This is a genomic window from Anaeromyxobacter sp. (assembly GCA_016718565.1).
Lineage (GTDB): Bacteria > Myxococcota > Myxococcia > Myxococcales > Anaeromyxobacteraceae > JADKCZ01.
In genome coordinates this window covers 229,240-286,910 of sequence record JADKCZ010000002.1, presented here as the reverse complement: position 1 = coordinate 286,910, position 57,671 = coordinate 229,240, and the positions used below count along the sequence as shown (strand labels likewise).

The window sequence follows — 57,671 nt, the reverse complement described above, 5'->3', positions numbered from 1 at the left end:
CTCACGGCCGGCCTCACCTGGCGGCCCCTCCCCACCGTGGCGCTCAAGGCCGACTGGCAGCGGCGGGACAGCGGGGCGCCGGGGGCGGCGGCCGGCGAGCAGGTCGACCTGGGCGTGGGGTTCGCCTTCTAGGCCGCCATGGCACCCGCCCGCCGCCACCATCCGCTCCTGCTGGCCGCCGCGCTGCTGGCGGCGGCGCCCGCCGCGGCCCAGGCGCCGGCCGGGGCCGACGAGGCCATCGTGCGCTCCCTCTTCCCCGAGGCCGAGGCGGTGGCGGCGCGCGACGTGCTCCTGGGCGACGCGGTGGCGGCGCGGCTGGAGCAGCTGGCGCGGGCCCGGGTGAAGGAGCGGCTGGTCACGTTCTACACGGCCCGCCGGGCGGGGGCGGTGGTCGGCTACGCCGTCATCCACGCCCACGTGGTGCGGACCAAGCGCGAGACGCTGGCGCTGGCCTTCGAGCCCGATGGTCGGATCCGGCGGGTCGCCATCCTGGCCTTCCTGGAGCCGGCCGAGTACCGCCCCTCCGACCGCTGGCTGGCCCAGCTGGCCGGCAAGGGGACGGGTGATCGCCTGGCGGTGGGCGACGATCTCGCCCCCATCAGCGGCGCCACGCTCTCGGCGCGGGGCATCGCCGAGCAGTCGCGCTGGCTGCTGGCGGCCCTGAAGGAGGCCGTGCTGCCCGCGGCGAGCGCGGCGGGGGGGCGGCCGTGAGGCTCCTGGTCGATCCCACCGGGCCGCGCCTGGTCCGCTCGCGGGCGCCGGTGCGCGCCTTCCTGGCCTTCGCGGCGCTGGCCGTGCTGGCGCTCCTGGTGCAGCGGGCGGCGGGCGGCGGGCTCTCCGCGGCGGAGGTGGAGCTCCACTACCTGGGCCTGGCGGAGGGGGAGGGGCTGCCGGTGGCGGCGCTCTTCGAGGAGCTGCACGCCGGGGCCTTCCTCTACGGCTTCGTGCTCTTCATGGTGGGGGCGCTGCTGGCGGTGGGGCGCCTGGCGCCGGGGCCGCGCCGCGCCCTCTTCTCCCTGGCGGTGGCCGCCGCCGCCGCCGACCTGGCCGCGCCCTTCGCGGTGGTGGCCCTGCACGGCGGCGGCGCCCTGCGGGTGGCCTCCACGGCGCTGGCCGCGGCGGCGCTGCTGACCGCCATCGCGGCGGCCGCCATCACCTTCGGCCCGCCGGCCGCCTCCCTCGGCGGCGGGCGGGGCGCCCGTGCCTGAGCGGCTCCCCCCGGCGCAGCGCGCCCCCGCGCTGGTCTTCGCGGCCTGCCTGCTGCTGGTGGCCGGCTCGGCGGCCGTGCTCTTCCTGCTCAAGCTGGGTGCGGGCCCGGACGCGGTGCGGGAGTTCTACCTCGGCTCGGAGGCCCGCTTCACCTCGCCCCGCTCCCTGGCCGGGCTGCTCGAGACCGCCCTGGCCCACCTGGTGGCCATGCCCCTGGCCCTCTTCGCGGCCATCCACACCGTCGGCTGGGCCGGCGCCCTGGCGCCGCGGCTGCTGGCCCGGCTCTCGGCCGCCACCTTCGCCCTGGCGCTGGGCGGGGTGGCGGCCGGCTTCGCCATCCGCTTCGCGGCCCCGTGGCTGGCCTGGTTCAAGGTGGTGAGCTTCCTCGGGCTGGAGGGGCTGCTGGTGCTCTGGGCCCTGCTGCTCGCTGCGGTGGCCTGGCCGCCGCCGCGCCCCGCGCCGCGCGGGGCGCGCGGGGAGCTGCCGGTCGGCGGGTCGGCGAGCGGGCCGGCGTAGGGGAGGGCGGCGGCGGGGTCGGCTCCAACCTCAAGCGGTCCAGCACTCCCGGCGTCCCCAGGAGCCGGCCGTCGGCGTCCACCAGCAGCGCCTCGGCGCCGGCCTCGGCCACCAGGGCCAGGCCGGCCGCGCCGCCCTCCACCAGCGCCGCCTTCGAGAGCACCTCGGCCTCCACCGCGCTGGAGGCCAGGATGGTCACCGAGCGGGCCCCGGCGGCCGGCTGGCAGGTCCTGGGGTCGATGACGTGGTGGTAGCGGCGCCCGCCGGCCTCGAAGAAGTGCTCCGAGTCGCCGCTGGTGGAGAAGGCCTGGTCCGACACCGCCAGCACCCCCAGCGCCTCGAGGGGGCCAGCGCGCGGGCTGCGCACCGCCACCAGCCAGGGCGCGCCGCCGCGGCGCCCCGCGGCGTAGAGATCGCCGCCCGCCTGCAGCAGGAAGTCCTGCAGCCCCATGGCGCGGAGCGCCCGCGCCGCCTGGTCCACCGCCCAGCCCTTGGCCAGGCCACCCAGCCCGACCCGCATGCCGGCCCGCGGCAGGCGGGCGCGGCAGCCGGCGCCGCTCCGGACGAGCTCGAGGGCCCGGTGGTCCACCAGCCGGCAGGCCGCCGCCAGGGCGGCCGGCTCGGGCGGCGCGCGCTGGGTCCCGTCGAAGCGCCACAGGCCGGAGAGCGCGGCCCAGGTCGGGTCGAAGCGCCCGCCGGTCCGCTCGGCGCCGGCCTTGGCCAGGGCCAGCACCTGGCAGAGGTCGCCGGGCAGGTCCACCCAGCCCCGGCCGGCGGCGGCGTTCAGGGCCGAGAGCGGGGAGTCGGGCCGCCACTCGTTCATGACCAGGTCCACCCGGTCGAAGAAGGCGAAGGCGGTCTCCATGGCCGCGGCGGCCCGGTCCGGCGCCACGCCCACCAGCTCGACCGTGCAGAGGGTGCCCATGACCGGGCGCGACTCGGTCACCACCGGCGCGCCGGCGGCGGCGAGCAGCGCGGCCAGCAGGGCGGCGGGCAGGGTGGACATGTGGGACCGTGTACCCCGCGACGCTTCCGGCCGCCATCGGCCGATTTCTGGACGCAGCACCCCCGGTTGGTACGCTGGCGCAGGCTGGTCCATGTCCCTGTCAGGTCGAGCGAAAGTGCGCTGGTTGCTCGCGGTGGTGGCCGTCCTGGTCGCCGCCGCGCTGGCGTTCGACGGCGAGGGGCTGAAGAAGGATCGGGTCATGCGCGAGCAGGCCGCCCAGCTCCGCGTCGAGAACGTCCGGCTGGCGGGTGAGAACGCCCGCCTGGCCCGCGAGGCCCGCGCCCTGCGCACCCGCCCGGCCGCCCTGGAGCGGGCCGCCCGCGAGGAGCTGCGCTTCATCCGGCCCGGCGAGCTGGTCTACCGCCTCGACCCCGTGCCCGGGGCCACCCCGTGAGCCCCTCGGCCGTGCCGCCCCCGCCGCCCGCCCGCGCCCCCATCGGCTCCACCGCCTCGGTGGCGGACCGCCTGGCGCAGCAGCGCCCGCGCCCGCTGCTGGTCTCGCTCTACGCCGCCCTCCTGGGAGACGCCGGCCTCATGGGCGCGCCGGCCCGGCGCCGCGCCGGCCGCGCCCTCCTCTCGGCGGTGCCGGCGGCCGCGGTGGTGGGCGGGGCCGGCCTGCTGGTGCTGCAGCAGCTGCGCGGCCCGTCGCTCGGCTGGCCGCAGGCGGCCGCCCTGGGAGGGCTGGCCCTGGTGACCGGCGGGGCGGCCTGGCGCCGCGGCGCGCTGGCGGCCACCGGGCGGCGCGCCGGGCCGCGCGAGCAGCTCGAGCTGGGCGCGCTCTTCCTGCTCTCGGCGCTGGCGCTGGTGCAGGCCACGGCGGCCGAGGTGGGCGAGCCCCCGCTCCAGCCCATGATCTACCTGGTGATGGCCTTCCTGGTGGCCTTCCTGGACCGCCCGGTGGGCCTGGCGCTGGTGCTGCTGGCGGTGGCGCTGGAGGCGGGCGGCTGGTGGCAGCGCGGCGCGCGGCTCGACGAGCTGCCCGCCCTGGTGGGGCACGCCGGCTTCATGGCGCTCTTCGCGCTGCTCTACCACGCGGCGCTGGCGGCCCGGCTGGGCGCCAGCCGCCGCGCCGAGGCCACCGCGGTGGCGCAGCGGCTGGCCGAGATCGAGCAGCGGGCCCGCGAGTTCCGGCTGCTGGATCCGGAGGCCGCCGGCGGCGACGCCGCCGAGCGGACCCGGCGCTCCACCGAGGCCTCGGTGGTGGAGATCGAGGCGGCGGTGCGCGGCGCCCTGGAGGTGGCCGAGGTGGCCCTGAAGAGCCACACCTGCGCGGTCTTCCTGCTCTCCGACGACGACCAGCACCTGGTGCTGCGCGACCTGCGCAGCCGCAGCGACGCGGTCAGCGGCGCGGCCCTGCCGGCCGGCGAGGGGGCGCTGGGCGGCGCGGTGCGGCGGCGCGCCCCGGTGCGGCTGCAGGGCGACTTCAAGGCCGCCAGCTACTACCTCGACGGCACCCGGCCCGGCGCCCTGCTGGCGGTGCCGCTGGTGGACCGGCGCGGCGGCCACGTGCGCGGCGTGGTGGTGGCCGACCGGCTGGAGGCGCGCCCCTTCGGCGACGAGGACGAGCGGCTGCTGGTGACGCTGGCCGCCGAGATCCTGCGGGCGGTGGCGGCCGAGCGGCTCATGGGCGGCATCAAGACCGCCCGCGACGAGTGGGAGCGCTTCTTCCAGGCGCTGGAGCGGCTCAACAAGGCCACGAAGCTCACCGACGTCTACGACGCCACGCTGCTGGAGGCGCGCCGCATGGTGCCGGGCGCCTGCTTCGGCGCGGTGACCCTGCACGAGGCGGCCGCCGGGCCGGCGGCCCACCGGGTGGCCCGCACCTGGACGGCCGAGGGCTTCAAGGGCGCGGTCCCGGTCGAGGGGCTGACCTTCTCCAGCGAGGGCGGCAGCCTGGTGGCGGCGGCGGTGCGGCTGGAGGCCAGCCTGCCCGCCAAGGACCTCGATCCGGCCCGGGCGCTGGTGTTCGACGCCCCGGCCCGGCTGCGCGGCGTGGAGGCCGTCAAGGTCATCCCGCTGCGGGCCGAGCCGCTCAAGGCGGGCGACCCGGCGGTGCTGGGGACGCTGGTGCTGGGCTCCAGCCTGGCCGGGGTCTTCGACCAGGACCGCATGCGCCAGCTGGAGCTGGTGGCGCTGCAGGCCGGCGAGGCGGTGCAGCGGGCCCGGCTCTTCGACGCCACCGAGCGGCTGGCCACCACCGACGGGCTGACCGGCCTGACCAACCACCGCACCTTCCAGGCGCGGCTCGACGAGCACCTGCTGGGGGCCGAGCGCTACCGGCGCAAGGTCTCGCTGCTGCTGTGCGACATCGACCACTTCAAGTCGGTCAACGACACCTACGGCCACCCGGTGGGCGACGTGGTGCTCAAGGGCGTGGCCCAGGTCATCGCCCGCGAGGCGCGCACCACCGACGTGGTGGCCCGCTACGGCGGCGAGGAGTTCGCGGTGGTCATGCCGGAGACCGACGCCGCCGGCGCGCTGGTCATCGCCGAGCGGATCCGCGAGCGGGTCCGCGCGCTGGTCACCGAGACCGGGCAGGGGCCGCTCCAGGTGACGCTCTCGCTCGGGGTGGCCACCTTCCCCGAGGACGCCGGGTCCAAGGCCGCGCTGGTGGCGCGCGCCGACGCCTGCCTCTACCACGCCAAGCGCCACGGCCGGAACCAGAGCGTGGCGGCCTCGGCGCTCGACGGGCCGCGGCGCGCCCCGCCGGCTCCGGGCGCCTGAGCGCCGTCCCGCCGCGCCCACGCCGACGGCGCCGCCCCGCCCACCGCCGCATCGCAGGCCGCGGTGGCCGCGCCCCGCCGCCGCCTGCTAGAGTCCCTCGCGCCGCCCTCCCGGCGGCGCGAGGAGCCGCCCCGGCGTGAAAAAGAACTTCGTCCTCGACACCAACGTCCTGCTGCACGACCCCCGCAGCCTCTTCGGCTTCGAGGACAACGACGTGGTGGTCCCCATCCACGTCATCGAGGAGATCGACAACTTCAAGCGCGACCTCTCCTCGCTGGGCCGCAACGCCCGCCAGGTCTCGCGCACGCTCGACGAGTTCCGCATCGCCGGGAAGCTGCGCGAGGGCGTCTCGATCGGGCCCGGCAAGGGCACCATCCGGGTGCTGACGGCGCCGCGGCGGCTGCCGCCCGAGGTGGGCGATGGCCACGTCATGGACGACAAGATCCTGGCGGTGGCGCTCGACGTCCTGGAGAAGGAGCCGGGCAAGCCCTGCGTCTTCGTCTCCAAGGACACCAACCTGCGCATCCGCGCCGACGCCCTCGGGCTGCACGCCGAGGACTACGACGTGGAGGGTGTCCAGCTCGACGAGCTGTGGAGCGGGGTGGCCGAGCTCGACGTGGACCCGGAGGTGGTCAACGAGTTCTACGCGGCCGGCGCGGTGCCATGCCCGGCGGGCATGGAGCCGCCCCCGCCCAACGCCTTCGCGGTGCTGCGCGATCGCCAGAACCCGCAGCACAGCGCGGTCGGCAAGTACTCGGCGGCCCGCGGCTCCTTCGTGCAGCTCATCAAGACGCCCAAGGAGGGGGTCTGGGGCATCCGGCCGCGCAACAAGGAGCAGTCCTTCGCCCTCGACCTGCTGCTCAACGACGAGATCCGGCTGGTCACCATCGTGGGCAAGGCGGGCACGGGCAAGACGCTGCTGGCCATCGCCGCCGGCCTGCAGAAGACCATGGAGGAGTCCGTCTACCAGAAGCTGCTGGTCTCGCGGCCCATCTTCCCGCTGGGGCGCGACATCGGCTTCCTGCCCGGCTCGGTGGAGGAGAAGCTCAACCCCTGGATGCAGCCCATCTTCGACAACGTCGAGTACCTCATGAACCTGTCGCGCTCGGAGAAGAAGGCCGGGCGCGGCTGGCACGAGCTGATGGACCTCGGCATCCTGGAGATCGAGCCGCTCACCTACATCCGCGGGCGCTCCATCCCCAACCAGTACATGATCGTGGACGAGGCGCAGAACCTCACCCCGCACGAGGTGAAGACCATCATCACGCGCGTGGGGGACGGCACCAAGATCGTCCTGACCGGCGACCCGTACCAGATCGACAACCCCTACGTGGACCAGACCAACAACGGCCTGATCCACGTGGTCAACCGCTTCAAGAACGAGCGGCTGGCCGGGCACATCACCATGTCGAAGGGCGAGCGCTCGCCGCTGGCGGAGCTGGCGGCCAACCTGCTGTAGCGCGGCGGGCGGCGGGTCCCTGCGGCGGGGCGCGGGTCCCGCGGATCCGACCGATCCCGCGCTGGCGCCCGTGGTCGGGCCGGCCTGCAGGCCGGCCGGTCAGGCCGCGGCGGTCCCGAAGTCGACCAGCTCGACCGGCGCCGACGCCATGCCGAAGGTCACCTCGTCGCGCCAGCCCTCGGCGTCGCCGCCCACCTGCAGGGGCATGGGGCGCTCGAACCGGAGCGCCACCCGCTCGGCGTGGAAGTCGAGCAGCCCCTCGTGGGCGAAGTCCCCCGACCAGATGCGGTGGAGGTTCAGGATCATGGTGGCCACGCCGATGGTGCTGGCCACCCGCACCTGCATCAGCCCGGCGCTGCGGTCGGCCCAGGGGAAGGCCTTGAGCCCCAGCCCGTAGTAGGGGACCGTGCTGGCCGCCGCCATCAGGCAGGGGCCGGCGTAGAGCAGGTCGCCCTTCTCGATGGCCGGGCCGGTGCGGCGCCCGGCGGCGTCGAGCCGGAAGGCCTGGCGGCCGGCGTTGACGATCTCGCAGTAGGAGGGGCGCCGCTCCAGCAGCGCGCGCGGCGCCGAGCGCAGGGCGGCCGCCAGCCCGTACCCGGTCACGCCGAGCCCGAGCGGCTGCAGCGGGGTGCCGGCCAGCCGCTCCTTCAGCCAGATGTAGTCGTTGAGCACCGCGGCGTCGACGCCCACGCCGGCGAAGGGGGTGCGGCGGCCGTCGCAGGTGACCAGGTCGAGCTGCCGCGAGCCGGGCACCTGCCCGGCGACGAAGCGCGCCAGGTCCTCGGCGTGGCGCCGCGGGGTGGCGCCGACCATCTCGGCCACGGCGTTGCCGGTGCCCAGCGCCAGCACGCCGAAGCGCGGCGGGCGGATGCGGCGCCGCTCCGACGACTCCAGGATGCGGTTGACCCAGCCGACGAAGGTGCCGTCGCCGCCGCCGGTGAAGACGGTGCGGTAGCGGCGCGCCACCACCCGGTCGGCGATCTCGGCCGCCTCCTCGTGGCTGCGGGAGAGGTAGAGATCCTCGGGGGGCACCACCTGCGCCAGGGCCCGCCGCACGTCCTCGTTCACCGACTTGGCCCGGGCGTTGAGCAGCACGGCCACCCGGCCCGACAGGTCGGTCGGGGCGGTGAAGGCGGCCTGCTCAGCGGCGGAGACCAGTCGAAGCATGAACACCCCTTGGGGTCCTGTGACGCGTATGTCGCGATGATGGAGCAAGTGGGGTGCCACGGCGCGTCAGAGGCGAAATCGCCCTGATTTCAAGGCCGGCGTACCGCGGTCGGGTGACGCGTCACCGGGGCGTGGCGGGAAGCGCGGGTGCCAGCTGCGAACCTGGCTACGCACCTCGCCCACAGGCCACGGGCCCTGGCGCCGGCGCTCCTCGAAAAGGCGCCTGGGCCATTTGACAGGTCGTGACGCGATCTTAGGTTCGGTCGAGACCAGGAGGGTCACGACACCATGGGCAAGATCATCGGCATCGACCTCGGAACGACCAACTCGGTGGTGGCCGTCATGGACGGCAGGGATCCCATCGTCATCTCCAACGAGGAAGGGTCGCGCATCACGCCCTCCGTGGTGGGGTACGCCAAGGACGGCGAGCGGCTGGTCGGGCAGGTGGCCAAGCGGCAGGCCATCACCAACCCCGAGAAGACCATCTACAGCATCAAGCGGTTCATGGGCCGGCGCTTCGACGAGGTGACCGAGGAGACCAAGCGGGTCCCGTACAAGGTGGTGGAGGGGCCCAACGGGGACGCCCGCATCGAGATCGACGGCAAGCAGAACAGCCCGCCGGAGATCAGCGCCCAGGTGCTGCTCAAGCTGAAGCGGGCCGCCGAGACCCACCTCGGCGAGAAGGTCACCGACGCGGTCATCACCGTGCCGGCCTACTTCAACGACGCCCAGCGCCAGGCCACCAAGGACGCCGGCGAGATCGCCGGCCTCAACGTGCGGCGCATCGTCAACGAGCCCACCGCGGCGGCGCTGGCCTACGGCCTGGACCGCAAGAAGAACGAGAAGATCGCGGTCTACGACTTCGGCGGCGGCACCTTCGACATCTCGGTGCTCGAGGTGGACGAGGACATGGTCCGCGTGCTCGCCACCAACGGCGACACCCACCTGGGCGGCGACAACATCGACCAGGTGCTGATCGACTGGCTCATCGCCGAGTTCAAGAAGGAGAGCGGCATCGACGTCTCCAAGGACAAGATGGTGCTGCAGCGCCTCAAGGAGGCCGCCGAGAAGGCCAAGATCGAGCTCTCCTCCACCATGGAGACCGAGATCAACCTGCCGTTCCTCACCGCCGACCAGACTGGCCCCAAGCACCTGGCCATCAAGCTCACCCGCGCCAAGCTGGAGCAGCTGGTGGCGGACCTCATCGAGCGGTCGATGGAGCCGACCCGCAAGTGCCTGGCCGACGCCAAGCTGTCGGCCGGCCAGATCGACGAGATCGTCATGGTGGGCGGCCAGACCCGCATGCCGGCCATCGTGGAGGCGGTCAAGAAGTTCTTCGGCAAGGACCCCAACCGCACCGTCAACCCCGACGAGGTGGTGGCCATCGGCGCGGCCGTGCAGGCCGGCGTGCTGGCCGGCGACGTCAAGGACCTGCTGCTGGTGGACGTGACCCCGCTCTCGCTGGGCGTGGAGACCCTGGGCGGCGTCACCACCCGGCTCATCGAGCGCAACTCGACCATCCCGTGCAAGAAGTCCGAGACCTTCTCGACCGCCTCGGACAACCAGACCTCGGTGGAGATCCACGTCCTGCAGGGCGAGCGCGAGATGGCCCGGGACAACAAGCCGCTCGGCAAGTTCCACCTCGAGGGGCTGCCCCCGGCGCCCCGCGGCCTGCCGCAGATCGAGGTGACCTTCGACATCGACGCCAACGGCATCCTCAACGTCTCGGCCAAGGACAAGGGCACCGGCAAGGAGACCAAGATCACCATCACCCACAGCTCGGGCCTGGCCAAGGACGAGGTGGAGAAGATGGTGTCGGACGCCCGCGCCCACGAGGTCGACGACAAGAAGCGGCGCGAGGAGGTGGAGCAGCGCAACCGGGCCGAGAACCTGGCCTACCAGATGGAGAAGCTCCTCAAGGAGAACAAGGAGAAGCTCACCCCCGAGACCGCCAAGGAGGTCGAGGAGGCCGTGGCCGCGCTGCACGCGGTGCGCGAGAAGGGGACCGCCGAGGAGGTCAAGGCGGCCGCCGAGCGGCTCGAGAAGGCCAGCCACAAGGCCGCCGAGGAGCTCTACAAGACGGCCGCGCCCGGGGCCGCCCCCGGCGCCCCTCCCGAGGCCGGGCCCGAGGCCCCGCCGGCCGGCGAGGCCAAGAAGGACGACGTGGTGGACGCGGAGTTCAAGCAGGTCTAGGCGCCGCCGCGCGCTCGTCTCCGTCGGCCCGCGTCCTCGCTTTCCGGGGGCGCGGGCCGTACCATGCCAGGCCCCGTGCGGCTCACCATCCTCTCCCGGTCGGCCCGACTGCCCACCACCCGCCGCCTCCTCGAGGCGGCGCGGGCCATGGGGCACCACGCCCGGGTGGTCGACCCGCTGGCCGTGGAGATGGGGCTGGGCGGCGAGCGCCCCACCGTCTCCTGGCGGCGACGCCGCTTCCCCCGCACCGACGTGGTGGTGGCCCGCATCGGCCCCTCCATCCACCAGTACGGCCTCTCGGTGGTGAAGCAGCTCGAGCTGATCGGCCTGCCGGTCCTGAACGGCGCCGCCGCCCTGGCGGCCAGCCGGCACAAGATGCGCAGCCTGCAGCTGCTGGCGGCGGGCGGCGTGCCGGTGCCGCGCACCGTCATGGCGGCCGACGCCTCCGGCCTGCAGGAGATGGTGCGGCTGGTGGGCGGCGTGCCGGTGCTGGTCAAGCTGCTGGCGGCCGGCGGCAAGAGCGGCGTGATGGTGTGCGAGACCATGCAGTCGCTGGAGGCGGCGCTGGAGGCGGTGCTGGGGCTGGGCCAGAACATCGTGGTGCAGCAGGACCTGCGCGGCGCCGGCGGGCGGGACCTGCGGGCGCTGGTGGTGGGCGGCGAGGTGGTGGCGGCGCTCAGGCGCGAGCCGGCCCCGGGGCGCGCCGGCCGCGGCGCCCGGCGGGGCGCCCGCTTCGCCGCGGCCACCCTGCCGCTGGAGCACGGCCGCATCGCGGTGCAGGCCGCCCGGGTGCTGGGCCTGGAGGTGTGCGCCGTGGACATGCTCGACGTGCCGGGCGGGCCGCTGGTCTTCGAGGTGAACGGCACGCCCTCCATCCGCGAGGCCGAGCAGGCCTGCGGGGTGGACGTGGCCAGCCGCATCGTGGCCTGCGCCGCGGCGCTGGCCCGCGGCGCGTGAATCGGTGGTCGCCCCGGGCCGTCCCTGGTATGGGAGGCCCCTCCCGAGGAGGTTCCACGTGACGCTCGCACTCACCGCCGCCCTGGCGCTGCACGCCCTGCTGGCCCAGGCCGCCGACCCCGGCGCCGAGGCGGCCCGCAGCTACCAGCTCGAGGTGGTGGCCGTCCCGCCCGCCCTCCCGGTGGGCGGCGCCGGGGCGCTGCGCATCGCCATCACGCCGGTGGCCAAGACCCATGTGCACCCGCAGGCGCCCCTCAAGGTGACCCTGGCCGCCACCCCGGGCCTGACCCTCTCCAAGGTCAAGCTGGGCCGCGCCGACCTGGCCGATCCCAAGGCCGAGGCGCCGCGCTTCGAGGTGCCGTTCACCGCCGCCGCCGCGGGGGCGCAGGCGGCCACCGTGGTGGTCGACTTCTTCATCTGCAGCGACGCCTGGTGCGTCAAGCAGGTGCGAGAGGTGAAGGTCCCGGTCGAGGTCAGATGAGCGAGGCGCGCGCGTGAGGGTGGTCTACGGCGTCAACCCGGTGAAGGAGCTGCTCCGGGCCGGCGCCCAGGGGCTGTCGGAGCTGTGGGTCGCCGAGGGGGCCCGCTCGGCCGCCCTGGCCGACCTGGCGCGGCAGGCCGAGGCGGCCGGGGCGCGGGTGAAGCACGCCCCCCGCCAGCGGCTCGACCGGCTGGCCGGGGTCGACAAGCACCAGGGGGTGGTGGCGGTGGTGGGCGCGGCGTTCCGCTATGCCGAGGTCCGGGAGATCCTGGCGGCAGCCGAGGCCCGGAACGAGCCCCCCCTGCTGGTCATCCTCGACGGGGTGGAGGATCCGCACCACCTGGGCGCCATCGCCCGGTCGGCCGTGGCCATGGGCGCCCACGGGGTGGTCATCCCGCAGGATCGCGCCGTCGGGGTCACCCCGGCAGCGGTCAAGGCGTCGGCCGGCGTCCTGGAGCGCTGCCTGGTGGCGCGGGTGGTCAACGTCTCGAGGACCCTCGATGACCTGAAGGGGGCAGGCGTCTGGTCGGTGGCCCTGGCGGCCGACGGTGAGCAGGAGCTCGCCCAGGTCGACCTGAAGGGGCCGACGGCCCTGGTGGTCGGCAGCGAGGGGGAGGGGATCCGGGCGCTGGTCCGGAAGACCTGCGACCACGGGGCCCGCATCGGGATGGCCGGAGGGGTGGAGAGCCTCAGCGTGTCGGCGGCGGCCTCGGTCGCCCTGTATGAAGCGGCGCGTCAGCGGCGCGGCCGGAGCCCGGAAAAGAACCGTCCGCTCAGCCCTTGACAGTCGCCCGGGCCTCGTCTACAAGACGCGGCTCCACTCGGCGAGGGTGGGTGGCGGTCGCACGGAGCGCGGCCGGCATGGATCCGAGGAACTTCGGAAGTTTGGGCTGGCGTAGCTCAGTCGGCAGAGCAGCTGCCTTGTAAGCAGCAGGTCGCGGGTTCGACTCCCACCGCCAGCTCCAGGTCGTGGGACCAGAAAGTCGAACGAGAAAGATCCGGAGGGGTTCCCGAGCGGCCAAAGGGAGCAGACTGTAAATCTGCCGGTTCACGCCTTCGGTGGTTCAAATCCACCCCCCTCCACCACTTCGACCGCAGCTTTGAGAAGCAGGGACGCCGGGCCGGGAAGAGGAGCAGCAGAGAGTTGCGGGAATAGCTCAGTTGGTAGAGCGTCAGCCTTCCAAGCTGAATGTCGCCGGTTCGAATCCGGTTTCCCGCTCCAGCGACGTCGTGGCAGCAGGGCAGCACCGAAAAGATCAGCCTTCGTAGCTCAGTCGGTAGAGCGCGTCCTTGGTAAGGACGAGGTCTCCAGTTCAATCCTGGACGAAGGCTCCATTCTTCAGTACCGCGCCGGAGTGGGTCGACCTCCGGCGCCGTCACAGGGAGCGACACCATGGGCAAGGAGAAGTTCGAGCGGAACAAGCCGCACGTGAACGTCGGCACGATCGGGCACGTGGACCACGGGAAGACGACGCTCACCGCGGCCATCACGAAGGTGGCGGCGCAGAAGGGCCTGGCGTCCTTCATGGCGTACGACCAGATCGACAAGGCGCCCGAGGAGCGGGAGCGCGGCATCACCATCGCGACGGCGCACGTGGAGTACCAGACGGCGGCGCGGCACTACGCGCACGTGGACTGCCCCGGCCACGCCGACTACGTGAAGAACATGATCACGGGCGCGGCGCAGATGGACGGCGCCATCCTGGTGGTGTCGGCGGCGGACGGCCCGATGCCGCAGACGCGGGAGCACATCCTGCTGGCCCGGCAGGTGGGCGTTCCGTACATCGTGGTCTACCTGAACAAGTGCGACATGGTGGACGACTCGGAGCTGCTGGACCTGGTGGAGCTGGAGGTCCGCGAGCTGCTGACCAAGTACGAGTTCCCGGGCGACAAGACCCCGATGATCCGCGGCTCGGCGCTCAAGGCGCTGGAGGGCGACAAGGGCGACCTGGGCGAGCCGTCGATCGGCCGGCTGATGGACGCGGTGGACGCGTACATCCCGACGCCGGTGCGTGCCACGGACAAGCCGTTCCTGATGCCGGTGGAGGACGTGTTCTCCATCTCCGGGCGCGGGACGGTGGCGACGGGCCGCGTGGAGCGCGGCATCGTCAAGGTGGGCGAGGAGGTCGAGGTGGTGGGCCTGCGCCCGACGCAGAAGACGGTGGTGACGGGCGTGGAGATGTTCCGCAAGCTGCTGGACGAGGGGCGTGCGGGCGACAACATCGGGGCGCTGCTGCGCGGCCTGAAGCGCGAGGACGTGGAGCGCGGGCAGGTGCTGTCGAAGCCGGGCTCGATCACGCCGCACACCAAGTTCAAGGCGGCGGTCTACGTGCTGACGAAGGAGGAGGGCGGTCGTCACACGCCGTTCTTCAACGGGTACCGGCCGCAGTTCTACTTCCGGACGACGGACGTGACGGGGACGCTGAACCTCCCGGCCGGGGTCGAGATGGTGATGCCGGGAGACAACATCGGCGTCGAGGTGGAGCTCATCACCACCGTGGCGATGGAGAAGGAGCTGCGCTTCGCCATCCGCGAGGGTGGGCGCACCGTCGGCTCCGGCGTCGTCTCCGAGGTCATCCTGTAGCACCGGGAGAGGAACCCAGCCATGGCGTCCAGCCGAAGCATCATCAACATGGAGTGCACCGCTTGCAAGGAGCGGAACTACTCCACCACGAAGAACAAGAAGAAGACGCAGGACAAGCTGTCGCTCTCCAAGTACTGCCCGCGGTGCCGCAAGCACACGGCGCACAAGGAGACGAAGTAGTCCCGTACGCCTTAGGCCAGTAGCTCCAATTGGTAGAGCGGCGGTCTCCAAAACCGCATGTTGGGGGTTCGAGTCCCTCCTGGCCTGCCACCGACCCGGGGAGACGAGGGCGCACCAGCCGCGGTCTCGTCTCCCCGAAAAGAAAAGGCACGTAGACCCATGGATACCGCAGCCGGCGTCGAGCAGCCGAAGCGCTACGTCGCGATCTTCTACGTCCTCGCGGCCATCGCCCTGGGCATGACCCTGGAGAAGATCTTCCAGGGCGTGTTCTCCTACGCGCGGTGGAACGACGCCACGGTGCTGGTCGAGGGCTGGACCGTCGCCTCGGCCCTCGGGTTCCTGGTGGCGGCCGCCGTCGCGGTGGTGGTGTGGCGCCTGCCCCGGACGCAGACCCTCTCGCTCGAGGTCGCCCTGGAGCTGAAGCGGGTGACCTGGCCGAGCATGCGGGAGACGCGCGCGGCCACCATCGCGGTCGTGGTGGCCAGCTTCATCGCCTCCATCATCCTGGGTGCGTTCGACTTCATCTGGGGCAGCCTGAGCGCCCTCGTGTACTAGGGCGCCGCGCCGGCGAGGCTCGCCGGCACGAGTTGCCAGCCGGGGGGCGCCGGCGCACCGAACGGAGATCTGGCATGGCGAAGAAGTGGTACGTGGTCCACACCTACTCGGGGTTCGAGAACAAGGTGAAGAAGTCCCTGGAGGAGCGCGTCAAGCAGGAGGCGCTCCAGGACTTCTTCGGCGAGGTTCTCATCCCGATGGAGGTGGTCCAGGAGATGGTCAAGGGCGAGAAGAAGACTTCCAAGCGGAAGTTCTTCCCCGGCTACATCCTGGTCAACATGGAGATGACCGACTCGACCTGGCACCTCGTCAAGGGGACCTCCAAGGTCACCGGCTTCGTGGGCTCGGCCAAGAACCCCCGCGACGTGCCCTCCATCACCGACGCCGAGGTCTCCCGCCTGACGGCGCAGATCTCCGAGGGCTCGCTCAAGCCGAAGCCCAAGGTCCAGTTCGAGGAGGGGGACCAGGTCCGCGTCATCGACGGCCCGTTCTCCAACTTCAACGGCACCGTCGAGGAAGTGAAGCCGGACAAGGGCAAGGTCCGGGTGCTGGTGTCGATCTTCGGCCGCGCCACCCCGGTCGAGCTGGACTTCATGCAGGTGGAGAAGACCTAACCGGGCGGGCTTCAGCCCGCCCAGGCCTCTCGTCAGCACCAAACAGCAGCGTGGAAGAGCCAACGGGGCTCGCCAGACCACGCAGGGTCGGAAGAAGGACCCGGAAGGAAGGAACCGATGAAGAAGATCACAGGTCAGATCAAGCTGCAGCTCCCGGCCGGCAAGGCCAACCCGGCGCCGCCGGTCGGCCCCGCGCTCGGCCAGCACGGCGTCAACATCATGGAGTTCTGCAAGCAGTTCAACGCGGCCACGCAGGCCCAGGCCAAGGAAGCGCTCATCATCCCGGTGATCATCACCGTGTATGCCGACCGCTCCTTCACCTTCCTGCTCAAGACGCCGCCCGCGGCCATCCTCATCAAGAAGGCCGCCGGCCTGCACACCGAGAAGAAGAAGGGCTCCGGGGCGCACAAGCCCGGCAAGGAGAAGGTGGGCCAGATCAGCAAGAAGCAGGTCGAGCAGATCGCCAAGCTGAAGATGCAGGACATGACGGCTGGCTCCGTCGAGGCCGCGATGCGGACCGTCGAGGGCACCGCGCGCTCCATGGGCATCGACATCGTCGGCTAACGCCGCCTTCAGCGAGGAACGACCAAATGGCTACGATCGGCAAGAAGTTCAAGGCGGTGTCGGCGAAGGTGGACCGGACCAAGCGCTACAAGCTGGACGAGGCGCTCAAGCTGGTGAAGGAGACCGCCTCCAAGAAGTTCGACGAGACGGTGGACGCGGCCATCAACCTGGGCGTGGATCCCAAGCACGCCGACCAGGTGGTGCGCGGCGCCGTGGTCATGCCGCACGGCATGGGCAAGGCCGTCAAGCTGGCGGTGTTCGCCAAGGGCGACAAGGCCAAGGAGGCGGCCGAGGCCGGCGCCGACGTGGTGGGCGCCGAGGACCTGGCGGAGAAGATCCAGGGCGGCTTCATGGACTTCGACAAGGTGCTGGCCACCCCCGACATGATGGGCGTGGTGGGCCGCCTCGGCAAGGTGCTGGGCCCCCGCGGCCTGATGCCGAACCCCAAGGTCGGCACGGTGTCCCTGGACATCGCCCGGGCGGTCAAGGAGCAGAAGGCCGGCAAGGTGGAGTTCCGCGTCGAGAAGGCGGGCATCGTGCACGTCCCCTTCGGCAAGGCCTCCTTCGACCCCCAGAAGCTCCGCGACAACTTCACCGCCATCATGGAGATCATCTTCAAGGCCAAGCCCCAGACCGCCAAGGGCGTCTACCTGAAGAACGTCACCATCTCGTGCACCATGGGGCCCGGCATCAAGATCGACACCGCCGAGCTCTCGTCGCACCACGCCTAGCATCACAGCCTTCGTGTTGAGGAGTTCCCGGCGGCATGACGCCGCCGGGGTTCCTGGTCCAAGACAGCGGGCCCGCCCGCCCCCGAGTGCGAGACGTCAAAGGGGGCAGCGGCCAAGCGACGCCGGGAGGCGTCGACCCGCCGAGACGGAACCTGCGAGTTCAGTACGCAGCGTCCCCTGCTTGGCCAGGGGGTTTTGGTACCGGCCGTCCGGCCGTCCGAAGCCCGAACCAAGCCGCCCGGCGAACGCGCCGGCGGCATGAAAGGTGGTGAATCGGAATGAATCGGACGGAGAAAGAAGCGGTCATCGGCGAGTTGCACGCCAAGATGGCCAAGGCCCGGGCCGCCATCGTGGCGGAGCCCAGGGGACTCGACGTGGAGACGGTCACCGCCCTGCGCAAGAAGCTCAGGGACAACAAGGTGGAGTACCGCGTCGTCAAGAACACCCTCGCCGCACGCGCCGCCAAGGGCACGTCGGTGGAGGTGGTCGCCGACAGGTTCGTGGGGCCGACCGCGCTCGTCATGAGTTACGACGACGTGGTGGCGCCGGCGAAGCTCCTCGCGGAGTTCATGAAGGACCGCGAGAACTTCACCATTCGCGCGGCAGTCGTGGAGGGGAAGCTGGTGGACGCCAAGGGCGTCGCCGCTCTCGCCAAGCTGCCCGGCATCAACGAGCTCCGCGCGCAGATCCTGGGGATGATCACCCAGCCTGCGACGAAGCTTGCCCGCGTCATCGGAACCCCGGCCCAGCAGCTCGCCCGCGTGCTCGGCGCGCGGAAGGAGCAGCTGGAGAAGCAGCCGTAAACGGTACCTGAACCCACGGGGCCGCGCGGGTGCGCGACCTCCAACACGCTGCGGGGCCCGCCGGAGAGGCGAACGCCCCGGACAAGAAAAGGAAGAGAGAACATGGCCGATCTGAATGCCATCGTGGAGCAGCTGTCCGGTCTCACCATCCTCGAGGCCGCCGACCTGGTGAAGCAGCTCGAGACCAAGTGGGGCGTCTCCGCCGCCGCGGCCGTTGCCGCGGCCGGCCCGGCCGCCGCCGCTGCCGCCGCCCCCGCCGAGGAGAAGACCGAGTTCTCGGTCGTCCTCGCCGAGGCCGGCGCCAACAAGATCAACGTCATCAAGGAGGTCCGCGCGGTGACGGGCCTCGGCCTGAAGGAGGCCAAGGACCTGGTCGAGGCCGCCCCCAAGGAGGTCAAGGGTGGGGTGAACAAGGACGAGGCCGCCGAGATCAAGAAGAAGCTCGAGGCCGCCGGCGCCAAGGTCGAGATCAAGTAGGTGGCTGCGGCGTGGGGCGGACCTGGTGGTCCGCCCCGCGCCACCGCTCACAGGGTTCTTTGACGCAGGGGACCGGCGCCGTTACAACCTGCCTCCCCGTCCAGTGACCAGGTGAGCCCGGCCCGAAAGGGCCGCCGATGTGATGGAGCCGGCCGCGAGGCCGGCTAGACGCTTTTCAGCGGCAGCTTCGATCGAAAGAGGTCCGTTCTCGATGGCGACGACGATCCAGAGCAACTTCCGAGTCCGCAGGAACTTCGGGAAGATCAACAAGATCGCGGAGATCCCCAACCTCATCGCCATCCAGAAGTCGAGCTACGACAAGTTCCTCCAGGCCGAGGTCGGCCCGGAGAAGCGGGATGACACCGGCCTGCAGGGCGTCTTCAAGTCGGTCTTCCCCATCAAGGACTTCAACGAGACCAGCTCGCTCGAGTTCGTGAGCTACCACCTCGAGAAGCCCAAGTACGACGTCGACGAGTGCCACCAGCGCGGCATGACCTACTCGGCGCCCATCAAGGTGGTGGTCCGCCTGGTGGTCTGGGACAAGGACGAGGAGACCGGCGCGCAGTCGATCCGCGACGTCAAGGAGCAGGAGGTCTACTTCGGCGAGATCCCGCTCATGACGGAGAACGGGACCTTCATCATCAACGGCACCGAGCGGGTGGTGGTCAGCCAGCTCCACCGCTCCCCGGGCGCCTTCTTCGACCACGACAAGGGCAAGAGCCACGCCTCGGGCAAGCTGCTCTACAACGCCCGCATCATCCCGTACCGTGGGTCCTGGATCGACTTCGAGTTCGACCACAAGGACATCCTGTACGTGCGCATCGACCGGCGCCGCAAGCTGCCGGCCACCGTGCTGCTGCGCGCCCTGGGCGGCGTGCCGGACACGGCCAAGAAGGACCCGGTGGACTTCCGCGGCTCGCCCGAGGAGATCCTCAAGTACTACTACGACGTCGAGACCGTCCGCATCGAGGGCAAGGGGAAGTACGAGAAGGACCTGAACCCCGAGCTCCTCAAGGGCCAGCGCGCCACCCGCGACATCAAGGATCCGCGGACCGGCGAGGTCATCGTCAAGAAGAACCGCAAGTACACCGAGGGCGCCATCAAGAAGCTGGTGGCGGCCAAGATGAAGTCGCTGCCCATCGAGGCGGACGAGGTCTACACCAAGGTCTCCGCCGAGGACGTGGTGGACGAGGCCACCGGCGAGGTCCTGCTGGAGGTCAACGAGGAGGTCACCGAGGCCAAGGTCGAGGAGCTGCGCAAGCGCGACATCGGCCAGTTCAAGGTCCTCTTCATCGACAACCTGAACGTCCTGCCGTCGCTGCGCGACACCCTCATGCAGGACAAGATCGCCTCCCCCGAGGAGGCCATCATGGAGATCTACCGGCGCCTGCGCCCGGGTGATCCGCCGACGCCGGACACGGCCGGCACGCTCTTCCTCAACCTGTTCTTCAACCCGGAGCGCTACGACCTCTCCAAGGTCGGCCGCCTCAAGCTGAACTACAAGTTCGGCATCGACGAGCCGCTCGACAACACCATCCTCACCAAGCGCGACATCCTCGAGGTGGTGCGCTTCCTCATCGACCTCAAGAACGGCAAGCCGAACAAGGACGTCGACGACATCGACCACCTCGGCAACCGCCGCGTCCGCGCGGTCGGCGAGCTGCTGGAGAACCAGTACCGCATCGGCCTGGTCCGCATGGAGCGCGCCATCAAGGAGCGCATGAGCCTGCAGGAGATCGAGACGCTCATGCCGCACGACCTGATCAACGCCAAGCCGGTGACGGCGGTGATCAAGGAGTTCTTCGGCTCGTCCCAGCTCTCGCAGTTCATGGACCAGACCAACCCGCTCTCGGAGGTGACCCACAAGCGGCGCCTCTCGGCCCTCGGGCCGGGCGGCCTGACCCGCGAGCGGGCCGGCTTCGAGGTGCGCGACGTCCACTCCACGCACTACGGCCGCATCTGCCCCATCGAGACGCCGGAAGGCCCGAACATCGGCCTGATCGCGTCGCTCTCCACCTACGCCCGCGTCAACGACTACGGCTTCGTCGAGACCCCCTACCGCAAGGTCGAGAAGGGGCGGGTCACCGACGACGTGACCTTCTACTCGGCGCTCGAGGAGGAGAAGCACATCATCGCGCAGGCCAACGCGCCGGTGGATCGTCGCGGCCACTTCGAGGGCAACAACGTCTCGTGCCGCAAGGAGGGTGAGTACATCCTGGCCCGCCCGGACGAGGTGGACCTGATGGACGTGTCGCCGAACCAGCTGGTCTCGGTGGCCGCCTCCCTGGTGCCGTTCCTGGAGAACGACGACGCCAACCGCGCCCTGATGGGCTCCAACATGCAGCGCCAGGCGGTGCCGCTGCTGCGCACCACCGCCCCGCTGGTGGGCACCGGCATCGAGGCCACCGTGGCCCGCGACTCCGGGGTCACCGTGGTGGCCAAGCGCGACGGCGTGGTCCAGTCCGTCGACGCCGCCCGCATCGTGGTGAAGGCCGACGTGGCCACCGCGACCACCGACGTGGCCAACGAGGTGGACATCTACAACCTCACCAAGTACCAGCGCTCCAACCAGAACACCTGCATCAACCAGAAGCCCATCGTGAAGCCGGGCGAGCGGGTCAAGAAGGGCGACGTCATCGCCGACGGCCCGGCCACCGAGCAGGGCGAGCTGGCCCTGGGCCGCAACATCGTGGTCGCCTTCATGCCGTGGCAGGGCTACAACTTCGAGGACTCCATCCTCCTCTCGGAGCGGCTCATCAAGGAGGACGTGTTCACCTCGGTGCACATCGAGGAGTTCGAGTGCGTCGCCCGTGACACCAAGCTCGGCAAGGAGGAGATCACCCGCGACATCCCCAACGTCGGCGAGGAGGCCCTCAAGGACCTCGACGAGTCGGGCATCATCCGCATCGGCGCCGAGGTCAAGCCGGGCGACATCCTGGTGGGCAAGATCACGCCCAAGGGCGAGACCCAGCTCTCCCCCGAGGAGAAGCTGCTGCGCGCCATCTTCGGCGAGAAGGCCGGCGACGTCCGCGACAGCTCGCTGCGGGTGCCTCCCGGGGTGACCGGCACGGTCATCAACGCCAAGGTCTTCAGCCGCAAGGGCGTCGAGAAGGACGAGCGCGCCAAGGCCATCGAGGAGATGGAGGAGGCCAAGCTCCTCAAGGACCAGAACGACGAGATCAAGATCATCCAGGACTCGGCGTTCCAGAAGATCCGCCGCCTCCTGCTGGGCAAGGAGGCCACCGCCCGGCTGGTGGACGACCGCGGCGAGCAGCTGCTCAAGAAGGGCGACGTCCTCTCGGACGAGCTGCTGGACGGCATCCCGCAGCGCTACTGGGGTGAGCTGGCGGTCGAGGGCGACGTCTCCGACCTGGCCCGCAAGATCGTCGAGAACTTCGAGGAGCAGAAGGAGCTGGTGAAGCTGCTCTTCGGCGAGAAGATCGGCCGCCTCAAGAAGGGCGACGAGCTGCCCCCGGGCGTCATCAAGATGGTGAAGGTGTACGTCGCCATCAAGCGCAAGCTGGCGGTGGGCGACAAGATGGCCGGCCGCCACGGCAACAAGGGCGTGGTGTCGCGCGTGCTGCCCGAGGAGGACCTGCCGTACCTCGAGGACGGCACCCCGGTGGACTTCGTCCTCAACCCGCTCGGCGTGCCCTCGCGCATGAACGTGGGCCAGATCCTCGAGACCCACCTCGGCTGGGCGGCCCGCAACGTGGGCCTGCGGCTGCAGGAGATGATCGAGAAGAACTTCGGACCCGACGTCCTGCGCAAGAAGCTCAAGAAGGTCTTCGACGGCCCGGAGAGCCCGGGCAACGACCGGCTGACGTCGCTCATCGACGATCTGCCCGATCGCGAGCTGCCCAAGCTGGTCCAGAAGCTCAAGAACGGCATCCACATCGCCACGCCGGTCTTCGACGGCGCCCGCGAGGACGAGATGCGGGAGCTGATGGCGCAGGGCGGGGCCACCATGCAGTCGGTCCTCTTCGACGGCCGCACCGGCGAGCCCTTCGACCAGGACGTCACGGTGGGCGTGATGTACATGCTCAAGCTCCACCACCTGGTGGACGAGAAGATCCACGCCCGCTCCATCGGCCCGTACTCGCTGGTGACGCAGCAGCCCCTGGGCGGCAAGGCGCAGTTCGGCGGGCAGCGGCTCGGCGAGATGGAGGTCTGGGCCATGGAGGCCTACGGCGCCGCCTACTCGCTGCAGGAGTTCCTGACCGTCAAGTCGGACGACGTGGTGGGCCGCACCCGCATGTACGAGGCCATCGTCAAGGGCGAGAACACGCTGGAGTCGGGCCTGCCCGAGTCCTTCAACGTGCTCATCAAGGAGCTCCAGAGCCTGGCGCTCGACGTGGAGCTGCTGGAGTCGCCCGAGGCCAAGGCGCAGCGCGAGCTGGAGGCGGCGGCGGCCAGCACCGACCCGCTGGCGCCACGCCCGCCCGGCGGCGGCGAGAAGAAGACGGCCTAGCCGCCGGGTGGCACGCCTCACCGACGAGCAGACGGCCCGATCAGCGGATCAACGGATTTCGAGCAGCGAGGAGTCGACGTGAAGGACATCTTCAATTTCTTCGAGAAGCCCAAGGACCCGCTGTCGTTCTCGGCCATCCGCATCTCGCTGGCCAGCCCGGACAAGATCCGCCAGTGGTCGCACGGCGAGGTGAAGAAGCCGGAGACCATCAACTACCGGACCTTCAAGCCGGAGCGGGACGGCCTGTTCTGCGCCAAGATCTTCGGCCCGGTGAAGGACTACGAGTGCAACTGCGGCAAGTACAAGCGCATGAAGCACCGGGGCGTGGTCTGCGAGAAGTGCGGCGTCGAGGTCATCCAGTCCAAGGTGCGGCGCGAGCGGCTGGGCCACATCACCCTGGCCACGCCGGTCGCCCACATCTGGTTCCTCAAGTCGCTGCCCTCGCGCATCGGCAACCTGCTCGACATCACGCTCAAGGACCTGGAGAAGGTCCTCTACTGCGAGTCGTTCATCGTCATCGACCCCAAGACCACGCCGCTGCTGCGCGGTGAGCTCCTCAGCGAGGAGCGCTACCACAAGGCCATGGAGGAGCACGGCGAGGACGGCTTCTCCGCCGGCATGGGCGGCGAGGCGGTGCTGGAGCTGCTGCGCGCCGTCGGCCCGGCCGACGGCAGCTACGGCGAGGGCATCCGCGGCCTGGGCGAGGAGCTGCGCGCCGAGATGCGCGTGGCCACCAGCGACGCCAAGCGGAAGAAGATCGCCAAGCGGCTCAAGGTGGTCGAGGCCTTCCTCGACTCCGGCAACCGCCCGGACTGGATGATGCTGGAGGTCATCCCGGTCATCCCGCCCGACCTGCGCCCGCTGGTGCCCCTGGACGGCGGCCGCTTCGCCACCTCGGACCTCAACGACCTCTACCGCCGCGTCATCAACCGCAACAACCGGCTCAAGCGGCTGCAGGAGCTGAACGCCCCCGACATCATCATCCGCAACGAGAAGCGGATGCTGCAGGAGGCGGTGGACGCCCTCTTCGACAACGGGCGCCGCGGCAAGACCATCACCGGCCCCAACAAGCGCCCCCTCAAGTCCCTCAGCGACATGCTGAAGGGCAAGCAGGGCCGCTTCCGCCAGAACCTGCTGGGCAAGCGGGTCGACTACTCCGGCCGCTCGGTCATCGTGGTGGGCCCGGAGCTCAAGCTCCACCAGTGCGGCCTGCCCAAGATCATGGCCCTCGAGCTCTTCAAGCCGTTCATCTACAACAAGCTCGAGGAGAAGGGGTACGTCACCACCATCAAGTCGGCCAAGAAGATGGTGGAGAAGGAGCGCCCCGAGGTCTGGGACATCCTCGACGAGGTGATCCGCGAGCACCCGGTGCTCCTCAACCGCGCCCCCACGCTGCACCGCCTGGGCATCCAGGCCTTCGAGCCGGTGCTCATCGAGGGCAAGGCCATCCAGCTCCACCCGCTGGTGTGCACCGCCTTCAACGCCGACTTCGACGGCGATCAGATGGCCGTCCACGTGCCCCTCTCCATCGAGGCGCAGATGGAGGCCCGCGTGCTCATGATGAGCACGAACAACATCCTCTCGCCGGCGCACGGCAAGCCCATCATCGTGCCGTCGCAGGACATCGTCCTCGGCATCTACTACATGACCCGCGAGCGGGCCTTCGCCAAGGGCGAGGGCAAGGCGTTCGCCAGCCCGGAGGAGGTCCGGGCCGCCTACGACCAGGGCGAGGTCGAGCTCCAGGCCAAGGTCTGGGTGCGCATGGAGGGCGTGCGCGTCGAGACCACCATCGGCCGCGTGCTGCTCTACGACATCGTGCCGAAGCGGCTGCCCTTCGACACGGTCAACAAGGTCATGGACAAGAAGCAGCTCCAGGGCCTCATCGACCAGACCTACCGGCTCTGCGGCGAGAAGGAGACGGTGCTGCTGGCCGACCGCGTGCGGTCGCTGGGCTACGGCAACGCCACCAAGGCCGGCATCTCCATCGCGCTCGACAACATGGTGATCCCGCCCAAGAAGCAGGAGCTGCTGGAGGGCGCCACCCGCGAGGTGGACGACATCCAGACCCAGTACGCCGAGGGCCTGATCACCGACGGCGAGCGCTACAACAAGGTCATCGACATCTGGGCGCAGGTCACCGAGAAGGTGGCCCAGGAGATGATGGGCCAGATCGGCACCGACCTGGCCCACGGCGTCGGCAAGGACGGCAAGAAGGAGGAGCGCCGGCAGCCCTCCTTCAACCCCATCTTCATCATGGCCGACTCCGGCGCCCGCGGCTCGGCGCAGCAGATCCGGCAGCTGGCCGGCATGCGCGGCCTGATGGCCAAGCCGTCCGGCGAGATCATCGCCACGCCCATCACGGCCAACTTCCGCGAGGGCCTGAACGTCCTGCAGTACTTCATCTCGACCCACGGCGCCCGCAAGGGCCTGGCCGACACGGCGCTCAAGACCGCCAACTCCGGCTACCTGACCCGCCGCCTCGTCGACGTGGCCCAGGACGCCATCATCACCGAGTACGACTGCGGCGCCATGGACGGCATCACCCTGGGTGCGCTGGTCGAGGGCGGCGAGATCATCGAGCCCATGGGCGAGCGCATCCTGGGCCGGGTGGCCCTGGACGACATCTACGACTCCTTCAGCGGCGCCGTGGTGGTGCAGGCCAACGAGGAGATCGACGAGAACAAGGTCAAGGCCGTCGACGCGGCCGGCATCGACAAGGTGCGCATCCGCTCGGTGCTGACCTGCCAGGCGCGGCGCGGCATCTGCGTGGAGTGCTACGGCCGTGACCTGGCCCGCGGGCGCAAGGTGTCGGTCGGCGAGGCGGTCGGCGTCATCGCCGCCCAGTCCATCGGCGAGCCGGGCACCCAGCTCACCATGCGGACCTTCCACATCGGCGGCGCCGCGTCCCGGCGCGCCGAGCAGTCCAGCCTGGAGAACCGCAACGCCGGCGTGGTGAAGCTGCTCAACGTGACGGTGGCCAAGAAGAAGGACGGCACCATCATCGTCATGAACCGCAACGGCGAGCTGCTCGTGACCGACGAGCAGGGCCGCGAGCGGGAGCGCTACAGCCTGGTCTACGGCGCCAAGCTGCAGGTGGTGGAGGGGCAGCGCCTGCCCGGCGCCGTCCTGCTGGCCGAGTGGGACCCGTACTCCTCGCCCATCATCACCGAGGTGGCCGGCCGCCTGAAGTTCGGCGACCTGGTCGACGGCGTCACCATCAACGACTCGGTGGACGAGGTGACCGGCCTGTCGCGCAAGACGGTCATCACCTCCAAGGATCCGGACGCCCGGCCCCGCATGTCCATCAAGGGCGAGGACGGCCAGACCCGCAAGCTGGCCAACTCGGAGGCCGACGCCCGCTACATGCTGCCCGAGGGCGCCACCCTGGTGGTCAACGACGGCGACGAGGTGGACGCCGGCGACGTCATCGCCAAGATGCCGCGCGACTCCGCCAAGACCAAGGACATCACCGGCGGCCTGCCGCGGGTGGCCGAGCTCTTCGAGGCCCGCAAGCCCAAGGAGCACGCGGTCATCTCCGAGATCGACGGCGTGGTGGCCTTCGGCAAGGACACCAAGGGCAAGCGCAAGCTGGTCATCACCCCCGAGGTGGACGGCAAGCTGCGCCCCGACCTGGCCAAGGAGTACCTGATCGCCAAGGGCAAGCACATCAGCGTGCACACCGGCGACCGGGTGCGCGCCGGCGAGGCCCTGATGGACGGCTCCTCCAACCCGCACGACATCCTCCGGGTGCTGGGCGAGAAGGAGCTGGCGCGCTGGCTGGTGGACGAGGTGCAGGAGGTCTACCGGCTCCAGGGCGTGAAGATCAACGACAAGCACATCGAGACCATCGTCCGCATGATGCTGCGCCGCGTGCGCGTGCTGGACGTCGGCGACGCCAACTTCCTGGCCGACGAGCAGGTCGAGAAGTGGGTCTTCGAGGAGGAGAACGACCGGGTGCTCAAGGCGGGCGGCAAGCCGGCCCAGGCCGAGCCGCTGCTCCTCGGCATCACCAAGGCGTCGCTGTCGACCGAGTCCTTCATCTCGGCCTCGTCCTTCCAGGAGACCACCAAGGTGCTCACCGAGGCCGCCATCAGCGGCAAGGTGGACAACCTGCGCGGCCTCAAGGAGAACGTCATCATGGGCCGGCTCATCCCCGCCGGCACCGGCCTGCACCACTACAAGCACCTCGACATCGAGGTGGAGACCCCCATCGACGCGGTGGAGGAGGCCGAGGAGGCCTTGGCCGTGGCGTCTGGCGGCGAGGAGTAGGCACCTCTCGTCCGGTCTTTGTCCGGCTGTTTTCCGCTTAGGGTCCGGTCCCACTTGGGGCCGGACCCTTTCGTTGTTTGCGGACCGAGGATCGCCCTCGTTCCGCCAAGCAGTTGATTCCACTCAACTCGACCGATGAGAGTAAGTCGCAATAGAGACCCATTCGGGACTTGAGACGCGTCAATCTGACCGCTCCCGGATGGACCTGTGCCGTTGGGGGAATGGCAGATGTGCGCAAATGTTCTAGGTTGTGGGCACGGAGACGGGAGTCCGTTCGAAGATCCGGAACTCCCCTTATCCAGGCAGCATTTGTCTGTAGTTGACCAACTCGGTCCAGATTGCTAACCTGACGTTACGTAAGCTCCATCGACTGAACACCACGACGGCGAACTTCAGCCGAACGGCAGAGAGGCAGACTCAATGAGGACGGCGACGACGCAGCGCGGAAGCAGGGAGTTCGATGAACTCGCTCCGTACCTGAAGGCGGTGCGGGACTACCCGCCGCTCTCCCGGGAAGAGGAGCACGTGCACGCCCTGCGGGCGCGCAAGGGCGACGTCCGCTCGAAGCAGAAGCTGGTGCGCCACAACCTGGCCTTCGTGGTGGCCATCTCGCGGAAGCAGCGGCGCGGCACCGTCCGGCTCGACGACCTCATCCAGGAGGGCAACGTCGGCCTGATGCGGGCCGTCGAGAAGTTCGACCCGCACGCCGGCACCCGCTTCTCCACCTACGCCGTCTGGTGGATCCGGGCCTACGTGGGCAAGTACCTCAAGGAGGCCCGCAGCACGGTGCGCCCGCAGAGCGGCACCGTCGCCCAGCCGGACCTCTCCCTCGACAGCTCCATCGACGAGGAGGGTGACGCCACCCACCTCGAGCGGATCGAGGACGACGGACCGGGCCCGGAGGAGCTGTACCTGATGACCGAGGGCGACCGCGACGTGCGGGACGCGCTCGGCAAGGTGCGCAAGCGCATCGGCGAGCTCGGCTGGGACATCGTGCACAACCGGCTCGAGCAGGACCAGCCGCGCACGCTGGAGGAGATCGGCAAGCGCTGGGGCGTCTCGCGTGAGCGGGTCCGCCAGGTGGAGCTGAAGACCAAGCAGTTCCTGGAGAGGTACCTGACGCCCGGCGAGCGCGACGCCGCCTAGGGCCGGTCCACCGTCCACCCGCCGCACCGAAGCCCTCCACCCCCACCGGTGGAGGGCTTCTCCGTTCCGGTGGGGGGCGCCGCCGTCCTTCGGGAGCGGCACCGTCCTTGCTCTGCCGCTCCCACGCAGCCTGGCTCGAGGGGCGGGCCGGCCATCGGCACGGCCGGGGCCGGCCGCGCGGCGGGCCAAGGTCCGCGACGCGGTCGCCCAGGGCGGGCGGGGAGGTGGGACGTGGAGCGGATCCTGAAGGCGGGCGTGGCCGCCGCGGCGTGGCCGCGCCGGCGCATCGACGCGGCGACCTGGGTGGCCGGCGAGCAGGCCGCGGCGCTGGTGGCCGAGGCGGCGGCGGCGGTGGCGGAGCTGCGGCGGGAGGCCGTCGCCGAGGCCGAGGTGATCCGCGCCGAGGCGGCGGCGCGCGGTCGCGAGGAGGGGCTGGCGGGCGCGGCGGCGGCCGTGCTGGCGGCGGAGGCCGGCCGGGCCCGGGCCCTGGCCGAGGCGGAGGGGGAGGCGCTGGCGCTGGCGGTGGACCTGGCCAGGCGGCTGCTGGGCCGGGAGCTGGCCCTGGCGCCGGGCGCGGTTCGGCTGGCCGCGGGCGAGGCCCTGGCGGCGGCGCGCGGGCGGCGGCGGGTGGTGCTCCGGCTCCACCCGGCGGGGGCCGCGGCGCTGGCGGGCGAGGCGGGGGCGCTGGCCGAGGCGGCGGGCCTGCCCTCGGTGCGGCTGGTGGCCGACGCGGCGCTGGCGCCCGGCGACGCGGTGGTGGAGACCGAGGCCGGGGTGGCCGACGCGCGGCTGGAGGTCCGCCTGGCGGAGCTGCGGCGGGCGCTGGCGGCGGCCTCGCAGGAGGGCGCCACCCAGGCGGGCGCGGCGGCGCCGGACCTGGTGACCGGCGGCGCCGACGGGGGGTGGGCGTGATCGCCGGGGCGGACCGGGCCGCGGCCCTGGCGGGCGCCCGCGTCCAGCTGCGCGGGCGGATCACCCGCCTGTCGGGGCTGGCGCTGGAGGCGGCGCTGGGCGGGGTGCGGCAGGGGGAGGTCTGCGCCATCGACGCGCCGGGCGGCCCGCTGCTGGCCGAGGTGGTGGGGCTGCGGGAGGGGCGGGCGGTCCTCCTGCCGCTGGGCGACGCCGCCGGGGTGGCCCTCGACGCCGTGGTCTCACCCACCGGCGCGCCGCTGGTCGTGCCGGTGGGCGAGGGGCTGCTGGGCCGGGTGCTCGACGGGCTGGGCCGGCCCCTCGACGGCCGCCCCCTGCCGCCCGGCCTGGCCGCCTGGGCCGTGGACCGCCCGCCGCCGGGGCCGCTCTCGCGCCGCCGCCTCTCGGTCCCGCTCCCCACCGGCGTGCGGGTCCTCGACGGGCTGCTGACGCTGGGGCGCGGCCAGCGGCTCGGCCTGTTCGCCGGGGCCGGGGTGGGCAAGTCGGCCCTGCTCGGCCAGGTGGCCCGGCAGGCCGTGGCCGACGTGGTGGTGGCCTGCCTGGTGGGGGAGCGCGGCCGCGAGGTCCAGGAGTTCCTCGAGGACGCGCTCGGGCCGGCGGGGCGCCGGCGCGCCGTGGTGGTGGCGGCCACCAGCGACGCCCCGGCGCTGGTCCGGCTGCGCGCCGCGCAGGTGGCCACCGCCATCGCCGAGTGGTTCGCCGAGGCGGGCCGGGAGGTCCTCTTCCTGTGCGACTCGCTGACCCGCTTCGCCCGGGCCCAGCGGGAGGTCGGCCTGGCCGCCGGGGAGCCGCCGGCGCGGCAGGGCTACCCGCCCAGCGTGTTCCAGGCGCTGCCACGCCTGCTGGAGCGGACCGGCGCCCGCGCCCGCGGGAGCATCACCGCCATCTACACCGTGCTGGTGGCGGGCGGCGACCACGACGAGCCCATCGCCGACGAGGCGCGCGGCCTGCTCGACGGCCACGTGGTGCTGGAGCGGCGGCTGGCGGAGCGTGGCCACTTCCCGGCGGTGGACGTGGCGGCCAGCGTGTCGCGGGTCATGGGGCAGGTGGCGGCGCCGGCCCACCGCGCCGCGGCGGCGCGGGTGCGGGCGCTCCTGTCGGCCCACGAGCGGAGCCGGGACCTGGTGCTCATGGGCGCGCACCGGCCGGGCGCGGACCCGGAGGTGGACCTGGCGCTGGCGCGCTGGCCGGCGCTGGAGGCCTTCCTGCGCCAGGCACCCGGCGAGGCGGAGTCCTTCGGGTCCACCCTGGAGCGCCTGGCGGCGCTGGCGGCATGAGCGGCTGGCGGCTTCAGGCGCTGCTCCGGGTGCGGCGGGGCGGGCGCGAGGTGGCCCGGGCGGCGCTCGCCGAGGCGCTGCGGCGCGAGGCGGCGGGGCGCGAGGCCCTGGCGGCGGCGGCCGTGGCGGTCCGGGAGGCGGCAGCGCGACGGGACGCCGCCTGGGCGGCGCCGGGGCAAGCGGGCCCTGGCTGCGCGGCGCTGGGCGCGGCGGCGGCCTTCGCGGCCCGGGCGGTGGAGGAGGCGCACCTGGCGGTGACGCAGGAGGCGGCCTGCCGGGGGGCCTGCGCGGTGCTGGCGGCCGAGGCCGACGCCGCGGCGGCCTCGGCGGCCGGCGCCGCGGCGGGCGTGGCGCGGCTGGAGGCGGCCGAGGCGAGCTGGCGCGAGGCCAGGCGCCGGGAGAGGCTGCGGCTGGAGGAGGCGGAGGCCGACGACCGGGGCCGCCCGGCCGGCCCCTGGCCCTAGTGGGCCGCGGCTGCGATCCGCCCGCGCAGTCGGGCCACCAGCTCGGCGTTGTCGAACGGCTTGCGCACGAACTCGTCGGCGCCGGCCTCGGCGGCCTGGCGCGCCAGCTCCGGCCCGGGCCGGGCCGACACCATGACGATGGGGGACGTGAAGCCTGCGGCGCGCAGCCGGCGGCAGAGCGAGAAGCCGTCCTGGCCGGGCATGGCCACGTCGATCAGCGCCAGCGCGGCGCCGGGCGCCAGGGCCACGGCCGAGTCGGCATCCGACGCCACCCGCGGCTCCAGCCCCTCCAGGTCGAGCAGGGTGGCCAGGAACGCGCAGATCTCCGGGTCGTCGTCCACCAGCAGCACCAGCGGCCGGGCGGTCGCGGTCACGGTCGGGCGGCCCCGAGCGCCGCGGTGGCCTTGCCCTGCTGGCACTCGATGGTGAGGTGGCGCGGCCTGAGCTCGCTCGGGGCCGCCTGTCCGGCCCGGCTGAAGGCGGCCACCGGCAGCACCAGCTTGTCGCCGGGGCGCACGGTGGGGCGCCGCAGCATCCAGCCGCCGTCCAGGGTGAGGATCACGTCGGTCCACAGCTCCGGGCCGTCGTTCTGCACCAGCACCTGCGCCCCCATGATGCCGCCGGCCTCCAGGCGCGCCACCGCGCCCAGCGAGTTGGCCGGGCCGGAGGACGGGCAGGCGATCCAGAAGGAGACCAGCGCCAGCACCACCCAGGTGCCGATCACGGCGGCGCGGAGCTTCACCGAGCGCTCCGACTTGCGGATGCCGTCGGCCAGGTCGGTGGCCAGGTCCCTGGCCGCGCTGGTCACCCGGGTGGCGGCGGCGAGCGGCTCTGGCCGGTGGGGGGGCGTCGTCATGCGGGCGCCGAGGGTAGCGCCGGCAGGCCGGGCCGGACAAGGCGGAAGGGGGACCGCGGCGACGACGCCTGGGCCGGGATGTGGGGAAAGGGGGGACACGACCGCCGGCGCGGCGACCGGCGGGCCTCCGGAGGCGAGCGGAGTAAGCTGTGCGCCGTGATCGACCTGCTCAGCGTGGCGCCCGAGGTGGCCGAGGCGCTGGCCGCCGGGCGGCCGGTGGTGGCCCTGGAGAGCAGCGTGGTGGCCCAGGGGCTGCCGCCCCCGGCCAACCTGGAGGCGGCGGCGCGCTGCGCCGCGGCGATCCGGGCGCGCGGCGCCGTGCCGGCCACGGTGGCGCTGCTCTCGGGCCGGGTGGTGGTGGGCGCCAGCGCGGCCGAGCTGGCGCGCCTGGCCGACCCGTCGCGGCGGCCGGCCAAGGCCGGCGCGCGCGACCTGGCGGCGCTCCTGGCGGCCGGCCGCGACGCCGGCACCACCGTCTCGGCCACCGCCGCCGTGGCCGCGCTGGCCGGCATCCGGCTCTTCGCCACCGGCGGCATCGGGGGCGTGCACCGCACCCTGCCGGGCCAGGTCCCGGCGGCCGGCGACGTCTCGGCCGACCTGGCCGAGCTGGCGCGCTCCCCGGTCTGCGTGGTCTCGGCCGGCCCCAAGGCCATCCTGGACCTGGCGGCCACCGCCGAGGTGCTGGAGTCGCTGGGGGTGCCGCTGCTGGGCTTCCGCACCTCCGAGCTGCCGGCCTTCTACTCGGACGGCAGCGGCGTGCCGCTGGCGCACCGGGTGGAGTCGGCGGCCGAGGCCGCGCTGGTGCTGCGGCTGCACTGGCTCGGGCTGGGGCGGCGCGAGGGGGTGCTGCTGTGCGTGCCGCCGCCGGCGCCGCTGCCCCGGGCCGAGGTGGAGGCGGCGGTGGCCGCGGCCCTGGCGCGGGCGCAGGCGCTGGGCGTGGCCGGCCAGGCCGTCACCCCGTTCCTGCTGGGCGCCGTGGCCCAGGCCACGGCCGGCCGCGCCCAGGCGGCCAACCTGGCGCTGCTGGAGCGGAACGCCGAGGTGGCCGCCGAGGTGGCGGTGGCGTTCTCGGCGGCAGGGTAGACTCCGCCGGTGAGCCTCCTCCACCAGACCGCCCCCGTGCTGGTCGCCGATCCCGCCGCGCTGGAGCGCCTCCTCGCGGCGCTCCGCCCCGAGCCGGTGGTGGCGCTCGACACCGAGTCCAACAGCTTCCACGTCTACCGGGAGCGGGTCTGCCTGCTCCAGCTCTCCACGGCCGCCCAGGACTGGGTGGTCGACCCCCTGGCGGTGGACGTCCGGCCGCTGGGCGCGCTGCTGTGTGACGGGCGCGAGCTGGTGCTGCACGGGGCCGACTACGACGTGCGCTGCCTCAAGCGGGAGTTCGGCTGGCGGCTGCCCCGCCTCTTCGACACCATGCTGGCGGCCCGCCGCCTGGGACGGACCGGGCTGGGGCTCTCGGCGCTGGTGGAGGCCCGCTTCGCGGTCAAGCTCTCCAAGGCCCACCAGCGCTCCGACTGGGGCCACCGCCCGCTCTCCCGCGACCAGCTGGCCTACGCGGCGCTCGACACCCACTTCCTGCTGCCGCTGGCGAGCGAGCTCTCGGCGGAGCTGGAGGAGAAGGGGCTGGCGGCCCAGGCCAGGCAGGAGTTCGAGCGCACCGCGGCCGTCGAGCCGAAGGAGCGGGTCTTCGACGAGGAGGGGTGGCGGCGTCTCAAGGGCGCCCGCGAGCTCGACGCCACCGGCAAGGCCGTGCTGCGGGCGCTCTGGATCGCGCGCGAGGCGCGGGCTCGCGAGGCCGACCGGCCGCCCTTCAAGGTGCTGGCCGAGCCCTCCATGGTGGAGGTGGCGCGCACCCGGCCGGCCACCGCCGAGGGGCTGGCCCGGGTGCCGGGCATCACCTCGCAGGTGCTGCGGCGCATGGGCGACGACCTGCGGGAGGCGCTGCAGGCGCGCCCCGCCGGGGCCTGACGCCCCGGGCCCCGTGGTCAGAAGGCCACGCCGTCGCCGGGCGCGGGCGCCCGCCGGGCCGGGTCGAGGGAGGGCGCCAGGCCGCCGAGGCGGCGATAGGCCTGGCGCTCGGCCAGCACCACCTTCACGTAGGCCCGGGTCTCCTTGTACGGGATGGCCTCGATCCACTCGTCGAGCGGGAGCCCGGCGCGGTCGCGCGCCCAGGCCGATGCCGCCGCCGGCCCGGCGTTGTAGGCCGCCAGCGCCACCGCCTCGTCACCGAACCGGTCGAGCAGCAGCCCCAGGTAGTGCGCACCCAGCCCGAGGTTCACCGCGGGGTCGGCCAGCCGCCGGGCCGGGTCCTGGGAGAGGCCGGCCAGGGCGCCGAGGCGCGAGGCGGTGGCGGGCAGGAGCTGCATGAGCCCGATCGCGCCGGCGCCGCTCCGGATCCCGGCGCGGAAGCCCGACTCGCGCCGGAGCACGGCGCGCACCAGGTCCGGGTCCACCGCGGCCGCGGCGGCCAGCGGGGGCAGCAGCGCCGGCTGCGGCGACGGGTAGAGCCAGCGCCGGGTGCGGGCGCTCGCCCCGAGCCGGTCGCGCGCCACCCGGAAGGCCAGCTCGTCCTCCCCGGCGAAGGTGGCCAGCTCCGCCAGCGGGCCGGCCACGGCGCGGACCTCGCCGCCGCGGGCCACCTCCTCGAGCGACTCGAGGGCCAGGCCGCGCAGCCCCAGCCCGAGCAGCGCGGCGGCGGCACGGAGCGCCGGCGCTGCGGGCTGGGCGGAGAGCTCCAGCGGCGCGAGCGGCCCGGGCTCGACCTGGGCGGCCGGCGCCCCGGCGGCGCGGGCGGCGGGCGCGGTGGGCGCGGTGGGCGGCCGCGGCGGGGCGGAGTCGCCCCCTGGCCCCGGCGCCCCGGGGAGGGCGCCCAGCCTGGCGCGCGCCGCCAGGCCGTACCAGCCCTCGGATCCGGCCGCGCTGGCCTGCAGGTAGAGCGGCCTGGCCTTGGCTGGGCCCGGCGCCAGGCGCGCCTGCCAGTAGAGGGCCGCGGCGCGCAGCGGCCCCGCCTCCAGCTGGCGCAGGGCGCGGGCCGCCTCGGCGCGGGCGCCCAGGCGCACCAGCGCCCAGGCCGCGAACCAGCGGGCGTCCTCGGCCCGCCGCGAGGCCGGGTGGGCGCGGGCGAACGCGGTCAGCTGACGGGAGGCCTGGCGCAGCGCGCCCGCGTCGTAGGGCAGCCAGGCGGCGAGGTAGGCCGCCTCGTCGCCGAGGTCGCGCCAGCGCGCCTCGGTGAGCCAGGGGATCGGCTCGGCGGTGGCGGCCACCCGTCGGTACAGGGCGGCGGCCTCGGCCTGCCGCCCGGCGCGGGACGCCACGCGGGCCAGGACCCAGGTGGCGCCGCGGCGCACGCCGGCGGGCTGCGCCGCCTCCCGGAGCGGGCCGGCCAGCGCCGCGGCGTCGGCGTGGCGGCCCAGGGCGAGCAGGGCGAAGGCCCGGAGGAGCGTGGGCTCCGGCGTCGGGCCGGCGCGGGCCGCCGCGGTGGCCGCACCAGGCTGGGCCGCGCCCTCGGCCAGGTCGAGCTCGGCCAGGGCCTCGCCCGGGCGGCCGCGGGCCAGCAGCCGCTCGGCCCGGGCCCGGTGGTCCTCGGCGCCCAGGGGCGGGACCTGGTCGCCCTCGCCGCGCCACCGCTCCAGCGTCGCCAGGGCGGCGGCCGCCTCCTCGCGCTCCGGCTGGTCCAGCGCCAGGGCCCGGGCCAGGCTCCAGGCCCGCGGGGCCCGTCCGAGCAGGCGGCTGGCCTCGGCCAGCTGCAGCTGCAAGGCGGCGCCGTCCTGGCCGGGCGGCGCCGTCGCCAGCAGGGGCTCGAGCCGGTCGGCCGCCTCGGCGAACCGACCCGAGGAGAGCAGGGCCCGGATCTCCAGCCGCCGGGCGCGCGGCTCCACGCCCGGCGCGGCCGACTCCACCGCCGCCGCCAGGTGGGCCGCGGCCTCGGCGGCGCGGCCGCCCTCCAGGAGCGCCTGGCCCAGGGCGAGCTCGAGGCAGGGCGCCAGCCCGGCCGGAGGCGCGGCCAGGGCGGCGCCGAGCGGGCCGGCGGCGTCGGTGGCGCGCCCGAGGGCCAGCAGGGCCAGGCCGGCCGCGGCCTCGGCCCGCGCCCCGGCGGCTCCGCGCGGCAGCGCGGCGCTGGCTCGGCGAGCCGCGGCCAGGGCGCCGGCCGGGTCGCCGGCGTCGAGCGCCGAGGCCGAGTCGCCCAGCGCGCCGAGCCAGTCGGACAAGGGCTCGCTGGCGCGGCTGGCCGGCGCCCAGATCAGCGCGACGACCAGGGCGAGAGCGGGGAGGGTGGGCGGGCCGGGGTGCAGGGGGCGCATGGCGCTGGCTCCAGAGTACCCGGAACGCGGGACGGTGACCCGGCCCGAGGTCGTGGCGCCGCCGCTGGACGACGGGGGGCTTCTCAGGGTCGCTTGGCCCCGACCCTGACGTCCAGGCCGAGCGCCGCCTGCCGGCCCAGCCGCTCGTTCAGCTTCTGGCAGAGCTGCGGCGCCAGGTCGCGCACCTGCTGGGCCCAGTCCTCGCCGGTGGCCACCACCAGCACCAGGCCGTCCCGGGTCAGGCCGCGGCAGGAGACCTGGCGCGCCAGCTGCGGACCACACGCCTCCGCCAGCGCCGCCGCCAGGGCCGCCGGGGCGGCGTCACGGCGCCGGGCCAGGGTCTCGGCCAGCAGGCTGGCCACGGAGCGGCGTTGGCCTCGCATGGGCGGCGCAGGCTAGAGGTCGGCCAGGGCAGCGTCAAGGCGTGCCGGATGGATCTGGCCGGCCCTCCCAGGGCGGCCGCAGAGCCTCCTCCATTCCGGGGGCTTCATGTGGCACGTGGTCGCGCCTGCCGCGGCCCTTCCGGGCTGTGCTACCTTCGGGTGCGGTCCTGAACCAAATGTCGGCCCCACCCGCACTCCCGGTCGAACCGAGCCGCGGCGCGCCGCGGCCGCCCAGCGTCAGGGTCGGCGCGGCGCCCCTGCTGGAGGATCGCGGCCGGCTCAACCTCAACTGGCTGGTGCAGCTCCACTGGTGGGCCATCCTCGGCCAGATCCTGATCATCGGCGCCGCCGAGCTCTGGAGCGAGATCAGCCTCCCCATCGCCACGCTGATCGGGTTCATCGCCCTCGAGGCGCTGGGCAACCTGGCCCTCGGCTTCATGGCGCAGCGGGTCCGGGTGACCGACGCGGTGGTGGCCGCGGTCATGCTGCTCGACGCGGTGGTGCTGACCGTCATCCTGGACCTGACCGGCGGCGCCACCAACCCCTTCTCGACGCTCTACCTCGTCAACGTGGTGCTGGCGGCCGTGCTGCTGCCGCGGCGCTGGTCGTGGGGGCTGCTGGCGGTCAGCCTGGCGGGCTACGGCTCGCTCTTCGTGCACGAGGGGCTCACCTCCAGGCACCACCACGTCACCATGCACATGGAGCCGGGCGAGGTGATGGGGGCGCACCTGCGCGGCATGTGGATGGCGTTCGGGCTGGCCGCGCTCTTCATCGTCTACTTCGTGCGGCGGGTGGCGGCGGCGCTGGCCGAGCGCGAGCGCGAGCTGGGCGAGGCGCGGGCGCTGGTGCAGCGGCGCGAGAAGCTGGCGTCGCTGGCCACGCTGGCGGCCGGGGCGGCGCACGAGCTCTCCACGCCGCTCTCCACCATCGCGGTGGTGGCCAAGGAGCTGCAGCGGGCCCTGGCCGACGACACCTCGCCCGAGGTGCGGGCCGACCTGCAGCTGGTGCGGGATCAGGTTGGCCGGTGCCGCGAGATCCTGGACCGCATGAGCGCCAACGCCGGCGAGGCGGCCGGCGAGCCCATGGCAGCGGTGGCCCTGCCGGCCTGGGTGAGCGGGGCGCTCGACGGCTTCCCGGCGCGCGAGCGGATCAAGGTCGAGTACCAGGACGGCGCCGAGGGGGCCGCCATCGTGGGCCCACCGCGGGCGCTGGCCGACACCCTGCGCGGGCTCCTCAAGAACGCCGTGCAGGCCTCGGGCCCCGGCCTGCCCGTGACGCTGCGGCTGGCCCTGGCTGGAGACCTGGCCACCGTCACGGTGGTCGACCACGGGCGCGGCATGCCGGCCGAGGTGCTGGCCCGGGCGGGCGAGCCCTTCTTCACCACCAAGGTTCCCGGGGAGGGCATGGGGCTGGGCCTCTTCCTCACCCGGACCCTCGCCGAGCAGCTGGGCGGCGAGTTCCACATCGCGTCGCGCCCGGGCATCGGGACCGAGGCGCGCATCGAGCTGCCGGCTGCCAAGGCCGGCGAGAGGAGCTACATATGAGCACCATCGAGGCCGGGAGAGACACGTTGCCGAGCATCCTGCTGGTGGACGACGACGAGATCCTGCGCGAGCGGCTGGCTCAGGCCATCCGGTCGCGCGGCTACGAGGTGAAGACGGCCGGCAGCGCCGAGGAGGCGCTGCGCGAGGTCGCCAAGGAGTCGCCCGAGATGGCGGTCCTGGACCTGAAGATGCCGGGCATGTCGGGCCTGGAGCTGCTGCGCGAGCTGCGCCAGCAGGACCCCTCGACCCGGGTGCTCATGCTGACCGGCTACGGCTCGATCGCCACGGCCGTGCAGGCGGTGCGGGAGGGGGCGGTGGGCTACCTCCCCAAGCCGGCCGACGCGGACGAGATCCTGGCGGCCCTGAACGGCAAGGAGGCCGAGGCCCCCAAGGCCGGTGAGACGCCCTCGCTGGCCCGCGCCGAGTGGGAGCACATCCAGCGGGTGCTGACCGACTGCAGCGGCAACATCTCGGAGGCGGCCCGGCGGCTCGGCATCCACCGCCGCTCGCTGCAGCGCAAGCTGCACAAGTACCCGCCGGCCCGCTGAGCGGGGCGGGCGCCCTCGCCGCCAGGAGCGAGGCCATCGCCGGGCGGCCACTGCCGCCCTCGTCGCGGCGCCTTCCCAGCGGGAGGCGCCGCGCCGCGTCTTCACCCACAGCGCACCACGGCACCCCTCATCAGCGTCGGCGTGCGTGCGGGTGATCCGAAAAACCATAGGGCTCTCGGTGGGTTGGATGGGTCGTCGGCTCGCAGGGTCCGGGCGGACCGGCGCGGCCGAGGAGGCAAGCGCCTGATATTGCTACCCGGCAGTTTCGGCACGGTCCTTCCAATGACGTCGTGGCGAGTCGGTCGTCTTCGGAGGAAACGCCATGATGCTCAAGCTCGCCATCGCCCTCGTCCTCACCGTCGGAACCGCCCAGGCCGCCGAGTCCATCCGCCCGCTGCGGGGCGAGACCACCGCCTCGTTCCAGTGCCGGGCGGCGCACGTCCCCGAGGTGCGGCAGTGCGTCCGGCAGTGCGACGCCTCGGCCTCCGGCGACGCCAACTGGGAGTGCATCCACGCCTGCTCCACCAAGGGGCTCTGGACGATGGCGCAGTGCCGCGAGCAGGGCCCGGCGACCGCGGCCGTCGCCGTCCGGTAGCTCCGCTGGCGTCGGGCCTGGCGCCCGCCCCGGCCGAGGCCCCGCCGAACCGGTTTCCAGGGGGCGGGGTCATACCCGGTGCAGGGCGCCGAGCGAGCCGACTCCACGGCGGGCGCCGAGGACCGCGAGAGATGGCCACCGCCACCGTCGAGATCACCCAGCACAACTTCAAGCAGGTCGTCGAGAAGGACGGGATCGTCCTCATCGACTGGTGGGCCCCGTGGTGCGGCCCGTGCCGCGTCTTCGGGCCGACCTACGAGAAGGTCGCCGCCAAGCACCCGGATCTGGCCTTCGGCAAGGTGGACACCGAGGCGCAGCCCGAGCTGGCCGGCTCCTTCGACATCCGCTCCATCCCCACGCTCATGATCCTGCGCGACAAGGTGCTGCTCTTCTCGCAGGCCGGGGCGGTGCCGGAGGCGGCCCTGGAGGACCTCATCGCGCAGGTGCGGGCGCTCGACATGGACAAGGTCCGGGCCGAGATCGCCGAGCAGGAGAAGCAGCAGGCGGCCAGCGCGTAGGCCGGCCCACCTCGGCAGGGCCCGCGGCGGGCCCGGTGACCTGCTGCGCCGCCGTCAGCGCCGCGCCTTCGCCCCGGACCAGAGGCTGGCGGCGAGCCCGGCCTCGGGCGCCTAGCAGCCGTCGGGAGAGGCGCAGGTCATCGTGTCGGCGAGCCTGCCGGTCGCCCCGGTGTCGCCGAAGTTGCCCGGTGGGGTGGTCCCGCCGAGCGCGGGGGTGCCGCCGCTCCCACCGGGGCCGGCCACGCCCCCGGCGAAGGTCGAGCTCGACAGCTGGAGCGAGCCGCCGGAGGTGAGGATGCCGGCCACCCAGCCGCCCGCGCCGCCGCCGCCCCCGCCGCCGGGGCCGCCGCTGCCGCCGGCGCCGCCCGTGCCCCCGAAGCCGGCGCCGCTGGCCAGCCCGCCGCCGGCCTTGCCCTGGCCACCGGCCTGGCCGAACGCCCCCAATCCGCCGGGGCCGCCGCCGCCGCCCTGGCCCAGCTGGAAGGTGCAGCCCTCCACCACCAGCGCGCTGCCGACGCCGAAGAGGCCGAAGCTGCCGCCGCCGGAGGCGCCGCCCTCTCCGCCCGCCGGAGCACCGCAGCCGCCGGCCCCGCCGCCCCCGCCGCCGGCGCCCCAGGCGTCGACGCCGGTGTCGCAGCCGCCCCCGCCGCCGCCCCCGCCGCCGCCGTGGCCGGGGCCGCCGGGCGCGCCGGCGCCGCCCGACTGGCCGTACCAGAAGCCGCCCACCAGGAGCCCGCCGCCGCCGGCGCCCGCGCCGCCCGCGCCGGCCAGGCCGTTCGCTCCAGGTTGTCCGCTGCTGCCGTTGGTGCAGACCGGGCCGGCGGGGCCGCCGAAGCCGCCGCCCACGGGGCCCAGGCCGTCCACGCCGGCGTCGCCAGGCCGGGCGGCCAGATCGTTCGGGATGGCGCAGGAGGTGTCCATGGTGCCGCCGCCGCCGCCGGCGCCGCCGCTGGTGACCACCCCGCCGCAGGAGCCGATGCCGCCGGCGCCGCCCGCGCCCCTGGTGGTGGCGTCGCAGACGGCGACGGAGGACTCCGAGGGCGCCCCGACGTCGCCGGGCAGCGCCGGGGTGCCGGACGCCGGCGTGCCGGAGCGGCCCGCCAGGCCGTTGGCCCCGGCCCCCTGGAGGACGAAGACCCGGCGCAGCGTCACGGTGGAGGAGGAGGCGTACACGCCGTGGGAGCTGCGGCCGCGCCCCAGGGCGTCCTGGCCTGAGGCGTTGGGGGCGACGACGCGCAGGTCGGCGAGCGTCGCGGTGACCCCGCTGGCGCGGACCGCCACGTACTCGCCGCCGGCGCCGGCCCCGCCGCCGATCAGGCTCACCTGGTTGCCCGGGCCGCGGCTCCAGTCGACCGCGTAGCCGCCGAAGATCGAGACGCCGTCCCGGAGCTCGACGTTGCCGACGTAGCTGCCGGCCTGGAGGTAGACGTGGGGCCTGCCAGCCGCCGCGGCCGCGGCCAGGGCGTAGGGCAGGGTGGCGCAAGGGGCCGCCATGGTGCACGGGCCGCCGTCGGTGCCGGCGGCGCTCACGAAGACCGCCAGGGCCAGGTCGCCGTCGAGCCCGTCGCAGTTCTCGTCGGCGTAGCTGGCGTCAGGCGTCTCCGGGAGGCCGTAGCCTGGCGCGCCGGCGTAGGCGTCCACCCAGCCCCCGGCGCCCGTGCAGGCCTGCAGCGTGCCCTGGCAGGCGCCCAGCTGGTTGGCGTTGGGCGGCGCGGCCAGGCCGTCGTCCGCGGCCCCGCTGCAGTCGTCGTCGAGGCCGTTGCAGGTCTCGGCCACCGGGAGCTCCTCACCGGCGCAGGGGCCCCACTGCCCGATCGCGCAGGTCTGGCTGCCGGCCGCGCAGCGCCCGACCCCTGCGGTGCCGGCGGGCCCCGAGTAGCAGCCCTGCTGCTGGCCGTCGAGGCAGCTGCAGCCCTCGTCCACCGTGCCGTCGCAGTCGTCGTCGAGCCCGTTGCAGGTCTCGGGGAGGGCGCCGGGCAGCACCGCCGGCACGCAGGCCGTGGCCCCGGCCTGGCAGTGGAGCACGCCGCGGTCGCAGCGCCCGGCCAGGCCAGTGGCGCAGCTCGAGCCGCCGCCCGGGTCACCCTGATCCGCCGCGCCGTCGCAGTCGTCGTCCACGCCGTTGCAGGCCTCGGCCGTCGGCAGCACCGCCCCGGCGCAGGCGCCCCATTGGCCGCCCACGCACGGCTGGCTCCCGGCGGCGCAGCGCCCGACCCCGGCGGTGCCGGCGGGCCCCGCGTAGCAGGCCTGCTGCTGGCCGGGCAGGCACACGCCCGCCGGATCGCCGCCGCCGCCACCGCCGCTGCAGCCGGCCAGGCCGGTCGAGAGGGAGGCCACCGCCGCCAGCCAGGTCTTCCAGGACGCCATGGTCTCCCCCGAGGACGCCGGACCAGGTGCCGCCGGCCGGAACGGCGGACGGTGCCACAGCGATCCGGCCCGCACAAGGCGTGCGTCCTCCTCCGTGCGTCCTCCGGGCGCGCGCCGCCGCGCCTGTCAGACCGGGTTGATACCTGAACGTGCGAGCAGTATGGTCCGCCCGAGGGAACGCCCCGCATGTCATCGGCAGTCACCCAGCACGACGTCCTCGCCCGGCTCCGCGACGAGATCCGGCGCATCGAGCGGCGGCCCGCCCGGCGGGTCGGGGCGCTCCCGTGCGGCGTGCCGGCGGTGGACGGGCTCCTGCCGGGCGGCTTCCCCTGCGGCGCCCTCTCCGAGCTGCGGGGCGGGCCGGCCAGCGGCAAGACGGCGGTGGTGCTCGCGCTGGTGGCCCGGCTGCGGCGCGGGGCGCTGGCGGCCTTCGTGGACGGGCGCGGGGAGCTCTACCCGCCGGCCGCGGCGGCCATGGGGGTGGAGCTGGATCGGCTCCTCATCGTCCGGCCGCCGGCGGGCGAGGAGGGGGGCCGGCTCGCCCTCTGGGCGGCCGAGGCGCTGCTCGGGTCCGGGGCCTTCGCGGTGGTGGCCATCGACGCCGGGCTCTCCCGCCCCTGGCGCGGCATCGACGCCTCGCTCCGGCGGCTGGTGACGGCGGCCGAGCAGGGGGGCGCGGCGGGGCTCTGGCTCTCGACCCCCGGCGCGGCGGTCCGGCCGCCGGCGGTGGTGCGGCTCGACCTCTCGGTCGAGGGGCGGCGCGTCGTGGCGGCCCGCGCCGACGGCCAGGCCGGGCCGGCGCGCGCCGTCGCGGCCCCGGCGGGCGCCTCCCTCCGCGGCGCGGCGCGGGGCGAGGCGGCTCCGGAGCCGAGGCCATCGCCGCGCCGGCTGGCGGGGGGCAGCCATGCGGCCTGAGCGCGGGGCGCGGGGGGTGCGGGCCAGCGGCGCCGGCGAGCCCGGCCTGCCGGGCCTGTCGGGCCTGGTCGTCCCCTCGGGGCCGCGGGTGCTGGCGCTCCACCTGCCGGGGCTGCCGCTGCAGCGGCTGGAGCGCTCCCGCGAGCGCGGGCTCCGGGCGGGCCCGTCAGCCGGAGCCCTCGGCGACGGCTCTGCAAACACGGCCGGAGCCCTCGGCGACGGCGCTGCAAGCACGGCCGGCGCCCACGGCGGCGGCGCGGCCAGGCAGGACCGCCCGGTGGCGGTGGTGGAGGAGGGGCGGGTGGTGGCCCGCGACGCGGCGGCCGCGGCGGCCGGCGTCCGGCCCGGGGACACGCTCGCCCAGGCCCTGGCCGCCTGCGGGCGGCTCCTCCCGGTGGCGCACGCGCCGGCGGCCGACCTCGCCGCGCTCCGCGGGCTGGCCGAGGCGCTGCTCGGCCTCTCGCCGGCGGTGGAGGTGGTGGCGCCCGATACGCTCCTGCTCGACGCCAGCGCGGCCCACCTGCTGGGCGGGGTGGCCGCAGCGGCAGCGCCGTCGCCGGGGGCGCCGGCGGCCGTACTTGCAGAGCCGTCGCCGGGGGCTCCGGCTGTGGCGGAGCGGCGGCTGCTGGCGCGGGCCGTGGAGGTGGCGGCCGGGCTCGGCTACGCGGCGCGCGCCGCGCTGGCCACCGGGCGCGGGCCGGCCCGGGCGCTGGCCCGCCACGGCGACGACGGGGCGCTCGTGGTGGCGCCGGGCCAGGAGGCGCGGGCGCTGGCCGGGCTGCCGCTCGAGGCGCTCGGGCTCGGCGCGGCGGTGGAGGCGCGGCTCCGGGCGGTGGGGGTGGACGGGGTGGGGGCGCTGGCGCGGCTGCCGGCCGAGGGGCTGGCGCTCCGCTTCGGCGTGGCGGGCGCGGCGGCGGCCCGGCTGGCCCGCGGCGACGATCCCACGCCGCTCGTCCCCTGGCAGCCGGAGACGCTCCCCGAGGAGGCCATCGAGCTCGAGGGGCCGGCCGAGAGCGTCGAGCCGGTGCTCTTCGTCCTCGCGCGGCTGGCCGAGCGGGTGGCGGCGCGGCTGGGCGGGCGGGGCCTGGGGGCCAGCCGGCTCAAGCTCACGCTCAAGCTCGACCCGCGCGGCGAGGAGCGGCTGCTCGTGCCGCTGGCCCGCCCCTCGGCGGCGGCGGCCCGCTGGCTCCCGCCGCTCCGGGAGCGGTTGCTGGGGGTGCGGCTGCCCGGGGGCGTCACCGGGGTGCGGCTCACCGCGGCGGAGGTGGCGGCCTGCCCCGTGGCGCAGCTCGCCTTCGGCGACCGGCCGGAGGTGGCGGCGGCGCTCGACGTGGTGCTGGCGCGGCTGGCCGGCCGGCTCGGGGACGGCGCGGTGCTGGCGGCCGCGCCGGCCGACCGGCACCGGCCCGAGGCGGCCTGGCACAGCGTCCCGTTCCGGCCGCCGGCCGGGGGCGGCGGCTGGGGGGAGGCGGCCCCGCCGGCGGGTGCGGGTGGTGCGGGGCCGGACGGGCCGGATGGCGCCGGGGCGACGGCGGGGGGTCCGGGCGGCGCCCGGCTGCCCGGCCCGGGGGCCGAGGCCGGGCCTGGCCGCCCGGGGCCCGACGGTCAGGAGCGGCCCACCCGGCTCCTCGCCACGCCGCTGCCGGTCGTCGCGACGGGCGACGGGGGACGGGTGGCCACGCTCCGCATCGGGGGGCAGGCCCACGCGGTCCTCTCCTTCGAGGGACCGGAGCGGCTCCGCGGCGAGTGGTGGAGCGCCCCCTTCGATCGCGACTACTACCGCGCCCGGGTGGCGGGGCTGGGCGAGTGCTGGCTCTACCGGGACGGGGCCGACGGGCGGCTCTGGCTCCACGGCTTCTTCGACTGAGGCCCGAGGCGCCCATGGCCACCCCCCGCTACGCCGAGCTCCGCTGCCGCTCCTGCTTCTCCTTCCTGGAGGGCGGGAGCCACCCCGAGGAGCTGGTGGCCCGCGCCGCCGAGCTCGGGCTCACCGGCCTGGCGCTCAGCGACCGGAGCGGGCTCTACGGGATGGTGCGGGCCCACGCCGAGGCCCGGAAGCGCGGCTTCCCGCTCATCGTCGGGGCGGAGGTGGCGGTGGAGGACCTGGGGCGCGGCCGGCCCGGCTGGCTCACGCTGCTGGCCCAGGACCGCGAGGGCTACGCCAACCTCTGCCGCCTCCTCACCGTGGCCCACGGGGGAGATGTCCCGGCGGCCGCCGCGGCCCAGCCGGGCGGCCTGGCGCCGGCCCGGCGGGAGAAGGCGGCGGTGCGGGTCCCGCTGCGGACGCTGGGGGAGCGGGCGCGCGGCCTCTTCGCCCTCCACGCCGGCGCCGACGCCGAGGAGGCGGCCCGGCTCCGCGAGCTCTTCGGCCGCCGGCTGGCCATCACCGTGGCGCGCCACCACGTGGCCGGGGAGGAGGCGCGGCTCGCCGCGGCCCGGGCGGTGGGGGGGCGGCTGCGCATCCCGGTGGCGGTGGTCAACGACGTCCACACCCACACGCGGCGCCGGCAGGTGCTGCAGGACGTGCTCACCTGCGTCCGGCTCGGGGCCACGGTGGAGAAGGCCGGGCGCCGGCTCTTCCCCAACGCCGAGCGGACGCTCAAGGGGCCGGAGGAGATGGCCCGGCTCTGGCCCGACTTCGAGCAGGGGCTGGAGGCGGCCGCCGCCATCGCCGAGGAGTGCCGCTTCCGGCTGGAGGAGATCCGCGGCGAGCACCCGCTGCCGCCGGTGCTGGTGGAGCGGGCCGGCCTGGCCGCCGGCGCGGCGAGCGCGATGTCGAGCCCGGGGCAGGGGGCGCGGGTGGTGGCGGCGTCGGTGGCGCCGCGGCTGCGGACCAGCAGGCCGGCGAACGATGCCTGGCTGCGGCGGGCGGACTCCTCCGCCTCCGCCGCAGGGGCCCCGGCCCCGGCCCCGGCCGCGCCCGAGGCCGAGGTCCGGGCCATCCCGATGACGGGGATGCAGCTCCTCCGCGAGCTGGTCCGCGAGGGGGCCCGCTGGCGCTACGGGGGCGACCCGCCGGAGGACGTGGCCCGGCAGCTCGAGAAGGAGCTCGAGCTGGTGGACCGGCTCGGTTACGCCAGCTACTTCCTCACCGTCTGGGACGTGGTCCGCTTCGCCCGCGAGCGGGGCATCCTCTGCCAGGGGCGCGGCAGCGCCGCCAACTCGGCGGTCTGCTACGTGCTGGGGGTCACCTCCATCGACCCGGTGCGCATGGGGCTGCTCTTCGAGCGCTTCATCTCGGCCGAGCGGGGGGAGCCCCCCGACATCGACGTGGACTTCGAGCACGAGCGGCGCGAGGAGGTGCTGCAGTACGTCTACCGGCGCTACGGCCGCGATCACGCCGGCATGGTCTGCGAGGTCATCACCTACCGCACCCGCTCGGCGCTGCGCGACGTGGGCAAGGCGCTCGGGCTGTCGCTGCCGCAGGTGGACCGGCTCGCCAGGCTGGTCTCCTCCCACGACGACCCGGTCGCCGTGGCCGACGCCACCCTGGCGCAGGCCGGGCTCGACCCGCGCACGGCCCCGCGGGTGCGCCAGGTGCTGGAGCTGGCCCGCGAGCTCCAGGGCTTCCCGCGCCACCTCTCCATCCACGTGGGCGGCTTCGTGGTGACGCGCCGGCCCCTCTGCGAGACGGTGCCCATCGAGCCGGCGGCCATGCCCGGGCGCACCATCGTGCAGTGGGACAAGGACGATCTCGCCGAGCTCGACCTGCTCAAGGTGGACCTCCTGGCGCTGGGCATGCTCACCGCCCTGTCGCGCGGGCTGAGCATGCTGGCGGCCCACCGCCCCGCGCCGGCCCAGCCGCGCCCCGGTCTTCCGACCCCGACATCTACCAGCACCGCGGCCCCCCCCCCCCCCCCCCCCCCCCCCCCCCCCCCCCCCCCCCCCCCCCCCCCCCCCGCCCCCACCCCGACCCCGACCTCGACCCCGACCTCGGGCGGCAGCCTCCGCGTTGAGTCTCCCTCTCCCCTCCGGGGAGAGGGCCGGGGTGAGGGGCGCCCAGTCATCGATCCCGGCCCCCGCTGGCCAGTGGGCCTACCCGGACTCGCTGGCCACCATCCCGGCCGAGGATCCGGCGGTCTACGCGCTGGCCAGCCGGGCCGACACCATCGGCGTCTTCCAGATCGAGTCGCGGGCGCAGATGGGGCTCCTGCCGCGCCTCAAGCCGCGCTGCTTCTACGACCTGGTCATCTCGGTGGCCATCATCCGCCCCGGGCCCATCCAGGGCGGCATGGTCCACCCGTTCCTGCGCCGGCGCGACGGGCTGGAGGAGGTGGTCTACCCCTACGAGCCCCTGCGGGCGGTGCTGGCCCGCACCAACGGGGTGCCGCTCTTCCAGGAGCAGGCCATGCGGCTGGCGGTGGTGGCGGCCGGCTTCACGCCGGGGGAGGCCGACGAGCTCCGCCGGGTCATGACGCACCGGCGCTCCCACGAGAAGCTGGCCGCCATGAAGGCGCGGCTGGTGGCCGGCATGGCCGAGCGGGCCATCTCCGGCGCGGTGGCCGAGCAGATCTTCAAGCAGCTCCTCGGCTTCGCCGGCTACGGCTTCCCCGAGTCGCACGCCGCCTCCTTCGCCCTGCTGGTCTACGCCTCGGCCTGGCTGAAGTGCTACCACCCGGCGGTCTTCACCGCGGCGCTGCTGGACAGCCAGCCCATGGGCTTCTACGCGCCCCACACCCTGGTGGAGGACGCCAAGCGCCACGGGGTGGAGGTGCGCGGGCTCGACGTGGCGCTGAGCGGCTGGGGCACCACGCTGGAGGGGCCGGTGGCGGGGGTGGCGGCGGCACCCGGGGAGGCGCCGGCCCTGCGCCTCGGGCTCCAGCTGGTGCGGGGCCTGCCGCGCCAGGTGGGCGAGCAGGTGCTGGCGGCCCGGCGGGAGCGCCCCTTCGCCTCGGTGGCCGACCTGGCCCGGCGGGCCGGCCTGTCGCGGGCCTGGGTGACGCGCCTGGCCGAGGCCGGGGCCCTCGGCGGCCTGGCGCCGGAGCGGCGCGAGGCGGTCTGGCGCAGCCTGGCGCTGCCGGCGCAGGGGGGCGGGGCCGGGGAGCTCTTCGCCGGCCAGGCGCCGCCCGAGCCCGCCGCTGTCCTCGAGGCGGCCGGCGCCGCCGAGCTGGTGCAGGGGGACTACGCCACCACCGGGCTGTCGGTGCGGGCCCACCCCATGGCGGTGGTGCGGCCGGCGCTCTCGGGAGGGCAGGTCCGCACCGTGCGCGAGGTGCAGCGGCTGCCCGACCGGGCGCCGGTGGAGGTGGCGGGCCTGGTCATCGTGCGCCAGCGGCCGGAGACGGCCCACGGCATCGTCTTCGTCAGCCTGGAGGACGAGACCGGCATCGCCAACCTGGTGGTCATGCCCGACGTCTACCAGCGCTGCCGCGCCGTGCTGAAGGGCTCGCCGTTCCTGGTGGCGCGCGGGCGGGTCGAGCGGAACGGGCAGGTGGTGAACGTGCGGGTGGAGGGCCTGGCGCCGCTGGCCTTCGCCCCGGCCGTGGGGGATCGGTCGCGGGACTTCCACTAGGCCGGCGGCGCCTGGTCAGTCCAGCCGGATCCAGCCACCCACGGGCCGGAAGCTCCGGCGCGCCAGGTCCACCGCCACGACGTAGCCGCCCTGGGCTCCGACCCGGCGCCGCGGGCCGAAGCTGACCGGTGACCCGAGCCCGGTCTCGACCTGGTACAGCCCCTCCAGGCTGGCCACCAGCCGCGCCCGCGAGAGCTGCCGCCCGGTGCGCCGGAGCGCCTCGGCCAGCACCGTGGTGGCGGCCGCCGCCGAGGCGCGGGCCGACAGGTGGCGCTCGCCGGCCCCCGGCGCCAGGCGGGCGAGCCGGGCCCGACCGCTCGCCTCGCCCTCGGGCAGGGCCGGGTAGGCGAGGAGGACGCGCCCGTCGAAGCCGGCCGGCGCCTCGGCGGCGCCGCGCGCCGCCAGGGTCCCGGGCGCCATCACCCAGGGGGTCCACCCGGCCGCCAGCGCCTGGGAGAGGAAGCCGGCCAGCGCCCGGTCGTCGCCGAGCAGCAGGACCACCTCGGTGCCCTGGTCGGCCAGCCTCGCCACCTCCTCGCGGCTCGGCCCGTCCGGCCCGAGCGCCACGGTCTCCACCTTGCGCCAGCCGCGGGCTGCGGCCTGCTCGAGCGCCCCCCGGGCCGCGGCCTCCAGGGCCGGCGCGCCCTCGGGGCGCAGCACCGCCAGGCGGGGATCGGCCAGGCCGGGCTGCCGGGCCGCGTGCTCGACCAGCACCCGGGCCAGCTCCCGCGGCCCGGGCTGGAGGTAGAAGGTGTAGTGGCCGGCGCCGGGTGGCCGCGCGACGGGGGAGAACGGCCCGACCTGCGGGATCAGCTCGGCCTCCGCCCAGGCGGCCAGCTCCTCCTCGCCGCCGGGCGCGAAGCCGGACACCATCGCGAAGACCGGCTCCTTCGTCGACAGGCGCCGCGCCGCCGCCGCCGCCGACTCCCGCCCCGGGTCGTAGCCGGCCACGGCGAGGGAGAGCCGCCGGCCGTTGAGCCCGCCCGCGGCGTTCACCTCCTTCACGGCGGCCTCCAGCGTGGCCCGCATGGCGCGCCCCACCTCGGCCGCGGGTCCGGCCTCGGGCAGCACCGTGCCGAGCCGGATGAGCGTCGGCGTGAGCCCCGGGTCGAGCTGGAGCTCCAGCACCTTCATCCAGGCCACCAGCGCGTCGAGGTCCTCGCGGGACATGGAGTAGCGCGGCATGGCGCCGTCGAGCCGCTGCCCGTCGGGATCGACGCCGTCGGTGATGGAGCGCGCCAGCGTCCGGGCGTCGAAGGGCCGGTGGCGGCGCCCGGGGTGGACGTGGCCACCGGCCCGCGTCAGCTCGCTCCAGGTGACGATGGAGGGGTCGACGGAGCCCTCGGGCCGGCCCAGCCCGTCCTCGCCGTGGCAGGAGCCGCAGGTCAGGACAGAGCCAGGGATCGGCGACGCGTCGACGCCGACGGTGGCGGTGATCCCGCCGCCGCTCGGGCTCTCGCCGGTGAGGTAGATGGTGCGGCCCGCCTGCTGCTGGGGCGTGAGGGGCCTGGGGGCGGCCCCGGTGGCCAGGCCTGGCGCCAGCAGGAGCCACAGCGCGCCCGCGCAGCCGGTGAGGCCGCCGAGCGCGCCGCCGCCGCGGGCCGAGCGCCGGGTGGCGCCGCTCACGGAGGGACGGCCGGGCCGGTCACGGGCCCGGCCGGGGAGGGCGCCGCGGCGGGCCGCTCGTCGGCCAGCCCGCGGAGGATCTCGGCGGCGCCCTCGGCCGGCGCGTCGGGACGCACCTTGGTCCAGTGGTAGGACCGGGCGTTGCCGGCGATGAAGGCCGTGGTGTGCTCGTCCGGGCTCTCGACCCAGGTCCCCAGCTTCCTCAGCACGCTCGCCACGTCGGCCCGGCTGCCGGTCAGGAAGGTCCAGCCAGGCCCGGTGGCCCCGTGCTTCGAGGCGAAGGCGCGCAGGGCCTCGGGCGGATCGTTGTCGGGATCGACGCTGACGGAGACGAACTGCACCTCGGCGGCGCGCGGTCCGAGCGCCTGCCGGACGCGGTGCAGCTTCTGCATGATGAGCGGGCAGGCGGCGCCGCAGTTGGTGAAGATGAAGGTCATGCAGACCACGTTGCCCTTGAGCACGTCGCTGTAGAAGCGGCGCTCCTTGCCGTCCTGGTCGAGCAGCACGGTGTCGGTGAAGTAGGCGCGCGCCTTGGCCTCCTTGGGGTCCTCTGGCGCCGGCGCGCTCGGCGCGCTCGGCGCCTCGGCGGCGAGGGCCGGGCCGGTGGCCAGGAGGCAGGCCAGCCCGGCCAGCAGCAGGCGGGAGGAGGTCACCCTCAGGGCCTCGAGGCCGTGACGGCCGGGCGCGCCGCCTCGAGGGCGTCGATGGCGGCCTCCAGCCTGGCCGGGTCCGGGAAGCCGTTGAAGCGGGCCCAGCGGCCGGTGCGGCCGTCTCCCACCAGCATGATGGGGGTGTGTTCGTTGAAGTTGGGCGTGTAGGCGCCCAGCCCCTTCAGCACCTTGTTCACCGTCTCGGGCTCACCGGTCAGCCAGGTCCAACCCGGGCGCGCCTTGAACTTGGCGGCGTGGGCCTTGAGCCGCTCCGGCGTGTCGCGCGCCGGGTCGATGGACACCGACACCAGCCCGACGCCCTTCCCCAGGCGATCGCCGAGGCGGCCCTGCAGCCCGGCGAGCTTGGCCGAGAGGATGGGACAGATGGTGGTGCAGGTGGTGAAGACGAAGTCCACCACCACGATCCGGTCGCCCACCACGTCCCTGGCGAAGCGGACCTCGCGGCCGTCCTGGTCGAGGAGCGGCGCGTCCACCAGCGTGACGCTGACCGGCGGAGGGAGCGCGCCGGCTCCCGCGGCGGGTCCGGAGGCCGGCGCCGCCTGGTCCGGATCGTTCATGCCCGCGGGCAGCGCGGCCTCGTCGGCCGGCTTCTTGTGGCAGCACGGCTTGTCGTCGGCGGGCGGGGCTGCGGCTTCCGAGGCCGGCTCCCCGGCCAGGGCCGGAGCCGACAGGAGCGCCATCGCCAGCGGGGCACCGAAGAGGAGACGACGGGCTGCTGCGTGCATGTGCTGCCTCCAGGACGGGCTGGGACGCCACCCGCCGCGTTCCAACCTGCGGACGACGAGCGCAGGAAGGGAGTCCTTGGAGGATGTCACACCCAGGCGGGGCGGTGCCGTGCGACCTGTGGAGGCCCATCTCGGCCTGGACGGCGCGGCCTCCCAGAGACCGGAGCTCCGATCGCCGCCCCCCGCGGCGCGCGCAGGTGCTTCCTCCGACTGACCCGACTAGGACCTCCAGATGACCTATGCCCTGCTCTCGTTGCTGCTCGCCGCCGATCCCGTCGCCGCGCCGCCCGCCCGGGCGCTCGAGATCGCGCACGCCACCATGCCCCGCACGACCTGGGACGGGTTCCGGGACCAGGCGGCCCCGGCGCTCGGCGCGCAGCTCGAGAAGGAGGCCACCGCCAACGGCCTGGCCCTGAAGCGGCCCGGCCGCGAGGTCGTCGTCCAGCTCTGGGACCGGGCGCTGCCCTACGAGGAGTTCACCAGCTTCTACGCGGCCACGCTTGCCAAGGGGCTCACGGAGACCGAGCTCGGCGAGGTGGCCGCATTCCACCGCTCCGCGGCGGGCCGCAGGTTCTCCGCCCTGCAGCGGCAGCTCGAGGCCGAGGCGCAGGGATGGATCAAGGAACGGCTGCCGCGCCTCGGGGCCCTGCTGAGCGACCGCAAGGCCGACCTCGTCGAGCCGGTGCAGGCCCCGGCGCCCCGCCGCTAGGCGCCCCGCCGGCGGGTGGGGGCCCTCTCGCTTGGACCACAAACCAACGCCGCGGGGCCGGCGTGTGCCATGGCCCGGTGACGGGGGCCCACGGGAAGCCCATCTGGCCGCGCTTCCGCACGACGGTCGGCGCGCGCCGCGATCCTGCGCCCCGGTCGCATCCGTCCGAGGCGCTCGGCGGCCGTCCAGGACGCTCCCCCTCGGCGCTGGGCGCGGCAACTCGCCGCACCTTTCCGCCGTGGCGACGGTGGCTTCGACGCGTCCCCTGCCCAGCCCCACCCTGCGTGTCCCGCGATCGCCAGACGCCGAGTCGCGGGACGCCGCGCCTGCCCCGGCGAGTCGCCCGGGCTCCATCACCATCTCCTTTGTGCACAAATCAAACGCTGGCGACCTGCAAGGGCACGTTGCCGCTCCACCAGGGGGTGCGCAGATGTGCTGCCAGGGAGTTGGGACGGGGACGTCAAGCAACAAGCGCGGGGAGATCGGGCGCCGGTCAGGCGAACCCTCCACCCCGGCGGTCCCCTGTACTTGCAGTCGACCTGGGGTGAGGCGCCATGAGAGTCCGTCGCAGCGAAGTGGTTCCGTTCGAGGCCGCATCGAGTCCCTCCCTCTCGCCGCGGTGGCTGGGCGCCGTGCTCGCTCCGCTGGCGCTCCTCGGGGCGCTGGCGCCAGCCAGCGCCGCCGCCGCGCCCGTGGCGTGCGCGCGCACCATCTCGGCCAACGTGGTGGCCATCGACTCGCCCATCCTCTTCAACCGGCTCGGGGCCCAGAACCCCAACTGGATCATCTACGCCCTGGCCCACGACGTGGTGCCGGTCGCCTCCACCGACCCGACCGCGCCGGCCTTCTGCGCCGCCGCGGCGCCCGGCGTGTTGACGCCCGGCTGCGTCCGCCTGCGCGACGACAAGCGGCCTCGCCCCATCACCATCCGCGTCGCGGCCGGCGACTGCCTCGACGTGAACTTCACCAACCTGCTGGCGCCGAACGCCAACCCCAACAACGCCATCAACCCCGCCAACCCGCGCCTCAAGATCGACGACCAGGTGGCCGAGCGGCGCGCCGGCTTCCACGTCCAGGGGCTCGAGCTGCGCGGCAGCATCGCCAGCGACGCCTCCAACGTCGGCAACAACGTCCCGAGCCTGGCAGCCCCTGGCGCGAGCGCGATCTACCGGTACTTCGCCCCCAAGGAGAGCACCCACCTCATCACCAACCCGGGCGCGACCTTCGGCGGCGACGCCTCGGCGGGCAACAGCGGCAGCGGCATGTTCGGCACCATGGTGGTCGAGCCGGCCGGCGCGAGCTTCTACCGCGGCCAGCTCACCGAGGAGGAGATGCGCCTGGCCTCCACCGGCACCACCCCCGGCGGCCACCCCGTGCTGGACTACGAGGCCCGCTACCCCAGCGCCGAGCCCTGGATCACGGAGGGGAAGGCCGGCCGGCCGATCGTCAACATGCTCGACGGCACGACCCTCTGGCACACCGACATCAACGCCATCGTGGTCGGGTCGGGCCCCAACGGCTCGTTCCCGCCCAGCACCTATCCGCTGGAGAGCGTCGGCAAGATCATCCCCTCCTACCCGAACCGCCTCGAGCCGTTCCGCGAGTTCGTCTCGGTGTTCCACGACGAGAACTCGGTGGGCCAGGCCTTCCCCGCCTTCTACCTGCACCCGGTGACGGGCTTCACCCTCCACGGGGTCCGCGACACCTTCATGATCAACTACGGGTCGGGCGGCGTCGGCTCGGAGATCATCGCCAACCGGCTGGGCGTCGGCCCCATGCACGACTGCCTCGACTGCTCCTACGAGGAGTTCTTCCTCACCTCCTTCGCGGTCGGGGACGTGGCCCTGCTGGTGGACGTGCCGGCCAACATCGGCCTGGAGAACGTGGGCCCGGGCGCCGCGCCGCCGGCGGGCAGCGTCGGCCCGAAGGCCACCAAGGCCTTCTATCCGGACGACCCGTCCAACGTGCACCACAGCTACACCGGCGACTTCGCCAAGTTCCGCAACGTGCACACGGGGAAGGAGCACCACATCTTCCACCTGCACAACCACCAGTGGCTCTTCAACCCGAACGACGACAACTCCAACTACGTCGACGCCGAGGCCCTCGGGCCGGGCTCCGGCTACACCTACGAGATCGCCAACGGCGGCGGCGGCAACCGCAACAAGTCCTCGGGCGACGCCATCTTCCACTGCCACTTCTACCCGCACTTCGCCCAGGGCATGTGGTACATGTGGCGCCACCACGACGTCTTCGAGGCCGGCTCGGCGCTGGCTGCGAGCGACGCGGCCTGCCCGGCGGGAATCCAGGGCAACTGCCACTCCGCTCCCTTCGCGCTCAAGGACGGCACGCCGGCCCCTGGCGCCCGTGCCTTGCCGGATCCCGAGATCGTGGCCGGCACCCCCATCCCGGCGCTGGTGCCGCTGCCGGGCAAGCCGCTCCCGCCCATGCCCGGCCGGGTCACGGTGGTGGCCAACACCATCACCACCACGGCCTCCGCCTTCCACGCCACCAGCCCGGGCGCCGTGGTGCCGGTCGGCAGCCTCTCCCTGGTCGATCGCACCGACCGCGACCCGGAGTGCGTGCCCGGCTCGCAGCTCGCCAAGTGCGACCCGGCCCTCAACCCGACCGGCCTCAAGAACCCGGGCTACCCGTTCTGGATCGCCGGCATGGAGGACATGGTCGGCCAGCGCCCGCCCACGCCGCCCATGGACATGGATCCCGCGGCGGGCGGCTTCGACGGCGGGCTGCCGCGCCACGCGCTGCTCGGCTACGCCTCGGGCGGCAGCACGCTGGTCAACAACGTCAGCCGGCTCGACTTCACCAAGATCATCGCCAAGGCCAAGCCGGTCTACTACCCGGAGGAGGGCACCGACCTCGAGCGGGTGGGCATGGCCTTCCACGCCCAGCGCCGGCACCCCGGCCCGGTGCTCAACCTCTCCGGCGCGGCGCCGGGCAGCGGGGACTTCATCCTGAACGGCGTCAAGCCGGTCCCGGGCGCGCCGTTCTCGGATCCCTGCGTCGACGACAACGGCGTCGGGCTCGCCGAGGGGCAGACCTGGCAGTCGACCGGCGGCTCCACCGGCATCGGCAACTTCCGCACCTCCGACGGCGGCACCGGCTTCACCGGCGCCGGGACCAAGCGGGCCTACAAGGGCGCCAACGTCCAGTTCGACGCGGTCCTCAACAAGGCCGGCTACCACTACCCGCAGCAGCGCATCATCGCGCTGTGGGAGGACGTCATGCCGACCATCCTGAAGACCCGCCCGCCCGAGCCGCTGGTCATGCGGAACAACACCCTCGACTGCACCATGTTCAGCCACACCAACCTGGTGCCCGAGATCTTCGAGCTCGACGACTACCAGATCCGCACCCCCACCGACATCATCGGCCAGCACATCCACCTGCCCAAGTGGGACCTCACCACCGCCGACGGCGCCGCCAACGGCTGGAACTACGAGGACGGCACGCTCTCCCCCGGCGCGGTGCGCGAGCGCATCGAGGCCATCAACCACTTCAACGACGAGGCGGTCGCGGCCGGAGGGACGGCCATCGGCCCGAGGCTCGAGGCCGCCGCCCACCCCTACTTCGGCCAGTTCCGGCAAGGCCGATTGGCTGGGCGCCCGCACCACCCTGCAGCGCTGGTTCTTCGATCCGCTCCTCAACGCCGAGGGGGTCGACCGCGGCCTGGGCGTCGTCTTCACCCACGACCACTACGGCCCCTCGACCCACCAGCAGATCGGCCTCTACGCCACCGTGCTGGTCGAGCCGGTCGGCTCGACCTGGGTCCACAACGAGACCGGCGCGCCCCTGCACACCCGCGGCGACGGTGGCCCGACCTCCTGGCAGGCCGCCATCCTGACCGGTGACCTCGACGCCGACGGCCACGACGACAGCTACCGGGAGTTCTACCTGGAGTTCTCCGACTTCCAGCACGCCTACCTGCCGGGCGTCTACGTCGGCCGCGACCAGGCCGGCGACCTCCTCGGGCCGCACATCACCAGCGCGGCGACGCCGCCCCCCAGCGACGCCACCACGTTCCGGTCGGCCATCAACCCGCCCTACCGCCAGTCGCTCGCCGGGGCCAGCGCCTTCCCCGACGTCTCGGTCTTCCCGCCGACCTGCCCGGGCGGTGTGCCGCGCCCGTGCCCCGAGGCCATCACGGCCGACGACTCCGGCATGCTGGTGGTCAACTACCGCAACGAGCCGGTGGGGCTGCGCGTCTTCGACCCGGCGGCGCTCGGCCCGGACGGCAAGCCCGGCCGGCAGGCGGCCGGCAAGGCCGGCGACCTGGCCTACGCCCTGCAGAGCCGCACCGACCGCAAGATCGCGGCCATGAACGTGCAGCCGACCGCCGCCACGGCGCTGGCCGGCTTCCCGCCGGTGGCGAGCGCCACCGGCACCAGGTTCCCACCCCCCATCAACGCCGGGGGCGTGCTGCCCGGCGACCCCTTCACGCCGATGCCGCGCGCCTACTTCGGGGATCGCCTCCGCTTGAAGGTCCAGGCCGGCGCCCATGAGCACTCCCACGCCACCAGCATCCACGGCATGAAGTGGCTCCAGGGCGGCTCGGGCTTCGGCTTCGCCCCCGACTCCGGCTGGCGCAACTCCCAGCACGCCGGGATCTCGGAGCAGTTCTCCCTGGCGGCCCCGGTGCTGCCGGCCCTCGGCCTGGCGGCCCTCCGGCAGCGCGCCGACTACCTCTACACCATCAACCCCGGGCACGACGGCTGGTGGAGCGGGACCTGGGGCATCATCCGCACCTACGGCCAGCCCCAGCCCAACCTCTTCACGCTGCCCAACACGCCCACCCAGCTGACGACCAACATGACGAACTTCTTCTCGTTCGCCGGCGTCTGCCCCATCAACGCGCCGAACCGCAGCTACGACATCACGGCGGTGCTGGCCAACCAGGTCCTCCCGAACGCGCTGGGAGTCGCCATCGTCCCGGCCGACCGCTCGGGCACCGGCCACGTGGGCGGCCCGCTCAACGCCGCCGGCGGCACCCTGGTCTACAACCCGCTGAACACCCAGGTGTTCACCCCGGCCGTCGCGGAGCCGCTGCCCGGGCAGCCTCCCCTCCCGCCGGTCCTGGCCGGCCAGGGCCCGCTCCACGACCCGACCGCGATGATGTACGTCCGCACCTCCGACCTGGACGCCGTCAACCCCCGCAGCGCCGGGTGCTTCCGCGCCTTCCTGGGGCGGCAGATCTTCGACCCCACGCTCGCGACCTGCGCCGTCCGGCTCAAGCCCACGGCGCCGGTGGAGCCCATCGTCCTGCGCGCCGCGGCCGGGGAGTGCGTCACGGTGATCCTGCGCAACCGGCTGCCGGCTTCGGCGCCCGACCTGGGCGGCTACACCGAGTACCTCCGGATGGTCCCGCGCGACCGCAACGGACCGCAAGGCATGACCAACTTCAACGGCAACCTGGTCCAGCCGTCCAGCCAGGTCGGCCTGCACGCGCAGCTGGTCGCCTTCGACGTCACCACCGACGACGGCGCGCCCGTCGGGGAGAACCCCGAGGCCCAGTCGCTGGTGGCCCCGGGCCAGCGCGGCCAGGTGCGGTTCTACGCCGGCGACCTCTCGCTGGCCCCCACCGGCGCGGGGAGGTACCAGCTGGTCGC

Annotated in this window: 43 protein-coding genes, 5 tRNA genes and 4 pseudogenes (2 of these 52 only partly in view); 42 read left to right on the top strand and 10 right to left on the bottom strand. The window is 74.1% G+C overall.

The features are described from left to right. The 4 genes in view from IPO09_07985 to IPO09_07970 are tightly spaced (at most 6 nt apart) and all read left to right on the top strand, a layout consistent with a single transcriptional unit that may run on beyond the window. Positions 1-132: the end of a hypothetical protein gene (locus tag IPO09_07985; protein ID MBK9517279.1), read on the top strand. 1,134 nt of this gene lie to the left of the window's left edge; the window shows 132 of its 1,266 coding nt (coding positions 1,135-1,266); its start codon lies beyond the left edge, outside the window; its stop codon occupies positions 130-132. 6 nt (positions 133-138) lie between these two features. Continuing rightward, a complete protein-coding gene (locus tag IPO09_07980) occupies positions 139-711 on the top strand; it encodes an FMN-binding protein (GenBank protein MBK9517278.1) in 573 nt (190 codons plus the stop codon). 5 nt (positions 712-716) lie between these two features. Beyond that, complete coding sequence (locus tag IPO09_07975; GenBank protein ID MBK9517277.1) at positions 717-1,208, top strand: hypothetical protein; 492 nt, start codon at positions 717-719, stop codon at positions 1,206-1,208. Next, a complete protein-coding gene (locus IPO09_07970; GenBank protein MBK9517276.1) occupies positions 1,201-1,725 on the top strand; it encodes a hypothetical protein in 525 nt (174 codons plus the stop codon). Before IPO09_07975 ends, IPO09_07970 begins: the two co-directional genes overlap by 8 nt. Before the next feature lie 31 nt (positions 1,726-1,756). Here the strand turns inward: IPO09_07970 and IPO09_07965 are convergent. Next, a pseudogene (locus IPO09_07965) lies at positions 1,757-2,824 on the bottom strand (FAD:protein FMN transferase). On the opposite strand from IPO09_07965, the gene IPO09_07960 reads away from it, so the two are divergent. The 3 genes from IPO09_07960 (at position 2,823) to IPO09_07950 (ending at position 6,914) form a co-directional block, all read left to right on the top strand. Then, the gene (locus IPO09_07960) at positions 2,823-3,125 is read left to right on the top strand and encodes a septum formation initiator family protein (GenBank protein ID MBK9517275.1); all 303 of its coding nucleotides are present in this window, start codon (positions 2,823-2,825) and stop codon (positions 3,123-3,125) included. The pseudogene IPO09_07965 and the gene IPO09_07960 overlap by 2 nt on opposite strands. Then, positions 3,122-5,455 (top strand): diguanylate cyclase, encoded by a 2,334-nt coding sequence (locus tag IPO09_07955; GenBank protein MBK9517274.1) that lies wholly within the window; start codon positions 3,122-3,124, stop codon positions 5,453-5,455. Before IPO09_07960 ends, IPO09_07955 begins: the two co-directional genes overlap by 4 nt. Positions 5,456-5,591: 136 nt before the next feature. Further along, the gene (locus IPO09_07950; GenBank protein MBK9517273.1) at positions 5,592-6,914 is read left to right on the top strand and encodes a PhoH family protein; all 1,323 of its coding nucleotides are present in this window, start codon (positions 5,592-5,594) and stop codon (positions 6,912-6,914) included. A 99-nt stretch (positions 6,915-7,013) separates the two neighbouring features. Here IPO09_07950 and IPO09_07945 read toward each other — a convergent pair whose 3' ends face one another. After that, complete coding sequence (locus IPO09_07945; GenBank protein MBK9517272.1) at positions 7,014-8,081, bottom strand: diacylglycerol kinase; 1,068 nt, start codon at positions 8,079-8,081, stop codon at positions 7,014-7,016. A gap of 288 nt (positions 8,082-8,369) precedes the next feature. Here IPO09_07945 and dnaK point away from each other — a divergent pair, with 288 nt between their 5' ends. The 23 genes and pseudogenes from dnaK (at position 8,370) to IPO09_07830 (ending at position 30,777) form a co-directional block, all read left to right on the top strand. Then, positions 8,370-10,274 (top strand): molecular chaperone DnaK, encoded by a 1,905-nt coding sequence (dnaK, locus tag IPO09_07940; protein MBK9517271.1) that lies wholly within the window; start codon positions 8,370-8,372, stop codon positions 10,272-10,274. Positions 10,275-10,349: 75 nt separating this feature from the next. Beyond that, positions 10,350-11,231: a RimK family alpha-L-glutamate ligase gene (locus tag IPO09_07935; protein MBK9517270.1), complete on the top strand. Its 882-nt coding sequence runs from the start codon at positions 10,350-10,352 to the stop codon at positions 11,229-11,231. Positions 11,232-11,289: 58 nt separating this feature from the next. Next, on the top strand, positions 11,290-11,712 hold the full coding sequence (locus IPO09_07930; protein MBK9517269.1) for a hypothetical protein: 423 nt from the start codon (positions 11,290-11,292) through the stop codon (positions 11,710-11,712). Positions 11,713-11,725: 13 nt separating this feature from the next. After that, on the top strand, positions 11,726-12,496 hold the full coding sequence (gene rlmB / locus IPO09_07925; GenBank protein ID MBK9517268.1) for a 23S rRNA (guanosine(2251)-2'-O)-methyltransferase RlmB: 771 nt from the start codon (positions 11,726-11,728) through the stop codon (positions 12,494-12,496). Positions 12,497-12,601: 105 nt separating this feature from the next. Next, a tRNA-Thr gene (locus tag IPO09_07920) sits at positions 12,602-12,677 on the top strand. A 35-nt stretch (positions 12,678-12,712) separates the two neighbouring features. Further along, a tRNA-Tyr gene (locus IPO09_07915) sits at positions 12,713-12,798 on the top strand. Between the two features lie 60 nt (positions 12,799-12,858). After that, positions 12,859-12,934: transfer RNA gene (locus IPO09_07910), tRNA-Gly, on the top strand. A gap of 37 nt (positions 12,935-12,971) precedes the next feature. Beyond that, a tRNA-Thr gene (locus tag IPO09_07905) sits at positions 12,972-13,047 on the top strand. Between the two features lie 58 nt (positions 13,048-13,105). Further along, the gene (gene tuf / locus IPO09_07900) at positions 13,106-14,296 is read left to right on the top strand and encodes an elongation factor Tu (protein MBK9517267.1); all 1,191 of its coding nucleotides are present in this window, start codon (positions 13,106-13,108) and stop codon (positions 14,294-14,296) included. Between the two features lie 21 nt (positions 14,297-14,317). Further along, a complete protein-coding gene (gene rpmG / locus IPO09_07895) occupies positions 14,318-14,476 on the top strand; it encodes a 50S ribosomal protein L33 (GenBank protein ID MBK9517266.1) in 159 nt (52 codons plus the stop codon). A 13-nt stretch (positions 14,477-14,489) separates the two neighbouring features. Further along, a tRNA-Trp gene (locus IPO09_07890) sits at positions 14,490-14,566 on the top strand. Positions 14,567-14,635: 69 nt separating this feature from the next. Then, positions 14,636-15,031 (top strand): preprotein translocase subunit SecE, encoded by a 396-nt coding sequence (gene secE / locus IPO09_07885; GenBank protein ID MBK9517265.1) that lies wholly within the window; start codon positions 14,636-14,638, stop codon positions 15,029-15,031. A 74-nt stretch (positions 15,032-15,105) separates the two neighbouring features. Then, the gene (nusG, locus tag IPO09_07880) at positions 15,106-15,645 is read left to right on the top strand and encodes a transcription termination/antitermination protein NusG (protein ID MBK9517264.1); all 540 of its coding nucleotides are present in this window, start codon (positions 15,106-15,108) and stop codon (positions 15,643-15,645) included. A 117-nt stretch (positions 15,646-15,762) separates the two neighbouring features. Beyond that, positions 15,763-16,209 (top strand): 50S ribosomal protein L11, encoded by a 447-nt coding sequence (gene rplK / locus IPO09_07875; protein ID MBK9517263.1) that lies wholly within the window; start codon positions 15,763-15,765, stop codon positions 16,207-16,209. 26 nt (positions 16,210-16,235) lie between these two features. Beyond that, the gene (locus tag IPO09_07870; GenBank protein ID MBK9517262.1) at positions 16,236-16,940 is read left to right on the top strand and encodes a 50S ribosomal protein L1; all 705 of its coding nucleotides are present in this window, start codon (positions 16,236-16,238) and stop codon (positions 16,938-16,940) included. A 278-nt stretch (positions 16,941-17,218) separates the two neighbouring features. After that, entirely contained in the window at positions 17,219-17,743 is a 525-nt protein-coding gene (locus IPO09_07865; protein ID MBK9517261.1) for a 50S ribosomal protein L10, read from the top strand. Between the two features lie 102 nt (positions 17,744-17,845). Then, the gene (gene rplL / locus IPO09_07860) at positions 17,846-18,220 is read left to right on the top strand and encodes a 50S ribosomal protein L7/L12 (GenBank protein MBK9517260.1); all 375 of its coding nucleotides are present in this window, start codon (positions 17,846-17,848) and stop codon (positions 18,218-18,220) included. A gap of 211 nt (positions 18,221-18,431) precedes the next feature. Next, positions 18,432-22,592 (top strand): annotated as a pseudogene (gene rpoB / locus IPO09_07855) (DNA-directed RNA polymerase subunit beta). A gap of 177 nt (positions 22,593-22,769) precedes the next feature. Continuing rightward, positions 22,770-26,960: a DNA-directed RNA polymerase subunit beta' gene (rpoC, locus tag IPO09_07850; protein MBK9517259.1), complete on the top strand. Its 4,191-nt coding sequence runs from the start codon at positions 22,770-22,772 to the stop codon at positions 26,958-26,960. A gap of 420 nt (positions 26,961-27,380) precedes the next feature. After that, a complete protein-coding gene (locus IPO09_07845) occupies positions 27,381-28,106 on the top strand; it encodes a sigma-70 family RNA polymerase sigma factor (GenBank protein ID MBK9517258.1) in 726 nt (241 codons plus the stop codon). Positions 28,107-28,361: 255 nt separating this feature from the next. Beyond that, positions 28,362-29,018: a flagellar assembly protein FliH gene (locus tag IPO09_07840; protein MBK9517257.1), complete on the top strand. Its 657-nt coding sequence runs from the start codon at positions 28,362-28,364 to the stop codon at positions 29,016-29,018. Further along, on the top strand, positions 29,009-30,313 hold the full coding sequence (locus IPO09_07835; protein ID MBK9517256.1) for a FliI/YscN family ATPase: 1,305 nt from the start codon (positions 29,009-29,011) through the stop codon (positions 30,311-30,313). The genes IPO09_07840 and IPO09_07835 overlap by 10 nt, the downstream gene beginning before the upstream one ends. After that, on the top strand, positions 30,310-30,777 hold the full coding sequence (locus IPO09_07830; protein MBK9517255.1) for a hypothetical protein: 468 nt from the start codon (positions 30,310-30,312) through the stop codon (positions 30,775-30,777). Before IPO09_07835 ends, IPO09_07830 begins: the two co-directional genes overlap by 4 nt. Here the strand turns inward: IPO09_07830 and IPO09_07825 are convergent. Together IPO09_07825 and IPO09_07820 are read right to left on the bottom strand one after the other, a co-directional pair. Continuing rightward, positions 30,774-31,151 (bottom strand): response regulator transcription factor, encoded by a 378-nt coding sequence (locus IPO09_07825; GenBank protein MBK9517254.1) that lies wholly within the window; start codon positions 31,149-31,151, stop codon positions 30,774-30,776. The two genes, IPO09_07830 and IPO09_07825, sit on opposite strands and share 4 nt — an antisense overlap. Further along, positions 31,148-31,633 carry a hypothetical protein gene (locus IPO09_07820; protein ID MBK9517253.1) on the bottom strand — a complete coding sequence of 162 codons (486 nt, stop codon included), beginning with the start codon at positions 31,631-31,633 and terminating at the stop codon, positions 31,148-31,150. The genes IPO09_07825 and IPO09_07820 overlap by 4 nt, the downstream gene beginning before the upstream one ends. 156 nt (positions 31,634-31,789) lie before the next feature. Between IPO09_07820 and IPO09_07815 the strand changes: the two genes are divergently transcribed. Beyond that, complete coding sequence (locus IPO09_07815; protein ID MBK9517252.1) at positions 31,790-32,716, top strand: pseudouridine-5'-phosphate glycosidase; 927 nt, start codon at positions 31,790-31,792, stop codon at positions 32,714-32,716. Positions 32,717-32,725: 9 nt separating this feature from the next. Then, on the top strand, positions 32,726-33,601 hold the full coding sequence (locus tag IPO09_07810) for a ribonuclease D (GenBank protein MBK9517251.1): 876 nt from the start codon (positions 32,726-32,728) through the stop codon (positions 33,599-33,601). A 17-nt stretch (positions 33,602-33,618) separates the two neighbouring features. Here IPO09_07810 and IPO09_07805 read toward each other — a convergent pair whose 3' ends face one another. Both IPO09_07805 and IPO09_07800 read right to left on the bottom strand, forming a co-directional pair. After that, a complete protein-coding gene (locus IPO09_07805) occupies positions 33,619-35,934 on the bottom strand; it encodes a transglycosylase SLT domain-containing protein (protein ID MBK9517250.1) in 2,316 nt (771 codons plus the stop codon). A gap of 83 nt (positions 35,935-36,017) precedes the next feature. Next, the gene (locus IPO09_07800) at positions 36,018-36,317 is read right to left on the bottom strand and encodes a DUF721 domain-containing protein (protein ID MBK9517249.1); all 300 of its coding nucleotides are present in this window, start codon (positions 36,315-36,317) and stop codon (positions 36,018-36,020) included. Positions 36,318-36,493: 176 nt separating this feature from the next. Here IPO09_07800 and IPO09_07795 point away from each other — a divergent pair, with 176 nt between their 5' ends. The 4 genes from IPO09_07795 (at position 36,494) to IPO09_07780 (ending at position 39,522) form a co-directional block, all read left to right on the top strand. Further along, the gene (locus IPO09_07795; GenBank protein ID MBK9517248.1) at positions 36,494-37,861 is read left to right on the top strand and encodes a HAMP domain-containing histidine kinase; all 1,368 of its coding nucleotides are present in this window, start codon (positions 36,494-36,496) and stop codon (positions 37,859-37,861) included. Further along, positions 37,858-38,409: a response regulator gene (locus tag IPO09_07790; GenBank protein ID MBK9517247.1), complete on the top strand. Its 552-nt coding sequence runs from the start codon at positions 37,858-37,860 to the stop codon at positions 38,407-38,409. The genes IPO09_07795 and IPO09_07790 overlap by 4 nt, the downstream gene beginning before the upstream one ends. A 322-nt stretch (positions 38,410-38,731) precedes the next feature. Beyond that, positions 38,732-39,004: a hypothetical protein gene (locus IPO09_07785; GenBank protein MBK9517246.1), complete on the top strand. Its 273-nt coding sequence runs from the start codon at positions 38,732-38,734 to the stop codon at positions 39,002-39,004. Positions 39,005-39,135: 131 nt separating this feature from the next. Continuing rightward, positions 39,136-39,522, top strand: coding sequence for a thioredoxin family protein (locus IPO09_07780; protein ID MBK9517245.1), 387 nt, complete (start codon positions 39,136-39,138; stop codon positions 39,520-39,522). A gap of 111 nt (positions 39,523-39,633) precedes the next feature. Here the strand turns inward: IPO09_07780 and IPO09_07775 are convergent, their stop codons facing one another. Continuing rightward, positions 39,634-41,889 carry a putative metal-binding motif-containing protein gene (locus IPO09_07775; protein MBK9517244.1) on the bottom strand — a complete coding sequence of 752 codons (2,256 nt, stop codon included), beginning with the start codon at positions 41,887-41,889 and terminating at the stop codon, positions 39,634-39,636. 186 nt (positions 41,890-42,075) lie between these two features. Here IPO09_07775 and IPO09_07770 point away from each other — a divergent pair, with 186 nt between their 5' ends. The 4 genes and pseudogenes from IPO09_07770 to IPO09_07755 all read left to right on the top strand — a co-directional run bounded on the left by IPO09_07770 (position 42,076) and on the right by IPO09_07755 (position 48,316). Next, a complete protein-coding gene (locus tag IPO09_07770) occupies positions 42,076-42,804 on the top strand; it encodes a hypothetical protein (protein ID MBK9517243.1) in 729 nt (242 codons plus the stop codon). Beyond that, positions 42,794-44,671, top strand: coding sequence for a DNA polymerase Y family protein (locus IPO09_07765; protein ID MBK9517242.1), 1,878 nt, complete (start codon positions 42,794-42,796; stop codon positions 44,669-44,671). The genes IPO09_07770 and IPO09_07765 overlap by 11 nt, the downstream gene beginning before the upstream one ends. Before the next feature lie 14 nt (positions 44,672-44,685). After that, a pseudogene (locus IPO09_07760) lies at positions 44,686-46,602 on the top strand (PHP domain-containing protein). 154 nt (positions 46,603-46,756) lie between these two features. After that, positions 46,757-48,316: a hypothetical protein gene (locus IPO09_07755; protein MBK9517241.1), complete on the top strand. Its 1,560-nt coding sequence runs from the start codon at positions 46,757-46,759 to the stop codon at positions 48,314-48,316. Between the two features lie 15 nt (positions 48,317-48,331). On the opposite strand, the gene IPO09_07750 is transcribed toward IPO09_07755, so the two are convergent. From IPO09_07750 to IPO09_07740, 3 genes are read right to left on the bottom strand one after another with little or no spacing between them, the layout of a single operon-like run. Beyond that, positions 48,332-49,942, bottom strand: coding sequence for an ABC transporter substrate-binding protein (locus IPO09_07750; GenBank protein ID MBK9517240.1), 1,611 nt, complete (start codon positions 49,940-49,942; stop codon positions 48,332-48,334). Beyond that, complete coding sequence (locus tag IPO09_07745) at positions 49,939-50,601, bottom strand: SCO family protein (protein MBK9517239.1); 663 nt, start codon at positions 50,599-50,601, stop codon at positions 49,939-49,941. The genes IPO09_07750 and IPO09_07745 overlap by 4 nt, the downstream gene beginning before the upstream one ends. Beyond that, complete coding sequence (locus IPO09_07740; GenBank protein ID MBK9517238.1) at positions 50,598-51,338, bottom strand: SCO family protein; 741 nt, start codon at positions 51,336-51,338, stop codon at positions 50,598-50,600. Before IPO09_07740 ends, IPO09_07745 begins: the two co-directional genes overlap by 4 nt. Before the next feature lie 232 nt (positions 51,339-51,570). Here IPO09_07740 and IPO09_07735 point away from each other — a divergent pair, with 232 nt between their 5' ends. Together IPO09_07735 and IPO09_07730 are read left to right on the top strand one after the other, a co-directional pair. Beyond that, the gene (locus IPO09_07735) at positions 51,571-52,047 is read left to right on the top strand and encodes a DUF2059 domain-containing protein (protein ID MBK9517237.1); all 477 of its coding nucleotides are present in this window, start codon (positions 51,571-51,573) and stop codon (positions 52,045-52,047) included. Between the two features lie 554 nt (positions 52,048-52,601). Next, positions 52,602-57,671 (top strand): annotated as a pseudogene (locus tag IPO09_07730) (hypothetical protein) (it continues 856 nt past the right edge of the window).

Bases quoted from the DNA above. Each gene is read 5' to 3' on its own strand.
- IPO09_07980 (MBK9517278.1), top strand. From the start codon at position 139: ATGGCACCCGCCCGCCGCCACCATCCGCTCCTGCTGGCCGCCGCGCTG.
- IPO09_07960 (MBK9517275.1), top strand. From the start codon at position 2,823: ATGTCCCTGTCAGGTCGAGCGAAAGTGCGCTGGTTGCTCGCGGTGGTG.
- IPO09_07945 (MBK9517272.1), bottom strand. From the start codon at position 8,081: ATGCTTCGACTGGTCTCCGCCGCTGAGCAGGCCGCCTTCACCGCCCCG.
- dnaK (MBK9517271.1), top strand. From the start codon at position 8,370: ATGGGCAAGATCATCGGCATCGACCTCGGAACGACCAACTCGGTGGTG.
- tuf (MBK9517267.1), top strand. From the start codon at position 13,106: ATGGGCAAGGAGAAGTTCGAGCGGAACAAGCCGCACGTGAACGTCGGC.
- rpmG (MBK9517266.1), top strand. From the start codon at position 14,318: ATGGCGTCCAGCCGAAGCATCATCAACATGGAGTGCACCGCTTGCAAG.
- secE (MBK9517265.1), top strand. From the start codon at position 14,636: ATGGATACCGCAGCCGGCGTCGAGCAGCCGAAGCGCTACGTCGCGATC.
- nusG (MBK9517264.1), top strand. From the start codon at position 15,106: ATGGCGAAGAAGTGGTACGTGGTCCACACCTACTCGGGGTTCGAGAAC.
- rplK (MBK9517263.1), top strand. From the start codon at position 15,763: ATGAAGAAGATCACAGGTCAGATCAAGCTGCAGCTCCCGGCCGGCAAG.
- IPO09_07870 (MBK9517262.1), top strand. From the start codon at position 16,236: ATGGCTACGATCGGCAAGAAGTTCAAGGCGGTGTCGGCGAAGGTGGAC.
- IPO09_07865 (MBK9517261.1), top strand. From the start codon at position 17,219: ATGAATCGGACGGAGAAAGAAGCGGTCATCGGCGAGTTGCACGCCAAG.
- rplL (MBK9517260.1), top strand. From the start codon at position 17,846: ATGGCCGATCTGAATGCCATCGTGGAGCAGCTGTCCGGTCTCACCATC.
- IPO09_07845 (MBK9517258.1), top strand. From the start codon at position 27,381: ATGAGGACGGCGACGACGCAGCGCGGAAGCAGGGAGTTCGATGAACTC.
- IPO09_07830 (MBK9517255.1), top strand. From the start codon at position 30,310: ATGAGCGGCTGGCGGCTTCAGGCGCTGCTCCGGGTGCGGCGGGGCGGG.
- IPO09_07820 (MBK9517253.1), bottom strand. From the start codon at position 31,633: ATGACGACGCCCCCCCACCGGCCAGAGCCGCTCGCCGCCGCCACCCGG.
- IPO09_07805 (MBK9517250.1), bottom strand. From the start codon at position 35,934: ATGCGCCCCCTGCACCCCGGCCCGCCCACCCTCCCCGCTCTCGCCCTG.
- IPO09_07800 (MBK9517249.1), bottom strand. From the start codon at position 36,317: ATGCGAGGCCAACGCCGCTCCGTGGCCAGCCTGCTGGCCGAGACCCTG.
- IPO09_07795 (MBK9517248.1), top strand. From the start codon at position 36,494: ATGTCGGCCCCACCCGCACTCCCGGTCGAACCGAGCCGCGGCGCGCCG.
- IPO09_07790 (MBK9517247.1), top strand. From the start codon at position 37,858: ATGAGCACCATCGAGGCCGGGAGAGACACGTTGCCGAGCATCCTGCTG.
- IPO09_07785 (MBK9517246.1), top strand. From the start codon at position 38,732: ATGATGCTCAAGCTCGCCATCGCCCTCGTCCTCACCGTCGGAACCGCC.
- IPO09_07780 (MBK9517245.1), top strand. From the start codon at position 39,136: ATGGCCACCGCCACCGTCGAGATCACCCAGCACAACTTCAAGCAGGTC.
- IPO09_07775 (MBK9517244.1), bottom strand. From the start codon at position 41,889: ATGGCGTCCTGGAAGACCTGGCTGGCGGCGGTGGCCTCCCTCTCGACC.
- IPO09_07770 (MBK9517243.1), top strand. From the start codon at position 42,076: ATGTCATCGGCAGTCACCCAGCACGACGTCCTCGCCCGGCTCCGCGAC.
- IPO09_07765 (MBK9517242.1), top strand. From the start codon at position 42,794: ATGCGGCCTGAGCGCGGGGCGCGGGGGGTGCGGGCCAGCGGCGCCGGC.
- IPO09_07740 (MBK9517238.1), bottom strand. From the start codon at position 51,338: ATGCACGCAGCAGCCCGTCGTCTCCTCTTCGGTGCCCCGCTGGCGATG.
- IPO09_07735 (MBK9517237.1), top strand. From the start codon at position 51,571: ATGACCTATGCCCTGCTCTCGTTGCTGCTCGCCGCCGATCCCGTCGCC.